At 74.2% G+C, this 54,999-nt stretch carries 52 protein-coding genes, 1 pseudogene and 1 riboswitch; of the genes and pseudogenes, 23 read left to right on the top strand and 30 right to left on the bottom strand.

Annotated elements, in window-relative coordinates:
• Positions 1–91: 91 nt before the first annotated feature.
• Positions 92–979, bottom strand: a complete 888-nt coding sequence (locus AC07AL_RS31650; RefSeq protein ID WP_363581706.1) for a CHAD domain-containing protein — start codon at positions 977–979, stop codon at positions 92–94.
• A gap of 284 nt (positions 980–1,263) precedes the next feature.
• Between AC07AL_RS31650 and AC07AL_RS31645 the strand changes: the two genes are divergently transcribed.
• The 3 genes from AC07AL_RS31645 (at position 1,264) to AC07AL_RS31635 (ending at position 3,628) form a co-directional block, all read left to right on the top strand.
• Positions 1,264–1,938, top strand: a complete 675-nt coding sequence (locus AC07AL_RS31645) for a hypothetical protein (RefSeq protein ID WP_350883589.1) — start codon at positions 1,264–1,266, stop codon at positions 1,936–1,938.
• A 149-nt stretch (positions 1,939–2,087) separates the two neighbouring features.
• On the top strand, positions 2,088–2,909 hold the full coding sequence (locus AC07AL_RS31640; RefSeq protein WP_363581704.1) for a DsbA family protein: 822 nt from the start codon (positions 2,088–2,090) through the stop codon (positions 2,907–2,909).
• 68 nt (positions 2,910–2,977) lie between these two features.
• Positions 2,978–3,628 (top strand): vitamin K epoxide reductase family protein, encoded by a 651-nt coding sequence (locus AC07AL_RS31635; protein WP_363628236.1) that lies wholly within the window; start codon positions 2,978–2,980, stop codon positions 3,626–3,628.
• Between the two features lie 33 nt (positions 3,629–3,661).
• On the opposite strand, the gene AC07AL_RS31630 is transcribed toward AC07AL_RS31635, so the two are convergent.
• The 4 genes from AC07AL_RS31630 to AC07AL_RS31615 form a co-directional block, all read right to left on the bottom strand.
• Entirely contained in the window at positions 3,662–4,159 is a 498-nt protein-coding gene (locus AC07AL_RS31630; protein WP_363581700.1) for an NUDIX hydrolase, read from the bottom strand.
• Positions 4,160–4,329: 170 nt separating this feature from the next.
• On the bottom strand, positions 4,330–5,403 hold the full coding sequence (locus AC07AL_RS31625) for a serine hydrolase domain-containing protein (protein WP_478319071.1): 1,074 nt from the start codon (positions 5,401–5,403) through the stop codon (positions 4,330–4,332).
• 46 nt (positions 5,404–5,449) lie between these two features.
• The gene (locus AC07AL_RS31620; protein ID WP_363581696.1) at positions 5,450–5,962 is read right to left on the bottom strand and encodes a GNAT family N-acetyltransferase; all 513 of its coding nucleotides are present in this window, start codon (positions 5,960–5,962) and stop codon (positions 5,450–5,452) included.
• A 23-nt stretch (positions 5,963–5,985) separates the two neighbouring features.
• On the bottom strand, positions 5,986–6,411 hold the full coding sequence (locus tag AC07AL_RS31615) for an ankyrin repeat domain-containing protein (RefSeq protein WP_363581694.1): 426 nt from the start codon (positions 6,409–6,411) through the stop codon (positions 5,986–5,988).
• A gap of 440 nt (positions 6,412–6,851) precedes the next feature.
• Between AC07AL_RS31615 and AC07AL_RS31610 the strand changes: the two genes are divergently transcribed.
• The 3 genes from AC07AL_RS31610 to AC07AL_RS31600 all read left to right on the top strand — a co-directional run bounded on the left by AC07AL_RS31610 (position 6,852) and on the right by AC07AL_RS31600 (position 9,440).
• Positions 6,852–7,046: a hypothetical protein gene (locus tag AC07AL_RS31610; protein WP_063346460.1), complete on the top strand. Its 195-nt coding sequence runs from the start codon at positions 6,852–6,854 to the stop codon at positions 7,044–7,046.
• A 127-nt stretch (positions 7,047–7,173) separates the two neighbouring features.
• Positions 7,174–8,790, top strand: coding sequence for a hypothetical protein (locus tag AC07AL_RS31605; RefSeq protein WP_478319070.1), 1,617 nt, complete (start codon positions 7,174–7,176; stop codon positions 8,788–8,790).
• Positions 8,791–9,065: 275 nt separating this feature from the next.
• Positions 9,066–9,440 carry an RNA polymerase-binding protein RbpA gene (locus tag AC07AL_RS31600; protein ID WP_030306127.1) on the top strand — a complete coding sequence of 125 codons (375 nt, stop codon included), beginning with the start codon at positions 9,066–9,068 and terminating at the stop codon, positions 9,438–9,440.
• A gap of 136 nt (positions 9,441–9,576) precedes the next feature.
• On the opposite strand, the gene fxsA is transcribed toward AC07AL_RS31600, so the two are convergent.
• The 4 genes from fxsA to AC07AL_RS31580 all read right to left on the bottom strand — a co-directional run bounded on the left by fxsA (position 9,577) and on the right by AC07AL_RS31580 (position 14,261).
• Positions 9,577–10,155, bottom strand: coding sequence for an FxsA family membrane protein (gene fxsA / locus AC07AL_RS31595; protein WP_400328819.1), 579 nt, complete (start codon positions 10,153–10,155; stop codon positions 9,577–9,579).
• A 55-nt stretch (positions 10,156–10,210) separates the two neighbouring features.
• On the bottom strand, positions 10,211–11,851 hold the full coding sequence (lnt, locus tag AC07AL_RS31590) for an apolipoprotein N-acyltransferase (RefSeq protein ID WP_363628230.1): 1,641 nt from the start codon (positions 11,849–11,851) through the stop codon (positions 10,211–10,213).
• A 324-nt stretch (positions 11,852–12,175) separates the two neighbouring features.
• Positions 12,176–13,789 carry an amidohydrolase gene (locus AC07AL_RS31585; RefSeq protein WP_363628228.1) on the bottom strand — a complete coding sequence of 538 codons (1,614 nt, stop codon included), beginning with the start codon at positions 13,787–13,789 and terminating at the stop codon, positions 12,176–12,178.
• 31 nt (positions 13,790–13,820) lie between these two features.
• Complete coding sequence (locus AC07AL_RS31580) at positions 13,821–14,261, bottom strand: Lrp/AsnC family transcriptional regulator (RefSeq protein ID WP_350883567.1); 441 nt, start codon at positions 14,259–14,261, stop codon at positions 13,821–13,823.
• Positions 14,262–14,490: 229 nt separating this feature from the next.
• Here AC07AL_RS31580 and AC07AL_RS31575 point away from each other — a divergent pair, with 229 nt between their 5' ends.
• Positions 14,491–14,961 (top strand): hypothetical protein, encoded by a 471-nt coding sequence (locus AC07AL_RS31575; RefSeq protein ID WP_363581684.1) that lies wholly within the window; start codon positions 14,491–14,493, stop codon positions 14,959–14,961.
• Positions 14,962–15,088: 127 nt separating this feature from the next.
• On the opposite strand, the gene AC07AL_RS31570 is transcribed toward AC07AL_RS31575, so the two are convergent.
• Complete coding sequence (locus AC07AL_RS31570; RefSeq protein ID WP_363628226.1) at positions 15,089–16,252, bottom strand: acyl-CoA dehydrogenase family protein; 1,164 nt, start codon at positions 16,250–16,252, stop codon at positions 15,089–15,091.
• Between the two features lie 209 nt (positions 16,253–16,461).
• On the opposite strand from AC07AL_RS31570, the gene AC07AL_RS31565 reads away from it, so the two are divergent.
• Both AC07AL_RS31565 and AC07AL_RS31560 read left to right on the top strand, forming a co-directional pair.
• Positions 16,462–17,094: a uridine kinase family protein gene (locus tag AC07AL_RS31565; protein WP_400803215.1), complete on the top strand. Its 633-nt coding sequence runs from the start codon at positions 16,462–16,464 to the stop codon at positions 17,092–17,094.
• Positions 17,095–17,501: 407 nt separating this feature from the next.
• Positions 17,502–19,469: an AAA family ATPase gene (locus AC07AL_RS31560; protein ID WP_363628422.1), complete on the top strand. Its 1,968-nt coding sequence runs from the start codon at positions 17,502–17,504 to the stop codon at positions 19,467–19,469.
• Between the two features lie 27 nt (positions 19,470–19,496).
• Here the strand turns inward: AC07AL_RS31560 and AC07AL_RS31555 are convergent, their stop codons facing one another.
• The 11 genes from AC07AL_RS31555 to AC07AL_RS31505 all read right to left on the bottom strand — a co-directional run bounded on the left by AC07AL_RS31555 (position 19,497) and on the right by AC07AL_RS31505 (position 29,081).
• Complete coding sequence (locus tag AC07AL_RS31555) at positions 19,497–20,483, bottom strand: NAD-dependent epimerase/dehydratase family protein (RefSeq protein WP_363628224.1); 987 nt, start codon at positions 20,481–20,483, stop codon at positions 19,497–19,499.
• Between the two features lie 98 nt (positions 20,484–20,581).
• Positions 20,582–21,628, bottom strand: coding sequence for a hemolysin family protein (locus AC07AL_RS31550; RefSeq protein ID WP_363623619.1), 1,047 nt, complete (start codon positions 21,626–21,628; stop codon positions 20,582–20,584).
• Positions 21,625–22,968, bottom strand: coding sequence for a hemolysin family protein (locus AC07AL_RS31545; protein WP_363581676.1), 1,344 nt, complete (start codon positions 22,966–22,968; stop codon positions 21,625–21,627). The genes AC07AL_RS31550 and AC07AL_RS31545 overlap by 4 nt, the downstream gene beginning before the upstream one ends.
• A 281-nt stretch (positions 22,969–23,249) precedes the next feature.
• The gene (locus tag AC07AL_RS31540; protein WP_350883553.1) at positions 23,250–23,690 is read right to left on the bottom strand and encodes a PH domain-containing protein; all 441 of its coding nucleotides are present in this window, start codon (positions 23,688–23,690) and stop codon (positions 23,250–23,252) included.
• Positions 23,691–23,855: 165 nt separating this feature from the next.
• Positions 23,856–24,704 carry an ATP phosphoribosyltransferase gene (hisG, locus tag AC07AL_RS31535; RefSeq protein WP_350883551.1) on the bottom strand — a complete coding sequence of 283 codons (849 nt, stop codon included), beginning with the start codon at positions 24,702–24,704 and terminating at the stop codon, positions 23,856–23,858.
• 45 nt (positions 24,705–24,749) lie between these two features.
• Positions 24,750–25,022 carry a phosphoribosyl-ATP diphosphatase gene (locus AC07AL_RS31530; protein WP_363581674.1) on the bottom strand — a complete coding sequence of 91 codons (273 nt, stop codon included), beginning with the start codon at positions 25,020–25,022 and terminating at the stop codon, positions 24,750–24,752.
• 100 nt (positions 25,023–25,122) lie between these two features.
• Complete coding sequence (ribH, locus tag AC07AL_RS31525; protein WP_478319067.1) at positions 25,123–25,596, bottom strand: 6,7-dimethyl-8-ribityllumazine synthase; 474 nt, start codon at positions 25,594–25,596, stop codon at positions 25,123–25,125.
• A gap of 76 nt (positions 25,597–25,672) precedes the next feature.
• Entirely contained in the window at positions 25,673–26,950 is a 1,278-nt protein-coding gene (locus AC07AL_RS31520; protein ID WP_363623617.1) for a bifunctional 3,4-dihydroxy-2-butanone-4-phosphate synthase/GTP cyclohydrolase II, read from the bottom strand.
• Positions 26,947–27,534 (bottom strand): nicotinamide mononucleotide transporter family protein, encoded by a 588-nt coding sequence (locus AC07AL_RS31515; protein ID WP_363581899.1) that lies wholly within the window; start codon positions 27,532–27,534, stop codon positions 26,947–26,949. Before AC07AL_RS31515 ends, AC07AL_RS31520 begins: the two co-directional genes overlap by 4 nt.
• 56 nt (positions 27,535–27,590) lie before the next feature.
• Positions 27,591–28,253, bottom strand: coding sequence for a riboflavin synthase (locus AC07AL_RS31510; protein ID WP_063346476.1), 663 nt, complete (start codon positions 28,251–28,253; stop codon positions 27,591–27,593).
• A gap of 208 nt (positions 28,254–28,461) precedes the next feature.
• A riboswitch (FMN riboswitch) is annotated at positions 28,462–28,589 on the bottom strand.
• Positions 28,590–28,766: 177 nt separating this feature from the next.
• The gene (locus AC07AL_RS31505) at positions 28,767–29,081 is read right to left on the bottom strand and encodes an antibiotic biosynthesis monooxygenase family protein (RefSeq protein WP_159398348.1); all 315 of its coding nucleotides are present in this window, start codon (positions 29,079–29,081) and stop codon (positions 28,767–28,769) included.
• A 165-nt stretch (positions 29,082–29,246) separates the two neighbouring features.
• On the opposite strand from AC07AL_RS31505, the gene AC07AL_RS31500 reads away from it, so the two are divergent.
• Positions 29,247–29,918 (top strand): MSMEG_1061 family FMN-dependent PPOX-type flavoprotein, encoded by a 672-nt coding sequence (locus AC07AL_RS31500; RefSeq protein ID WP_363628220.1) that lies wholly within the window; start codon positions 29,247–29,249, stop codon positions 29,916–29,918.
• 138 nt (positions 29,919–30,056) lie between these two features.
• Here AC07AL_RS31500 and AC07AL_RS31495 read toward each other — a convergent pair whose 3' ends face one another.
• Positions 30,057–30,245: a YegP family protein gene (locus tag AC07AL_RS31495; RefSeq protein ID WP_063346479.1), complete on the bottom strand. Its 189-nt coding sequence runs from the start codon at positions 30,243–30,245 to the stop codon at positions 30,057–30,059.
• Positions 30,246–30,411: 166 nt separating this feature from the next.
• Between AC07AL_RS31495 and AC07AL_RS31490 the strand changes: the two genes are divergently transcribed.
• The 5 genes from AC07AL_RS31490 to AC07AL_RS31470 all read left to right on the top strand — a co-directional run bounded on the left by AC07AL_RS31490 (position 30,412) and on the right by AC07AL_RS31470 (position 35,801).
• Complete coding sequence (locus AC07AL_RS31490) at positions 30,412–30,825, top strand: HIT family protein (RefSeq protein WP_363581666.1); 414 nt, start codon at positions 30,412–30,414, stop codon at positions 30,823–30,825.
• Between the two features lie 277 nt (positions 30,826–31,102).
• Positions 31,103–32,170, top strand: coding sequence for a glycoside hydrolase family 19 protein (locus AC07AL_RS31485; RefSeq protein WP_363628419.1), 1,068 nt, complete (start codon positions 31,103–31,105; stop codon positions 32,168–32,170).
• A 189-nt stretch (positions 32,171–32,359) separates the two neighbouring features.
• Positions 32,360–33,448: a serine hydrolase domain-containing protein gene (locus AC07AL_RS31480; RefSeq protein WP_478319066.1), complete on the top strand. Its 1,089-nt coding sequence runs from the start codon at positions 32,360–32,362 to the stop codon at positions 33,446–33,448.
• A 177-nt stretch (positions 33,449–33,625) separates the two neighbouring features.
• On the top strand, positions 33,626–34,420 hold the full coding sequence (locus AC07AL_RS31475) for a hypothetical protein (protein WP_478319065.1): 795 nt from the start codon (positions 33,626–33,628) through the stop codon (positions 34,418–34,420).
• A gap of 205 nt (positions 34,421–34,625) precedes the next feature.
• Positions 34,626–35,801, top strand: a complete 1,176-nt coding sequence (locus tag AC07AL_RS31470; protein WP_478319063.1) for an alpha/beta hydrolase family protein — start codon at positions 34,626–34,628, stop codon at positions 35,799–35,801.
• A gap of 70 nt (positions 35,802–35,871) precedes the next feature.
• Here the strand turns inward: AC07AL_RS31470 and AC07AL_RS31465 are convergent, their stop codons facing one another.
• Positions 35,872–36,414, bottom strand: coding sequence for a winged helix-turn-helix transcriptional regulator (locus AC07AL_RS31465; RefSeq protein WP_363623605.1), 543 nt, complete (start codon positions 36,412–36,414; stop codon positions 35,872–35,874).
• A 120-nt stretch (positions 36,415–36,534) separates the two neighbouring features.
• Here AC07AL_RS31465 and AC07AL_RS31460 point away from each other — a divergent pair, with 120 nt between their 5' ends.
• Entirely contained in the window at positions 36,535–38,001 is a 1,467-nt protein-coding gene (locus AC07AL_RS31460) for an MFS transporter (RefSeq protein ID WP_478319062.1), read from the top strand.
• Between the two features lie 340 nt (positions 38,002–38,341).
• Entirely contained in the window at positions 38,342–42,022 is a 3,681-nt protein-coding gene (locus tag AC07AL_RS31455; RefSeq protein ID WP_400803240.1) for a SpoIIE family protein phosphatase, read from the top strand.
• Positions 42,023–42,076: 54 nt separating this feature from the next.
• Here AC07AL_RS31455 and AC07AL_RS31450 read toward each other — a convergent pair whose 3' ends face one another.
• The 3 genes from AC07AL_RS31450 to AC07AL_RS31440 form a co-directional block, all read right to left on the bottom strand.
• Positions 42,077–43,144 carry an S-adenosylmethionine:tRNA ribosyltransferase-isomerase gene (locus AC07AL_RS31450; RefSeq protein ID WP_478319060.1) on the bottom strand — a complete coding sequence of 356 codons (1,068 nt, stop codon included), beginning with the start codon at positions 43,142–43,144 and terminating at the stop codon, positions 42,077–42,079.
• A complete protein-coding gene (locus tag AC07AL_RS31445; protein ID WP_363581650.1) occupies positions 43,141–43,890 on the bottom strand; it encodes an SDR family NAD(P)-dependent oxidoreductase in 750 nt (249 codons plus the stop codon). Before AC07AL_RS31445 ends, AC07AL_RS31450 begins: the two co-directional genes overlap by 4 nt.
• A gap of 72 nt (positions 43,891–43,962) precedes the next feature.
• Positions 43,963–44,931: a pseudouridine synthase gene (locus AC07AL_RS31440; RefSeq protein WP_363581648.1), complete on the bottom strand. Its 969-nt coding sequence runs from the start codon at positions 44,929–44,931 to the stop codon at positions 43,963–43,965.
• A 145-nt stretch (positions 44,932–45,076) separates the two neighbouring features.
• Between AC07AL_RS31440 and AC07AL_RS31435 the strand changes: the two genes are divergently transcribed.
• The 3 genes from AC07AL_RS31435 to AC07AL_RS31425 all read left to right on the top strand — a co-directional run bounded on the left by AC07AL_RS31435 (position 45,077) and on the right by AC07AL_RS31425 (position 47,851).
• Positions 45,077–46,165 (top strand): PP2C family protein-serine/threonine phosphatase, encoded by a 1,089-nt coding sequence (locus AC07AL_RS31435; protein ID WP_363628211.1) that lies wholly within the window; start codon positions 45,077–45,079, stop codon positions 46,163–46,165.
• 164 nt (positions 46,166–46,329) lie between these two features.
• Entirely contained in the window at positions 46,330–46,719 is a 390-nt protein-coding gene (locus AC07AL_RS31430) for a DUF3224 domain-containing protein (RefSeq protein WP_363581644.1), read from the top strand.
• A 103-nt stretch (positions 46,720–46,822) separates the two neighbouring features.
• Positions 46,823–47,851, top strand: a complete 1,029-nt coding sequence (locus tag AC07AL_RS31425; RefSeq protein WP_363628209.1) for a DUF5995 family protein — start codon at positions 46,823–46,825, stop codon at positions 47,849–47,851.
• Here the strand turns inward: AC07AL_RS31425 and AC07AL_RS31420 are convergent.
• Positions 47,812–49,251, bottom strand: a complete 1,440-nt coding sequence (locus AC07AL_RS31420) for a GuaB1 family IMP dehydrogenase-related protein (protein ID WP_363628208.1) — start codon at positions 49,249–49,251, stop codon at positions 47,812–47,814. The genes AC07AL_RS31425 and AC07AL_RS31420 overlap by 40 nt on opposite strands.
• 279 nt (positions 49,252–49,530) lie before the next feature.
• Between AC07AL_RS31420 and AC07AL_RS31415 the strand changes: the two genes are divergently transcribed.
• Together AC07AL_RS31415 and AC07AL_RS31410 are read left to right on the top strand one after the other, a co-directional pair.
• Positions 49,531–51,039: an SDR family NAD(P)-dependent oxidoreductase gene (locus AC07AL_RS31415; RefSeq protein ID WP_371516031.1), complete on the top strand. Its 1,509-nt coding sequence runs from the start codon at positions 49,531–49,533 to the stop codon at positions 51,037–51,039.
• 41 nt (positions 51,040–51,080) lie between these two features.
• Positions 51,081–51,533, top strand: a complete 453-nt coding sequence (locus tag AC07AL_RS31410) for a nucleotide triphosphate diphosphatase NUDT15 (RefSeq protein ID WP_363623588.1) — start codon at positions 51,081–51,083, stop codon at positions 51,531–51,533.
• Between the two features lie 96 nt (positions 51,534–51,629).
• Here AC07AL_RS31410 and AC07AL_RS31405 read toward each other — a convergent pair.
• Positions 51,630–51,782, bottom strand: a pseudogene (locus AC07AL_RS31405) (ATP-binding cassette domain-containing protein); the annotation flags it as partial.
• Positions 51,783–52,552: 770 nt separating this feature from the next.
• Between AC07AL_RS31405 and AC07AL_RS31400 the strand changes: the two are divergent.
• Positions 52,553–53,227, top strand: a complete 675-nt coding sequence (locus AC07AL_RS31400) for an Rv1733c family protein (protein ID WP_363628206.1) — start codon at positions 52,553–52,555, stop codon at positions 53,225–53,227.
• Positions 53,228–53,275: 48 nt separating this feature from the next.
• Here AC07AL_RS31400 and AC07AL_RS31395 read toward each other — a convergent pair whose 3' ends face one another.
• Entirely contained in the window at positions 53,276–53,953 is a 678-nt protein-coding gene (locus AC07AL_RS31395; RefSeq protein ID WP_363628205.1) for a YoaK family protein, read from the bottom strand.
• A 59-nt stretch (positions 53,954–54,012) separates the two neighbouring features.
• Complete coding sequence (locus AC07AL_RS31390) at positions 54,013–54,747, bottom strand: MgtC/SapB family protein (protein ID WP_063346501.1); 735 nt, start codon at positions 54,745–54,747, stop codon at positions 54,013–54,015.
• Positions 54,748–54,999 lie beyond the last annotated feature (252 nt).

Below are 54,999 nucleotides of genomic sequence, written 5' to 3'. Positions count from 1 at the left end.
GCTCCACCAAGCCCCACTCGGCATCGGAGAGTTCATGGCGACGTATCACCACACCATGATCCACTAGCCAAGATCACTTTGACGACACTGCCTAGCCGAACCGCGGCAGCTTGCGCCCCGCCGCCCGGTCCCACACCTGGGGCAGCCTGGCCCGGGCCGTCTCGGCGGCGGTGAGCTGGCGGGCGTAGAGCGCCCCGAGGCCGAAGGGCTCGCCGCTGTCGGCGGCCTGCCCGGCGAGGGTGTCGGCGGCGATCACCGCGTCCTGGTGCTCGCCCAGCAGTTCCTGGACGGCCTTCATCCGGTCCGTGTACCGCTCGGCGGCCGCGCCGACCGCCGGGGCGGCGGTCTCGCCGGCGTAGCGGGCGCGTTTGGCGGCCTTGCGGGCCTCGTGCAGGGCGCGGTCGCGCTGCTCGGCGGGCCCGGCCCCGGCGTCGAGGGCCGCCCGGACGCGCTCGCCGGTGCGGTGCTGCTCGCGCTCGGCGATCCGGGCCAGCTCGGGGACGGCGTCACGGCCGGCCCGGCGGCGCAGCGGGGGGTCGGCGAGGAGGGTGGCGAGGGCGTCGGCGAGGGCGCGGCGGCGCGGGCTGTCGAGGGCCGCGAGCACCTCGGGCCAGGCCTGCCGGTACTCGGCCCGCCCCCACCGCTCCAGCTCCGCCGCGACCCGCTCCGGCCGGCAGACGGCGGGCAGTGCCCGGGCCTGGGCGGCCAGCCGCTCGGCGAGCACCTCGCCGTCCCGGGCGCGGCCGAGGGCGGCTGCGAGCCAGCGCAGTTCGGCGACCAGGTGGTCGGTGGCCCCGGGGGCGAACAGCCGCCGGAAGGTCCGCAGGGCGCTGCGCAGCCGCCGGCAGGCGACCCGCATCCGGTGCACCGCGTCCGGTTCGTCCGCCCGGACGGCGTCGTCGAGGCCGGCCAGCACCGCCGCCTGGGCGCCGAGGCGGTCCAGCAGCACCTGCCCCACCGTGGTGGCGGGTCGCGCCATGAGCGCTCACCCCCTCATCGGGGTCACCGGGAACGCATTCCAGGCTACGGGCCCCGGTGCCCGACGACGACCAGGACCGCGACGGGGACGAGCAGGCCCGGGCGGGGACGAGCAGGCCCGGGACGACCGCGCGGCGCACAGGACGCCGACCCGCACGAACAGCGAAGCGATCCCGGCTGAGCGCGCGTCAGGCGGGTGAACGAACGGCCTCCGGCGGACAACGCTTCCACTCCCCGGGTACGCGCCCTCGTGCCGGATGTAAGCGTCGTGGCATACTCCGGGACGTGACGACCTCCACCCATGCGATCAGGGCCCTGCGGGCCGCGGTGTTCACCGCGCTCGCCGTGCCGCTGTCCGCGCTGGGCCAGGTGGTCATCACGGGTCGCCCGCTGCCGCTCTCGCTGGTGGCGGCCGCGACCGCCGTCGTCTTCCTGGTCGCGGCCGCGCTGGCCGGCGGGGAGCGGCGGCTGCTGCACATCTCCGGTGTGCTGGTGCCGGTCGAGCTGCTGCTCAACACGACGTTCAACCTGGGGCAGGCCGGCTGTGGGCCGATCCTGTCCGAGCACGTGCCCGCGCGCGGCGTGAACCTCCTGGTGTGTGGCGGCGGTTCGGTGGACGGGTCGCTGCTGGCCGGTCCGCTGGGCCACGTGGGGCCGCTGGCCCCGGCGGCGACCCAGGTGCTGCTCCTGCTGGTGCACCTGGTGATCGCACTGGCCGCCGCTGCCTGGCTGCGGCTGGGCGACGCGGCCCTGTCGGGCCTGGCCCGGTCGCTGCGCGCGCTGCGCCAGTCGCTGGCCCGCCCGTTGCGCGCCCTGGTCCTGCTGCTGCTCCCGGCTCCGGTTCGGCCGGTGCTGCGGGTGCCGCTGCCGGTGTCGGACCGCGTGCGGCCGCGCCGCGAGGACGTGGTGCTGAGCCCGGCTCCCCGGCGTGGTCCGCCGGTTCTCGCGCCTGCCTGCTGACCCGCCCGAGGCCTTCCCGAGGCCTTTTGGGGCCGCCGCGCACGTTCGTCCGCAGGCAGCGCGCACAACTCCCGCGTTCACTCGATCCCGCCGCACCCGGTGCGGTTTCCCGCGCGCATCCGCGCGCCGCGTACAGGAGTTGACCTTCCATGGCTCAGACCCCCAGCAAGCAGCAGGCCAAGCGCATCAGTGCCCGTGAGCGGATCCAGGAGGCGCAGCGCATCGAGCAGGCGGCCTCGAAGCGCCGTCAGCGGATCGTCGTGGTGGTGTCCGCCGTCGCGGTGCTCGCCCTCGCGGGCGGAGCGGCGGTCGCGATCAACTCGGCGTCCGGCAAGAAGGACTCGAAGGCGGCCGCCGATGCGGCCGCGCCGACGGAGCTGGTCGTCCCGGCGAACGCCTCCGGCCCGGACGGCACGGTGATCACCTACGGCAAGGCCGACGCCCCGCACACCATGGAGGTGTACGAGGACTTCCGCTGCCCGGTCTGCAAGCACTTCGAGGCGGCGAACGGCGAGGCGGTCAAGAAGCTGACCGAGGACGGCTCGGTCAAGGTGGAGTTCCACCTGGCGGCGTTCCTGGACAACGCCCTCGGCGGCAAGGGCTCGCGCACCGCGCTGGCCGCCGCGGGGGCCGCGCTGAACGAGGGCGTGGACAAGTTCAAGCAGTTCCACGACGTGCTGTACGCCAACCAGCCCGACGAGCGGAAGGACGACTTCGGCAACGTCAACCACATCCTCGACCTGGCCGGCCAGGTGCCCGGGCTGAAGACGGACGCCTTCGTGAAGGCCGTCACCGACAAGACGTACGCGCCGTGGGCGGCGAAGGTCGCGGACGCGTTCAACGGCAGCGGGGTGACGGGCACCCCGACGGTCAAGGTGGACGGCAAGCCGATCACGCTGTTCAGCGGCCAGTCCACGGTGACGCCGGAGCAGTTCACCGCCCAGGTGAAGCAGGCCGCCGGCCTGAAGTAAGCACGGCACCACCGGCCCGGCCGAACCCCGGCCGGGCCGGCTCCTCCCAGCCACCGGAGTGTGCTGCCATGTCCGCCGCTACCTCTGTGCACCCCTCCCCTCCCGCCCCCGGCGCCCCCGGCCGTGCGCCGGTCGGCGCGGGCCGGGCGTTCTCCCTGCTGCTGTTCCTCGGCGGGCTGATCGGGCTGGCCGCCTCGGCCGTCCTGACCTTCGACAAGCTCCGCATCCTGGAGAACCCGTCCTACGTCCCCAGTTGCAACCTCAATCCGGTGATCAGCTGCGGTTCGGTGATGCGCACCGAGCAGGCGGAGGTCTTCGGGTTCCCGAACCCGCTGCTCGGGCTGGCCGCCTTCGGCGCGCTGGCGGCGGTCGGGGCGGGGCTGCTGGCCGGTGCCGCGTACCGGCGCTGGTTCTGGCTGGGCCTGCACGCGGGCACCCTGCTGGGGGTGGTGTTCGTGCACTGGCTGATCGACGAGGCGCTGTACCGGATCGGCGCGCTGTGCCCGTACTGCATGGTGGTGTGGGCGACGGTGGTGGTGCTGTTCTGGTACACGACGCTGCACAACCTCCGGACGGGGGTGATCCCGGTGGGCCCGCGGCTGCGGCCGGTCGTGCGGGAGGCGGCGCGCTACCACTGGGCGGTGCCGGTGCTGTGGGCGGCGGTGATCGCGCTGCTGATCCTCAATCGGTTCTGGTACTACTGGAGCACGCTGGTCTGACGGGTCTGACGGACTGGCATATTTGATGGATCGTCAGCCTACGTATCCCGTGGAGTGCAGCAGCGCGGTGGCGCCGGTGCGCCGGGCCGCCAGGGCCCGGGCGAGTCGGCGCGCCGCGCAGGGGTGCAGCAGTGCGGCCGCCCGGGCGGGGGTGAAGTACCCGTACTCGGCGATCTCCTCGGCCTGTACCCGGATGGTCGCGCCGGCCGGGACCGTTCCGCCGTCGAACATGAACTGCACGGCGGGGTGGGCGTGTTCGCCCTGGCCGGGGATCGGATCGCGCCACTCGACGACGAGCAGCCGCAGCTCGCCGGCCACCAGCCCGGTCTCCTCGCGCAGTTCGCGGGCGGCGCATTCGGCGGGGCCCTCGCCCGGGTCCATCCCGCCGCCGGGGAACTGCCACTGGGCGCGGTAACTGGCCTTCAGCAGCAGGACGTCGCCGCCTTCGCCGGTGAGCAGCACGCTGCAGCCGACGTAGGCGCGCAGCAGTCCGGCCAGCCAGTCCTGTTCCGAGAGCCAGGTGTCCGTCATCGCGCCTCCTCCGCCGGTGCCCCGTCGCGGTGGCCACTCTGCCGCAACCCCCGTGCCGGATCCGGCGGTTCGTGCCCTAATCCACCCGATCGGGTACTCGACGCAGGAACGGACCCAGGGGCTCTCTTTCGGATCACGCCGCGCGTCCGGCGCGATCCGAAAGAGAGCCCCTAACCGAAGACCGCCCGCCGGTAGGCGTTGCGCAGGTCGGTGAGCGGCTGGATGTCGCGGTCGTAGTGGACCTTGTTGGTGAGCAGCAGCGCCCAGCGGCCGAGCCGCCGGGAGATCCAGATGCCGGTGCCGGTGAAGCCGTAGTGGACGAAGGCGCCCTCGGCGGGGTCGGTGCCGGGGGCGTACAGCCAGGACAGGCCGCGGGCGGGGGCGAGGCCGCCGGTCTGTTCGCGCAGCGACTCGGCGATCCAGGCCTCGCCCCAAGGCAGTTGGGGCGGCGGGGCGAGCAGCGCGGCGAGGAAGCGGGCGAGGTCGCGGGCGGTGGAGAAGGCCCCGGCGTTGCCGGAGACGCCGCCGAGCAGCCGGGCCGAGGGGTCGTGGACGACGCCGCACAGGTGGATCCCGGCCCGCGGGTCGTACTCGGTGGGCGCGGTGCGGGCGGTGTCGGCGGGGCCGAGCGGCCCGTACCGGGTGTCGGCCATGGCGAGCGGCCGCCAGATCCAGCGGGTGGCGAGCTCGTCCAGCGGCGCGCCGCCGAGGTCCTCGACGAGGTAGCCGAGCAGGACGGCGGCGCGGTCGGTGTACTCGACGGCCGCACCGGGGGCGCGGTGCAGCGGGGCGGCGATCACCCCGGCCCGGATCGCCGCGAGGTCGCGCCCGTAGAGCTGCTCGAATCCGGTGCGAGGGAGCATTCCGGCGGTGTGCGCGAGGAGTTGACGGACCGTCACCGCACCGGCAGGGTGCCCGGAGGCGGGCGGCCACCAGTGGCCGAGCGGTGCGTCGAGCGGGAGCCGCCCGGCCTGCCGGAGCACTCCGGCGCAGGGCCAGAGGGCGATGATCTTGGTGAGGCTGGCGAGGTCGTACCGGGTGTCCGGCCCGGGGGCGAGCCGGGCGTACGGGCCCTGCCCGAGCATGCCGTGCGCGCCGCCGCCGAGCGTCCCCCCGGCATCGCCGACGGCCCAGACGGCGCCGGCCCCGACGGTGCGCACGCCGCCCCGGACCAGCCGGTCCAGCTCCCCACCGGGCGCGGCCAGGGCGGGGAGCCGGTCGGCTCCTGGCGGTTGCTGGCTCATCGTCCCCCCTCAGAGGTGTCGTGAGCCTACCCGGCGGGCGGGCCGGTCAGGCCGCCGCGGGAAGTTCCTTGCCGAGGCAGATGCTCTGCGGGTGGTCGCGGTAGATGCCGAACTTCCGGATCGCCGCGTACCCCTCGGACCCGTACAGCGCCACGGCCTCGGGCTGCTCGGTGCCGGTCTCCAGGATGACGCGGGTGCGTCCGGCCTCGGCGGCGGTCTGCTCCAGGCGGCGCAGCACCGCCCGGGCCAGGCCACGGCCGCGGGCGGCGGGGACCACGAACATCCGCTTCAGCTCGACGTCGCCGTCACGCAGCCCGTCCGGCCCGGCCTGCTTGGCCCGCCAGCCCCCGCAGGCGACCGGTCGGCCGTCGAGGTAGGCGACCAGGAACAGACCGGCCGGCGAGTCGAAGTCATCGAGGTGCAGCACGGTCTCGTCGGGGTCGCCGTAGCGGCGGACGTACTCCTGCTGCACCTCCGCCGACAGGGCCTGGGCGTCGGGGTGGGCGTAGCCGGTGACGCGGAACTCGACGGTTCCGGCCTCCATGGTGGTGCTCTTCATGAGGGAAGAGCCTACGACCTGGATCAGCGGGCCTCGAAACGGGCGACCAGCTCGTTCTTGCCGAACATCCGTGCGGTGTCGACGGCGTTCGGGGTGCCGGCGGCGGGGTCGGCGCCGCCGTCCAGCAGGACGGTCAGCACGTCCTCGGCGCCCTTGAAGACGGCGCCGGCGAGCGGGGTCTGGCCGCGGTCGTTGGCGCGGTTCGGGTCGGCGCCTCGCGCCAGCAGGGCTTCGACGGTGGCGGCGTGGCCGTGGTAGGCGGCGAGCATGAGCAGGGTGTCGCCGCGGTCGTTGGTGAGGTCGGCGGGCGCGCCGGCGTCCACGTAGGCGGCCAGGGTGTCGGTCTCGCCGGCCCGGGCGGCGTCGAAGAGCTTTCCGGCCAGGGCGATCACCTCGGCGTCGGGGGCGCCGGGGGCGTCGGCGGGCTGCTGGCTGGCGGCGTCGGTCATGGCGGGCGGCCTTTCCGGTCTGCGGGCTCTGCGGGTCCTACGGGTTCTGCGGGTTCCGCAGGCGGCAGAGCCACGGTGGAGGAGTGTCGCTGGCGGAGTGCGGCTGGAGGAGCCGCGCGTACCGCACCGTAGCGGCCGGGCGCCGGGCCGGGCCAGCGCGCGTCCGGATGGCGGATGGCAGCCCTCGAACGGCGGCCATCCGGGCGAACTTCCCCGACCCCCCGGAAACCTCCCGCCCACCCGGCGGGAATGCCTCGCCGCACTGGAACTGCGCGGGACACGGCCCCACCCCGGCCGGTCCGCCCGCCTTCGCCCGAACTCCAGGGCGACGTTGAACGGGAAACCACCCATTTGCACCGTTCCATCATCTATTACTTTTTGTCACGATTAGCGCACTTTCCGTAACACGGTCCCCGTCCCCCCTCCCCGAGGAGCAGAACGTGATCCTCTCGATTTCCGGCATCGTCCTGTTCGGCACCATCGCCTTTCTGTTCTTCCGCAGGGACGGGCTGAAGGTCTCCCACGCCGTCGTCTGCGCCCTCTTCGGCTTCTACGTCGCCGGTTCCTCGATCGCCCCGAGCATCACCGCCGGCGGCGCCAGCCTGGCGAGCCTGCTCGGCGGCCTCAAGTTCTAGCGGTCCACGTTCCAGGCGCTGCCACTCCCCCGCACGGGCCCGGGCGCGGATCCCACCGCCCCGGGTCCCGTCGTACCGGCTCCGCCCCCGCCACCCGACCCGTCCCACTCGCCCGGGGAGTCAAGGAATGCCGCTCCAACGCCATCTCAGCAAGGGCCGCGAGATCGCCCGAACCGCCGGGGACCACGCCTCCGACATGTTCGCCCCGCTCTCCGTGATCGGCCGCGGACTGCGCCACCACGCGGGCTGGGCCAAGGACCGCTGGAACGCCACCCCGAAGGAGCGCCGCGGCCCGACGCTGTTCCTCTCCGCCGCGATGCTGGTCGGCGTCTACCTGCTGCCGCACGGCCTGCTGTTCGCCCTGATCGCCCTGATGGCCAGCTCCGCCTGGGCCGGCCGGGCCCCCAAGCCCGCACCCGCCCCGCCCGCCCCGGACGTCGCCGACATCAAGCTCGGCGCGCTCTACGCGGCACTCACGCCGTACCTGTGCGGCCCCGAGGACGCCAACCCGCTGTACCACTACGAGGGCCACTACAAGAACGCCTTCGGCTCCTGGGAGTTCGACGACGAGGGCCGGCTCTCCCGGCTGGAACTCGGCTACCCGGCGTACTTCACCGACACCGAGCCGATCGCGCGGGCCCGGATCGAGCAGGTCGTCCAGGGCAAGGCCGGCCGGGCCCGGGAGTACCGCTTCGACTGGGACGAGGAGTCCAACCGGCTGCGGATCGCCGCACTCACCCCGCTGCCCGCCGACATCGTCGCCCAGCGCTTCGTGGCCGCCCCCGGCGAGATCGTGCTCGGCTTCACCGACGAGGACGGCACCGCCCGGACCATCCCGGTCACCCAGGGCGGCGCGATCGCCCAGCAGCCGCCGGTCGTCTGGCGCACCGGCCCCCGCTCGGCCGAGCCGCACCTGCTGGCGCTCGGCGTCACCGGCTACGGCACCTCCAGCCTGATCCGCTCGATCGCGCTCCAGGCGCTCCCGTACGGGGACCTGGTGGTGGTCGACGGCGCGGGCACCGGGGAGCACGCCTGCCTGGTCAACCGACCCGGCGTGCACACCGTGGAGACCAGCCTGCACGGCGCGCTGGCCGCGCTGGAGTGGGCCGCGCAGGAGACCGAGCGCCGGCTCGCCGCGCTGAACGCCGCCCGGCACGCCGGCACCGCGCCCCCCGAGGACGCCACCCGCCCGCTCTGGCTGCTCCTGGACCACCCGACCGAGCTGAGCGAGCTCGCCCACGCCGAGGGCCGCCCGGACCCGCAGGACCTGCTGGAACTGCCGCTGCGGCACGGCCGCGCCGCCCGCGTCACCGTGGTGATCGCCGACGACGTCGAGGCCAGGGGCCGGATCACCTCGACCGTGCGCTCCACCACCCGGGCCCGGGTGGTACTCGGCCCCACCGGGCCCGAGGAGGGCCACGCCGTGCTCGGCGCGCCGCTGGACATCGTGCCCGCCGCGCACGCCCCCGCCGGCCGCGGCTACGCCCGGATCGGCAACAGCACCCCCGTCCGGCTCCAGGTGCCCGCCACCGTCGACCCGCTGGACGAGGAGGCCCCGGCCCAGCTGCGGGACGCGGTGATCGCCCTGCTGCCGCACCGCGACACCCGCACCGAGGCCGCCGCCGACCTGCCGCCCCGGCCGGAGCGCCCGCCAGTGGTCCTGCCCGCCGATCCGGCCCCCCTGGCCCACCCGGTCGACCTCGCCAAGGGCGAGCCGATGATCCGTTCCCGCCCGATCTCCTGACCGCGGCGGACGGGGGCGGCGACGGTCGTCGAATCCCGCCCCGGTAGGCTCGTCACGGAAAGGCCGACCGATCACCAGATGTGAAATAGGTGACACCTAGGGTGATATCCACGGCCAGATGTGACAAATCGGGCGCCGATGGGTACAAACAGGGGCGGCACGACAGACGACGCATGTCCCCGGACGGGAATCTTCGTCGGAAGCCGAGCGTTGACCGAACGACGAAGAACAGCGACCACTAGTCCTGTGGGCCATAAGCCCGGGAGGCACGATTCATGAGCGAGCGAGCTCTCCGCGGCACGCGACTCGGGGCCACTAGCTACGAGACCGACCGCGGTATCGATCTGGCTCCCCGCCAGACCGTCGAGTATGCATGTCAGAACGGACACCGATTCGAGGTTCCTTTCTCGGTCGAGGCGGAGATCCCCCAGGCCTGGGAATGCCGCTTCTGTGGCCAGGAGGCGGTACTTCTCGACGGCGACGAGCCGGAAGAGAAGAAGGTCAAGCCGACGCGTACCCATTGGGACATGCTGATGGAGCGCCGGACCCGTGAGGAACTGGAGGAGGTACTGGCCGAGCGACTGGCCGTGCTCCGCTCCGGCGGAATGAACCTCGCGGTACACCCGCGGGACACCCGCAAGAGCGCCTGACCTCGCTCCCGCCACGGCGGGAGGACGCGAAAAGGGACCCTGGTCACCAGGGTCCCTTTCGCGTTCCCGCCTCGCGTTCCCACGCGCTCCCGGGAAGGCGAGGCGAGGCCGGCTCTCGCGTTCCCGGGAGGGGCGGTCAGCCCGAGATCGGCGGGCGGTAGGTGGTGTCCGGGCCCTGCGGACCGCGCGGGCCATCACCGGGCTCCACCACCTCGCCCTGGATCACCTTGCCGTCCGGGCGGTGGATGCGCAGCTGCTCCTGCAACCGCATCGCGTCCGCGAACGGATCAGCCCCGGCGGCGACGGTGCTGCGCAGCGCCTTGTCGGCCACCCGGCGGCCACCGGCCCGCCAGAGCGCCCGGGTGGGCGGGAACAGCAGGGTGAGCGCCACCAGGTCCGACAGGAAGCCCGGGACGATCAGCAGCAGGCCCGCCAGCACCGTCAGGCTGGTGCCGGTCTCGGGCTGCTCGGACTTCGGGTCCTTGCTCTGCTCGATCGCCGCGGACAGCGCCTTCAGCCCGGCCCGCTTGATCAGCGAACCGCCGATCAGCGCGCCCGCGACGAGCAGCAGCACGACGACGAATCCACCCAGCCACGAGCCCACTTGGACCAGCAGCCAGATCTCCAGCACCAGCCAGGCGGTGATCAGCAGCGGCAGCACCCGGCGGAGCTTGCCGCGCGGGGCCGGACGGGCGGGGGTAGCTTGCTGGGTCACGGTACGAATCCACTCCAAGCAGTGCTCTGCGCGCCGCACGGGAGGTCCGGGCCGGCTACGGCACCACCTGGTCCAACGATTCCCCCGCGGCCGGTGTTCCGGCGCCGGTCTTCCGTCGGCGGCCGACCAGCACGCCCGCGCCGCAGGCCAGCAGGCCCGCGAGGGCCAGCGTCCACTCCGGCGCGGCGCCGACCCGGTCGGCGACCGTGGTGCCGTCGCGCAGCGGGACGACCGCCGACAGCTCGGCCGCGGTCAGCTCCTCGGTACGCTGCTGGACCGTGCCGTCCGGGGCGATCACCGCGCTGATGCCGCTGGTGGCGGCGATCAGCACGGCCCGGCCGTGCTCGACCGCGCGCAGCCGGCTCATCGCGAGCTGCTGCTCGGGCTGGCCGGTCTTGGCATAGGTCGCGTTGTTGGTCTGGACCACCAGGACGCGGGCGCCGCTGTCCACGGTGTCGCGGACGATCTCGTCGTAGGCGACCTCGAAGCAGATCACGTCGCCGATCCGGGCCGGGCCGAGCTGCATGACGCCGTTGTGGTCGCCGGGGTAGAAGTCCCGGGCGACCCGCTGGAGCCGGGTGATCACCTTCATCAGCTGGGCGCGGAACGGCACGTACTCCCCGAACGGGACGGGGTGCTGCTTGGTGTAGGAGGCGCCGGGGCCGGTCTTCGGGTCCCAGACGATGCCCTCGTTCTGGACGTGCTGCGCGTCCGGGCCGTCCACCAGGGTGCCGACCAGGGTGGGCACGCCCACCGTCTTCACGGCCTGGTCGATGCGCTGGTAGGCGAGCGGGTCGCTGAACGGGTCCAGGTCGGAGGAGTTCTCCGGCCAGATCACGATGTCGGGGCGCTCGGCCTTGCCGGCGGCGATGTCCGCGGCCAGCCGCTCGGTCGCCACCGCGTGGTTGTTGAGGACCATCATCGGGCGGCCCAGGAAGTCCATGCCCGGGTTGGGCACGTTGCCCTGGACGATGGCGACCTTCACGGTGTCGGCCGGCGCGGTCGGCACCGGCACCAGGTACCCGGCCAGCAGCGCGGCCACCGCGCCCAGCCCCGCCAGCGCGGCGGCCCGGGGCGTCTTGCGCGGCCCGCGCAGGCGCAGCGCGGCGCCGGCGAGCAGGGCTCCCGAGAGGGCGACCGCGAAGGTCACCAGCGGTGCGCCGCCGAGCGCGGCCAGCGGCGTGAACGGGGTCGCGGTGTTGGCGAAGGCCAGCCGCCCCCACGGGAAGCCGCCGAACGGCAGCCGGTCGCGCGCCCACTCCTGGGTGATCCACAGGCAGGCCGCCCAGAGCGGCCAGGCCGGCAGCCGGGAGGTGAGGGCCAGACCGCCGCCGAGGACGGCCAGGAACAGCGCCTCCACGACCGACAGGCCGACCGTCGCGTCCCAGCCGACCACCCGCAGCCAGCTGAGCAGCAGCAGGAAGAACGGCAGGCCGAAGGCGAAGCCCGTCCAGACCGCCTGGCGGACGGTGCGGCCCCGGGTGAGCAGGGACAGCGCGGCGACGCCGGCCAGCGACAGCGGCCACAGGTCGAAGGGCGGGAAGGCGAGTGCGAGCAGCAGACCCGCCAGGGCCGCGAGGCCGGTGCGGGGAAGGCCCGCCCGGACCTTGGCGACGGCGCGGGCGGCCCGGCCGGGCCTGGGCGCCGACTCCGCCGGCTCGGGTGCGGCCCCCGGCCGCTCCTGGGTGACGGGCATGGCCACCGGCGCACCATCTTCCTGGATCTTGCTGTTCGGACGCTGTCCGAAGAAGGTACCCCGGAAGGTCAGGGAAGCGTGAGGTCAGGGTGGTAGCAGGGTCAGCGCCTCACGGCCCGGCGGGCCTTGCCGCACACGCCCCCGACCGGGCGGCGGGGTCGGCGGCGCGGTGCTGCCCGCCCAGGGGCTCCGGGCGGAAGTCCGGGGCGGGCAGCTCGCGGGGGACGGTGAAGCCGGCGGGGACCAGCGGGGCGGTCGTCCTGGGGGTCGCCCCACGGCCGCCAGGCCGCCGCTTCGGCCGGGTTCACGCGGGTCTGCTCGGCTCTACTCGGCGGCCCGGTGGACGGTGCGGCCGCGGACGACGGTGCGCAGGCAGGCCGGCAGCGGGTGGCCGGGGGTGAGGTCGGGCAGGCCCGGGGTGCCGGAGCGCGGGTCGGTGGACCAGCCCGCCACCCGGGAGTCCGGGGCCTGGACGACCAGTTCGTCGGCGGCCCAGATCGCGTAGCTGGCGACGGCGCCGGGCACGAGCACGCCGTCCTGGTCGCGGCCGATCGCGCGCCAGCCGCCGCGGGTGTGCGCGGTGAAGGCCGCGCGGACGGAGATCCGGTGGTCCAGGGTCTGGTGGAAGGCGGCCGCGCGGACGGTGCCCCAGGGGTCGAGCGGGGTGACCGGGGCGTCCGAGCCGAAGGCCAGCGGCACACCGGCCCGCAGCAGGGCGGCGAAGGGGTTGAGCGCGGCGGCCCGCTCGGCGCCGAGGCGCTGGACGTACATGCCGTCCGGGCCGCCCCAGGCGGCGTCGAAGGCGGGCTGGACGGAGGCGGTGAGGCCGAGTTCGGCGAAGGCGGCGACGGACTCGTCGTCCAGCGCCTCGGCGTGCTCGACGCGGTGGCGCAGCGCCTTGACCCGCCCGGCGCCGACCCGCTCCCCGGCCGCCCGGACGCCGTCCAGGACGGCGGCCACGGCCGCGTCGCCGATGGCGTGGAAGCCGGCCTGGAGCCCGGCCTCGGTGCAGGCGGCGACGTGGTCGGCGACCTGCTCGGCGGTCAGGTAGGCGGTGCCGGTGTGCTCGGCGTCGGCGTAGGGGGTGTGCAGGCAGGCGGTGTGCGAGCCCAGCGCGCCATCCGCGAAGAGGTCGCCGCCGGCGCCCACCGCGCCGAGCCGGCGGGCCGTCTCGACGCCGCCCAACTCACCCCAGTAGCCGAAGACTTCGGGGCCTTCACCCTCGGCGGCGAGGGCCAGCAGGGCGGCCAGGTCGGCCTCGGAGGAGATCTCCGGGCCGGCGCACTCGTGCAGCGCGCCGATGCCGAGTTCGGCAGCGCGGGCGAGGGTGGCGCGCTGGGCGCGGCCGCGCTGCTCGGGGGTGAGGTGGGCGAGCGCGGTCCGCCGGACGGCGTGGTGGGCGTCCTTGGTGAGCGGGCCGTCGGCGGTGTGGCCGGGGCGCTCGGCCAGGCCGGGGGCGAGGGTGCGCAGCGCCGTGGTGGCGAGCGCGGAGTGCACGTCGGTGCGGGAGAGGTAGAGCGCGGCGCCGCGGGCGGCGGCGTCGAGTTCGGCGAGCGTGGGCGGGCGGCCCTCGGGCCAGCCGGTCTCGTCCCAGCCGTGGCCGATGAGCACCCCGCCGGGCTCGGGCCGGGCGTCGACGAAGGCGGTGACGGCGGCGAGGGCGTCGGCCAGCGAGGGGCTGCCGGTGAGGTCGAGGCCGGTGAGCGCCAGGCCGGTGGCGGTGGCGTGCACGTGGGCGTCGACGAAGGCGGGGGTGACCAGGGCGCCGTCCAGGTCGACGATCTCGTCGGCGGTGGCGGCGTACGCCTCGGCGGCGCCGTCGCTGCCGACCCAGGCGATGTGCTCGCCCTCGACGAGCATCGCGGTGGCGAAGGGGTCGGCGGGGCTGTAGACGGCGCCGCCGCGCAGCAGGACGGTCCGGGAAGTGCGTTCGGTCATGCCGCTAAGTCTGCACCTGCGGGGTTCGTCCTCAGAGCCTCGGGGGTCGCGCCTCGTAGGGGGTGGAGAGGACGACGGTGGTGCGGGTGGAGACGCCGGCGGCGCTGCGGATGCGGGCGAGCAGGTCCTCCAGGTCGCCGGGGGCGCCGACGCGCACCTTGAGGATGTAGTTCTCGTCGCCGGCGACGCTGTGGCAGGCCTCGATCTCGGGCAGGCCGGCCAGCCGTTCGGGGGTGTCGTCCGGGGCGCTGGGGTCGAAGGGCTTGACCGAGATGAACGCGGTCAGTGCCAGGTCGACGGCGTCGGGGTCGATGATCGCGGTGTAGCCGCGGATCACCCCGCGCTGTTCGAGGCGGCGCACCCGCTGGTGCACCGCCGAGGTGGACAGGCCGGTGGCCTTGCCCAGGTCCGTGTAGCTCATCCGGCCGTCCTCTAGGAGCAGCTGGACGATGCGTTGGTCGAGATCCTCCACAGTGCGCAAACCTACCCGGTCGGGGGCACGGGGGGCGCACGCGGTGTCACATCGGGTGCCCGCAGGTGTCACGCGGGCAAATGCCAGGCGAATGTGGCAGTGGATGTGGCCAAGGACACACCCGGTGCATCACGGTGCACCGGACCGCAGGGTTATGAGCCCGAATCGAAGGGAAGTGCTGGTTGTGGCCCCGGGCGACCACGCCGGGCCCGATCCGAGGGGGATCCTCATGCCGACTGACCAGCGTGCCCTGGGCGCCGACGAGACCGACGATACGACCGGCCGCGACGACCTCGCGGTCGATCACGGCCACGTCCCGGGCATCGACCCGGGCGAGGCCGAGACCTGGGACATCTTCCGGGTGCACTGCCCCGAGTGCCGCCGCCCGATCGCCCTGGTGGCCGACGAGGAGCGGCTGCCGCAGCACGCGCTGCTGCCGACCGCCTGGAACCCCTTCACCCCCGCGCTGTGCCCGGGTTCGGGCACGCCGACCGACGACCTCGCCGAGGTGGAGACCCCGGAGGACGCCCAACCCGCCGGACTCGACGCGCTGTTCAGGCTCCCCACCGAACTCGACTGGCGCACCCAGCCGTTCTCGCACGCGGTGGCGCACCGGCCGACGCGGACCGCCGTCGTCGCCCCGGCCGTCCCGGTCATCTCGGCCATCCCCGAGCAGCGCCGCCGCCTGGTCCGGCGCTGATCCGCCGGCCCGCGCGGGCGGGTTGCTGATCCGCCCGCCCGCGCAGGCGGGTTGACGCAGGATCGAAGACGCCTCCGGCCGTCACTCCGCACCCTGGAGTGACGGCCGGAGGCCGTTTGTGGGGGGCTCAGCCCTTGGTGAGGTGACGGCCGATCACCAGGCGCTGGATCTGGTTGGTGCCCTCGACGATCTGCAGCACCTTCGCCTCGCGCATGTAGCGCTCGGCCGGGAAGTCCTGCGTGTAGCCGTAGCCGCCGAGCACCTGGACCGCGTCGGTGGTCACCCGCATCACGGCGTCGGTGCAGAACAGCTTGGCCATCGCCGCCTCCTTGGAGAACGGCAGGCCCGCGTCCCGCAGCCGGGCGGCGGACAGGTAGAGCGCCCGCCCGGCCTCGATCTGGGTGGCCATGTCGGCGAGCATGAAGGACAGGCCCTGGAACTCGGCGATCGGGCGGCCGAACTGACGGCGGGTGCGCGCGTAGTCGACCGCGAGGTCGAGCGCGGCCTGGGCGACGCCGACCGCGCAGGCGGCGATGCCGAGGCGGCCGGAGTCCAGTGCGGCGAGCGCGATCTGGAAGCCCTGGCCCTCCTCGCCGATCAGCCGGTCGCGGGAGACCCGGGCGCCGTCGAAGTGCAGTTGCGCGGTCGGCGAGGAGCGCATGCCCATCTTGTGCTCCGGCGGGGCGGCCGACAGGCCCTGTGCGTCGCCCGGGACGAGCAGGCAGCTGATGCCCTTGGAGCCCTCGCCGCCGGTGCGCACCAGGGCGCTGTAGAAGTCCGCCCGGCCGCCGTGGGTGATCCACGCCTTGGTGCCGTTCACCACGTACGCGTCGCCGTCGAGGTCGGCGCGGGTGCGCAGCGCGGCCGCGTCCGAACCGGACTGCGGTTCGGAGAGGCAGTAGGCGCCGAGCTGCTCGCCGGAGAGCATTCCGGGCAGCCACCGGCCGCGCTGCTCCTCGGTGCCGAAGCCGGCCAGCGCGTGGCAGGAGAGGGTGTGCACGCTCACCCCGAGGCCGACGGCCAGCCAGCCGGACGCCAGCTCCTCCAGCACCTGCAGGTACACCTCGTAGGGCTGCCCGCCGCCGCCGTACTTCTCGTCGTAGGGGAGGGAGAGCAGGCCGGCCTCGCCGAGGGTGCGGAAGACCTCCCGCGGGAAGCGGCCGGCGGCCTCGTCCTCGGCCGCGCGGGGCTGCAGCTCGCGCTGGACCAGGTCCCGGGTGAGGCTCAGCAGCTCGTGGGCCTCCTCGCTGGGCAGCTGGCGCTCCACGGCTTTCACTGGGGACGGGGTCATGGCGGCGGTCGCCTCCTCGATCGGGCACCGGAGCGTGGTGTGGCTGGTCCGGCGCGGGTGTGGCAGGTCGGCCCGACCGGCACCGGATTACGGTGAACGGCCGTTCACAGGCATGGCGATGCGAGTATGCCGGAAACCCGCGCCGCCGTCACGATCACCCAGGAGTAACTGGACGGACTGGTGGGCTACGGCACCGTAGGGTTGCCGTTGTGGCTGCTTCCCGACCCCTCTTCCCCGCCCTTCCACCCGTTCCCGGCGACGCGGTGGCCTCGCTCGCGGCGGAGCTGCGCGCACTGCCGCCCTCCTGCGGGCCGGTGCGGCTGGTCGCGGTGGACGGGCACGCGGGCTCGGGCAAGACGACCTTCGCCGGGCGGCTGGCGGCGGCGCTCGGCGGGGCGCCGGTGGTCCACCTCGACGACCTGGCCACCCACGCCGAGCCCTTCGGCTGGACCGGGCGGCTGCGCGAACAGGTGCTGGAGCCGCTGGCGGCCGGCCGGGACGGCGCGTACCGGGTGTACGACTGGACGCTGCGCCGCTTCGCGGGCACGGCCGCGGTGCCGGTCGCCCCGGTGGTGCTGGTGGAGGGCGTCGGCGCCGGACGGCGGGCGGTGCGGCCGTGGCTGGCCCGGGTGATCTGGCTGGAGTTGGACGCCGCCTCGGCCCGGCGGCGCGGCGAGCAGCGGGACGGGCCGGATCTGGCCGAGTTCTGGGCCGGCTGGGCCCGGGCCGAATCGGCGCATTTCGCCGCGGATCCGAGCCGTCCGTTCGCCGGGACGCGGGTCGACGGGGTGACCGGACGAATCACGCCGGGCACCGTGGGTGAACCTTCAACAAGCCCTTGACCTGCGCTGTCGCCAGGATTTAGGTTCTCCTCAGCCGCCGGAACGGGATGTTCCGGCCGCCTCGGACCCGGCGTCCCCGGCTTGTTCCCCCGTGAGCCGGGGGCGCCGTCCGGTCCTTTCCGAATCGCGCTCCCCCACCCCCGGTCCAGGCCCCCACCCGCTCAACGACCGCTCACACGATCGCATTTGACTCCGTGGGCGCCCTTCCGGATCAGCGCCACGCCGGTACGATTCCTCGCAGGCGCAGATGCGCCCGGGGGCTTTCGACCACCGGCCCGGCTGCACGCAGGCGACCTGCCACCGAGCCCCGGGCCAAGCCGCGGGGGGCGTGAGTGACGACGGTGGACAGTTCGGACAGCAACGCGGGCGGCCCGGACCGGCTCGCCGAACGCGCGTGGCTGCGTGCCATGGACGCGTACACGGCGGGCGCGTACGCCCGTGCCGAGGAGGAGTTCCGCGCGGCCGTCCGGCTGGACCCGGGCATGGCCGACGCCTGGCTCGGCCTGCACGCGCTGCGCAGCGACACCTCGGCGGCGCTGCTGGCCATGTACCGCAACCAGAAGCGGTTCGGCGAGCAGCGGCGGCGCCACCGCCGCCCGCTCAGTTCCTGGTACTGGCTGGGCTGGTGGGTGCAGCCCGTCCTGGAGGACGCCCGCGACCTGGCTCTGGCGCACGCCTCGCACTGGCTGGACGGCCGCCACCTGGCCGAGCTGGACCGGGCGCTGGAACAGTGCCCGGCGCCCAGCGAGGACCCGTCCGCCCAGTTCCTGTACGCCTGCCGGTCCTATCTGCTCAAGGACTGGGAGCAGTTGATCCGGGACACCGACCGGCTGCTGGACGACCCACTGCTCGGCATCGAGGCCGGGCTGTTCGCCGGCATGGCACGGGTCCGGCTGGACATGTGCGCCCAGGCGCAGGCGCCGCTGGCCGCCTCGCTGGCCCGCTGCCGCTCCGAGCAGCCCCAGCGCAAGGAGCTGCGGTACTGGCTGGCCCGGGCGTACGAGGGGGCCGGGCGCAGTGCGGCCGCGCTGCCGCTCTACCGGGCGGTGCACCGGGCCGATCCGGTGTTCATGGACACCGCCGCGCGGCTGGCCGCGATCGCGGCGGAGGACGGGTTGGCGGACGACCTGCCGGACGCCTTGCTGGACGGCGGCCTACCGGCGGGCGGTCGGTCGGCCGGGTACGAGGACACCGCGCCGGACGAGGCGGACGAGGCGGACTTCCAGGACGGGGCCGGGTACGCCACGGCGGGGGGCTTCGGCGACGCGGCCCCCGGGTTCACCGAGGGCGCCGGGTACACCGAGGGCGCCGGGTACACCGGCGGGGTCGGATTCGTCGAGGGCGTCGGGTTTCTCACGGGGCCCGGCCCGGGCGACGCCTCCACGGCGGACCCCGCGCCGCAGGCGGCCGGCGAGCGGTCGGGTTCGCCGGGCGGCTCCGCCACCCCGCTGCCGGCTCCGGTCCGCGCCGAGGCCCAGCCCCGCACCGCTCCACTGCCCGCCACCCAACCGGTCGACGACGAGCGCGAGTTGGACGCGGCGCTGGCGGAACTCTCGCTGATGGTGGGCCTGGAGCCGGTCAAGCGCCAGGTGCGGGCGCTGTCGGCGCAGCTGCGGATGTCCAGACTCCGGGCCGCGCAGGGCCTGCCGGTCCAGCCGCCCAAGCGCCACTTCGTCTTCTCCGGCCCCTCCGGCACCGGCAAGACCACCGTGGCCCGGATCCTCGGCCGGGTCTTCCACGCCCTCGGGCTGCTCTCCGGCGACCACCTGGTGGAGGCCCAACGGGCCGACCTGGTCGGCGAGTTCCTCGGCCAGACCGCGGTCAAGGCGAACGAGCTGATCGATTCGGCGCTGGACGGCGTGCTGTTCATCGACGAGGCGTACAGCCTCTCCAACTCCGGCTACACCAAGGGCGACGCCTACGGCGACGAGGCCCTACAGGTGCTGCTGAAACGCGCCGAGGACAACCGCGACCGTCTGGTGGTGATCCTGGCCGGCTACCCCGAGGGCATGAACCGGCTGCTCGCCACCAACCCCGGCCTCAACTCCCGCTTCACCACCCGGGTCGACTTCCCCAGCTACCGCCCGAACGAGCTGACCGCGATCGGCGCCGCGCTGGCCGGCCGGGACGGCGACGGCTGGGACGAGGACGCGGCCGAGGAACTGGCCAGCATCTGCGCCCACGTGGTCCGCGAGGGCTGGATCGACGAACTCGGGAACGGCCGGTTCATCCGCACCCTCTACGAGAAGTCCTGCGCCTACCGGGACCTGCGGCTCTCACTGCTGCGCGAGCCGCCGGGCCGGGAGGACCTGGCGACCCTGCGCCTGCCCGACCTCGTCCAGGCCTACGGGGAGCTGATCGACGGCCGCGGCTGAGACCAGCTCCCCGGGATCGCGCCGGGATCAGCCCCGGAGCAGCTCGGCCTCGCGCTCGGGGTCGAGTCCGACCTTCGGCCGGTCGGCGCGCTGCGGGGCGACGCCGCCGATCGACCGCAGCCAGGCCCAGGTGTCCTCGACCGTCTCGCCCACCGGCCGGCAGCGCAGCCCGGCGGCGACCGCCCGGTCCACGGACGCGCCGTGCAGGAAGTCGTTCAGCTCGCCGGGCGCCAGCCAGATCGGCAGCTCCGTCCAGGGCTCGACGCCGGCCGCCAGGATGCGCTCGGGGTCGGTCCAGCGCAGGTCCGCGTCCGAGCCGGTGACCCGCACGCAGGCCTCCAGCAGCTCGCCCGTCGTGGTGTGGCCCGCCGGGCTGACCACGTTGCACGCGCCGCCGAGCCGGGCCACCGATGCCTCCAGGAGCCAGCCCGCGAGGTCGCGGACGTCGATGTACTGCAGCGGCAGGTCGTACGGGCCGGGGGCGAGCACCGGGCCGCCCCGGGCGATCCGGTTCAGCCACCAGGGCAGCCGGCCGATGTTCTCGTGCGGGCCGAGGATCAGCCCGGCCCGGGCGAGCAGGGCGCGCCCGCCGAACTCCGCCTCCAGGGCCAGTTCGGCCCCGCGCTTGGCCTCGGCGTAGGGCACCTCGCCCTCCGCGTCCGGGGACGACTCGACCACCTTCGCCGACTCGTCCGCCCCGCGCGCCAGCGGGTAGTCGTACACCGACCGGCTGGAGACGTACGCGTAGTGGCCGACCCGGCCGGCCAGCAGCCGGGCGCTGTCGCGCACCGCCGTCGGGGCTCCGGACCAGGTGTCCACCACCACGTCCCACTCCCCCGTGGCCAGCGCCGCGAGCCCGCCCTCGGCGGTGCGGTCGCCCAGCAGTGCGGTCACGCCCGCGGGCGCGGGCTGCGTACCCCGGTTGAGGGCCGTCACCTCCCATCCCCTGACCAGCGCATCCTCGGCGACGACCCGTCCGACGAAATTCGTTCCACCCAGCAGGAGAAGCCTCATGCCGACCACCCTGCGCCCAGGGTGGTCGGCATGGGAACGGCTGAACGCTGAGAGCAGAATCGCCCGCGGCGGACACGCCGTCAGCGAAAGGGGGAACCTCAGGCGGCGGAGCGGTGGTCCGGGTCGTGCATCTCGCCGACCAGCTCCTCCAGCACGTCCTCCAGCATGACCACACCGAGCGTGCGGCCGTCCTGGTCCAGCACGGCGGCCAGGTGGCAGGTCGCCCGGCGCATCGCGCCGAGCGCGTCGTCCAGCGGGAGGCTGCCGCGCAGCACCGTGATCGGACGCCACAGCCGGGCCGGGACGGGCGCGGACGGGTCCTCCACGTCGAGGATGTCCTTGAGGTGCAGGTAGCCCAGGTAGCCGTGGCCGGCCGGGTCGCCGTCGGTGACCGGGAAGCGCGAGAAGCCGGTGCGCAGGGCGAGTTCCTCGACCTCCGCGGCGGTCACCTTGGTGTCCACGGTGACGAGTTGCTCGGGCTTGAGCAGCACCTCGGTGACCGGGCGGTGGCCCAGCTCCAGGGCGTCCTCCAGACGCTCCTGACGGCCCTCGTCGAGCAGGCCGGCGTCCCGGGAGTCGACCAGCAGGTACATCAGCTGCTCGGTGGTGAACACCGACTCGACCTCGTCCTTGGGCTCGACCCGGAACAGCCGCAGCACACCGTTGGCGATGGCGTTCAGCAGGCTGATCACCGGGGCCAGCCAGCGGGCCAGCCGGTCCAGCGGCGGGCCGAGCCAGAGCGCGGCCTTCTCCGGGCCCGCCATGGCCATGTTCTTGGGGACCATCTCGCCCATCACCATGTGCAGGAAGACCACGACGGCCAACGAGATGCCGTACGAGAGCGGGTGCATCAGACCGGACGGGACGCCGATCGCGTGGAACGGGCCCTCCAGCAGACTGGCGATGGTCGGCTCGGCCAGGGCGCCGAGGCCCAGCGAGCAGACGGTGATGCCGAGCTGGGCGGCGGCCAGCATCGCGGACACGTTGGACAGCGCGTGCAGCACGGTGCGGGCTCGCTTGTGGCCGGCCTCGGCGAGCGGTTCGATCTGGCTGCGGCGCACCGAGACGACGGCGAACTCGGCGCCGACGAAGAAGGCGTTCCCGAGCAGGAGCAGGACGGCGACGGCCAGTTGGAGCGCGGTCATCGGGCGTTCTCCTGGTCGTCTCCGAACGAGGCCGGCGCGCTGGTGCGCTCGACCCGGACCTGGCTGGTGCGGTGCCGGTCGACACCCGTCACGGTGAAGCGCCAGCCCGGCAGCTCCGCCTGCTCGCCGACCTCGGGCAGCTTGCCGAGCAGGTCGGCGACCAGGCCGGCCAGCGTCTCGTACGGGCCGTCCGGGGCGATCAGGCCGATCGCCTCCAGCTGGTCGATCCGGGCGCGGCCCTCGGCCTCCCAGGCCGGCAGGCCGTCCACCGGGGGCAGCGGGAGCAGCTCGGGGCGGTCGGCGGGGTCGTGCTCGTCCTGCACCTCGCCGACGATCTCCTCGACGATGTCCTCGACGGTGACGACACCGGCGGTGCCGCCGTACTCGTCGACCACGATGGCCATCGGCTGGAGGCGGCGCAGCTGGTCGAGCAGCCGCTCGGCGGGCAGGGTCTCGGGCACCAGCAGCGGCGGCGAGGTGAGCTCGCTCACCCGGACCAGGCCGCGCCGGGCGGCCGGGACGGCGAGGGCGTCCTTGAGGGTCACGATGCCGGTGACCTCGTCCAGGCTGTGGGTGTACACCGGGAAGCGGGACAGGCCGGTGGCCCGGGTCAGGTTGATCACGTCGGAGGCGGTGGCGTCGCCCTGGAGGGAGGCGACGTCGATCCGCGGGGTCATCACGGACTCGGCGGTCAGCTCGCCCAGGCCCAGGGTGCGGACGAACAGGGTCGCCGACTCCTCGTCTATCGCGCCGGCCTTGGCCGAGTGGCGGGCCAGCGAGACCAGTTCGGCCGGGGTCCGGGCGTGGTCCAGCTCCTCCTGCGGCTCGACGCCGAAGGCGCGGACCGTCCGGTCGGCCGCCCCGTTGAGGAAGCTGATCAGCGGGCGGCAGGCGAAGGAGAAGGCCATGTGCGGGGCGGCGACCGCGCGGGCCACCTGGAGCGGGCGGGAGATCGCCCAGTTCTTCGGGACCAGCTCGCCGATCACCATCTGCACCACGGTGGCGAGCACCATGCCGACGACCACGGCGACGCCGCGGGCGGCCGACTCGGGCACGCCGATCCCGGTCATGACGGGGCTGAGCAGGGTGGACAACGCCGGCTCGGCGAGCATGCCGACCACCAGCGAGGTGACGGTGATGCCGAGCTGGGCGCCGGAGAGTTCGAACGAGAGGTGCCGCAGGGCCCGGGAGACGCGGACGGACTTGGCGTCTCCGGCCTCGGCGGAGCGTTCGACAGCCCCGCGCTCGACGGTCACGAAGGCGAACTCGGCGGCCACGAACAGGCCGTTGGCGAGGATCAGCAGGAGGGCTGCGAGCAACAGCAGCCAGGCGGTGATCACAGTGCCGCCTGCCTTCCGCTGACAGGAAGGTGGGCGGCGCAGGTACTACCGGACGGATCGTCCATCGAGGGGGGAAGTCACTCCTCAAGTCGTCTTTCGGGCAGGACGGAAGTTTTGCCCTGCTTTTACCAGCGTAGACCATACCCGGACGATGGTAGGAAGAGTGTTCGGACCCGCCGGGCCGAGGATTCGCAGGCCCGGCGGGGACCGGAGGGGTGTCGGCGGGCCGGCGGTGCCGGTGTGGAACGGGCGGGCGCCGACCGGCGGCGGCGCTGCGGGGCTCAGGCCCCGGCGTGGTGCTCGACCAGGTCGCGCAGGGCGCGGGCGTGCGCGATCGCCTGGTCCTTGCCGACGCCGGACTGGATGCCGACCGCGGCGAGCGAGGTGCCGTCGGCCAGGTCGAGGGTGGCCCACGGGTCGCCCTGGCGGAAGTTGACCCGGACGATCTCGGCCCAGGTGAGCCGGCGGCTGCGGACGAAGTTGACCACCGTCACGCCCTGCGCGTCGGCGCTCACCCGGGGGCGGGCCAGCATCAGGCCCACGCACGCGAACAGCACGCCGCTGCCCGCCATCATGATCCGGTCGTTGAGCTGCCAGTTCTCCGGGAGCGCCACGGCCATCACGGCGAACAGCACCACCAGCAGCGCGCAGACCGGCAGCAGCACGGCGCGGGTGCGGCGCGGCGCCCAGGTGACGGGGAACTCGACGGGCGGCGTGGACACGTGGGGTCTCCGGTGGGGTGGTTCGGGGGGAACGGTCGTTCCCGGGAACGACGGTTCCGGGCAGCGGGCGGATCCGGACGAAGGGCGGGGACGCCGGTCAGCGTCCCCGCCCCATTCAACCGTTCCTTACCCGCACCACGGCGGGCGAGGTCGCCGCCGCACCGGTCAGAGGCGGCAGGCGTGGATGTTGGTGACCAGGATGGCCCGGGCGCCGATGCCCCACAGGTCGTCCATGATCTGCTGGGCCTCCTTGCGGAGCACCATCGAGCGCACCGCCACCCAGCCCTCGGTGTGCAGCGGGGAGACGGTCGGCGACTCCAGGCCGGGGGTGAGCGCCACGGCGGCACCGACCTTCTCGGCGCGGATGTCGTAGTCCATCAGCACGTAGCGGCGGGCCACCAGCACGCCCTGGAGGCGGCGCAGGAACTGGTCCACCCGGGTGTCCTCGCCCGCGCCCTTGGGGCGGATCACCACGGCGTCCGAGATCAGGATCGGCTCGCCGAACACCTCCAGGCCGGCGTTGCGCAGGCTGGTGCCGGTCTCCACCACGTCGGCGATCACGTCGGCGACGCCCAGCTGCACCGCGGTCTCCACCGCGCCGTCCAGCTTGGTGACGGTCGCCTTCACGCCGTGGTCGGCGAGGTGCTGCTCGACCAGGCCGGTGTAGGAGGTCGCGATCCGAAGGCCCTCCAGGCCCTTGACGTCCTCGACGGCCACGCCTTCGGGGCGGGCGAAGCGGAAGGTCGACGCGGCGAAGCCGAGCGCGAGCACCTCTTCGGCGTTGGAGTGCGAGTCCAGCAGCAGGTCGCGGCCGGTGATGCCGATGTCCAGGCGGCCGGAGCCGACGTAGACGGCGATGTCGCGCGGGCGCAGGAAGAAGAACTCGACCTCGTTGTTCGGGTCGACGAGGACGAGCTCCTTGGGGTCCTTCCGCTGGCGGTAGCCGGCCTCATGGAGCATCTCCGCCGCGGGACCCGAGAGAGAACCCTTGTTGGGGACGGCGATGCGCAGCATGGGAGGTTGGTTCCTTACCTGTGGGGAGGGGCGTGCGGTTCGGGTTTAGAGGTACTTGTAGACGTCGTCGAGCGTCAGCCCGCGGGCGATCATCATCACCTGAACGTGGTACAGGAGCTGCGAGATCTCCTCGGCGGTCTGCTCGTCCGACTGGAACTCGGCGGCCATCCAGACTTCGGCGGCCTCCTCGACGACCTTCTTGCCGATCGCATGGACGCCCTGCTGGGCGAGCTGCGCGGTACGGGAGGACGAGGGGTCGCCGGTGGCGGCCTTCTGCTGGAGCTCGGCGAAGAGCTCCTCGAATGTCTTCGAAGCCATGATGGGACTCACCTTACGGCGTGCGGGCTGACCGGCGGTAAACGGTCCCGGACCGTGGACAGTCCGTTGGACGTCCACGGTCCGGGTCTGGGCGGTGCGCTCAGAGCGCGGCGCGCAGCACCGCGGCGGTCGCGACGGCCGCGGTGACGGCCTCGTGGCCCTTGTCCTCCGCGGAGCCGGGCAGGCCGGCGCGGTCGAGTGCCTGCTGCTCGTTGTCGCAGGTCAGCACGCCGAAGCCGACCGGGACGCCGGTGTCGACGGTCACCTGGGTGAGGCCGGCGGTGGCCGCCTGGCAGACGTAGTCGAAGTGCGGGGTGCCGCCGCGGATCACCACGCCGAGGGCGACGACCGCGTCGTAGCCGTGGTCGGCGAGGCGCTTCGCGGCGACCGGCAGCTCGAAGGTGCCGGGGACGCGCAGCACGGTCGGCTCGGTGACGCCCAGTTCCTTGAGCGCCCGGTGGGCGCCGTCCAGCAGGCCGTTCATCACGACGTCGTGCCACTGGGCGGCGACGACGGCGACCTTGAGGTCGGCGGCGCCGTCGATGGTCAGCTCGGGGGCTCCGTGGCCGCTCATGTTCGTTCTTCCTGTCCGTCGTGGTGGTGCGTGGGGCGTGGGGCGTGAAGCGTGAGGCGTGAGGCGTGGGGAGGGTTCAGGAGTCGAGGCCGGGCAGGTCATGGCCCATCCGGTCGCGCTTGGTGCGCAGGTAGCGCAGGTTGTGCTCACCCGGCGCGATCTCGACCGCTTCGCGCCCCTTGACCTTGAGACCGTGCTCGGTGAGCGCGGTGAGCTTCTCCGGGTTGTTGGTGAGCAGGGTGAGCGAGCGGACGCCGAGGTCCACCAGCATCTGCGCCGCGATGCTGTAGTCGCGGGCGTCGGCCGGCAGGCCGAGGTCGAGGTTGGCGTCGACGGTGTCGCGCCCCTGCTCCTGGAGTTCGTAGGCGCGCAGCTTGTGGGCCAGGCCGATCCCCCGGCCCTCGTGGCCGCGCAGGTAGAGCACCACGCCGCGGCCGGACTCGGCGACCTTGTGCAGCGAGGCCTCCAGCTGGGGGCCGCAGTCGCAGCGCAGCGAGCCGAACACGTCGCCGGTCAGGCACTCGGAGTGGACCCGGACCACGACGTCCTCGCCCTCGGGCAGCCGGCCGTCCGCGCCGAGGCCGCCGGCCACCAGCGCGAGGTGCTCGACGCCGTCGATGGTGCCCTGGTAGCCGACGGCCGTGAACTCGCCGTGGACGGTGGGCAGGGCGGTCACGGCGGCCCGGTCGACGTGCAGTTCGGTGCGGCGACGGTAGGCGATCAGGTCCTCGATGGAGATGATCGCGAGGCCGTGCTCGCGGGCGAAGGCGACCAGCTCGGGCAGCCGGGCCATGGTGCCGTCGTCGTTGACCACCTCGGCGATCGCACCGGCCGGCGGCAGTCCGGCGAGCCGGGCCAGGTCGACGGCGGCCTCGGTGTGGCCGGGGCGCACCAGCACGCCGCCCTCGACCGCGCGCAGCGGGAACACGTGCCCGGGGCGGGTGAGGTCGCCGGGCTCGGTGCCGGGCGAGGACAGCAGCCGGACGGTGCGGGCGCGGTCGGCGGCGGAGATGCCGGTGTCGACCCCCTCCCGGGCGTCCACCGAGACGGTGTACGCGGTGCCCTTGCGGTCCTCGTTGACCTGGGTCATCGGCGGCAGCTTGAGCCGGTCCAGTTCCTCGCCGGTCAGCGGGGCGCAGATCACGCCGGAGCTGTAGCGGATGGTGAAGGCCATCAGCTCGGGGGTGGCGGCGGAGGCGGCGAAGACGATGTCGCCCTCGTTCTCGCGGTCCTCGTCGTCGACCACGATCACGGCGCGGCCGAGGGCGATGTCGGCGATCGCGCGCTCGACCGGGTCGAGGACGAGTTCGGGTGCCGCCTCGCGGTCGCGGTCGGCGGTGTGGTTCTCGGTCATACCGTGACTCCCTGCGGGACGGTGGCGGAGTTGACGCGCGGCTCACGACTGCTCAGCCACCAGGAGCGCAGGCCGAGCAGCACCAGGACGAAGTAGATCGAGTAGGTGAGGCCGGAGAAGGGGTAGCCGTTGTTGAAGGCGAGCGGGACGCCGACCACGTCGACGGCGATCCAGGCGAACCAGAACTCCAGCCAGCCACGGGCCTGGGCGACCATCGCGGCCAGCGTGCCGACGAAGATGTAGGCGTCCGACCAGGGGCTCCAGGACAGGCTGGGGTGGGCCGTGAACAGCCAGGCCAGCGCGACGGTGCCGGCCGCGGTGCCGACCACGAGGGCGGCCCGCTCGGGCCAGGTGGCGAAGCGGACGGCGATCGTGCCGGTGTCCCGGCGGCCCCGCCGCCACTGGGCCCAGCCCCAGCCGGCGGTGACGAGCACGATCAGCTGCTTGCCGATCAGGCCGGGGACGTGGCCCCCGAGGTAGGCGGCGATCAGCACGGCGCCGGACAGGAGTTGGAGCGGCCAGCTCCAGACCGAGCGGCGCCAGCCGAAGGCCAGCCCGGCCAGGCCGAGCAGGTTGCCGAACATGTCGGCCCACTTCACGTGCTCGCCGAAGACGGTGAACGCTTCTCCGCTGAGCCAGTTCACTTGGACTCTCCGGCGATCGTCGGGGGAAGGGTGCGGGAGTCGAGCAGTCGCTCGACGTACTTGGCGAGCACGTCCACTTCGAGGTTGACGCTCTCGCCGACGGCCTTGGCGCCGAGCGAGGTCAGCGCGAGGGTCGTGGGGATGAGGCTGACGGTGAAGCTGTCCCGGGCGGCCTCCACCACGGTGAGGCTGACGCCGTCGACCGTGATCGAGCCCTTCTCCACCAGGTAGCGGGAGATGGTGCCGGGCAGCGAGAAGCGCAGCACCTCCCAGCGCAGGTCGCCGGCCGCGTCGCGCTCGCCGGGCTCGCGGCCCAACAGCGTGCCGGTGGCGTCGACATGGCCCTGGACGAGGTGGCCGCCGAGCCGGTCGCCGAGCGCCATGGCGCGCTCCAGGTTGACCCGGGAGCCGGGCTTCAACTCGCCGAGGCTGGAGCGGTGCAGCGTCTCGGCCATCACGTCGGCGCTGAACTCGCCCGTATCGGCCGCCAGTTGGTCCGGGCTGTCGACGACGGTCAGGCAGACGCCGTTGACCGCGATGGAGTCGCCGTGCCGCGCACCCGTACAGACCACCGGGCCGCGCAGGCGGATTCGCGAGGAGTCGCCGATCTCCTCGATCGACACGACCTCGCCGAGCTCTTCGATGATGCCGGTGAACACCCGGGTTCTCCTCGCGCTTGGGGGCGCGGACTCCGGGGCGGCATGGGAGATGACACGGACGGGCAACGGCGCGCGAGCCGACGGCACGACCCGTCGCCGGGATGCCGAGGCTGCCGGGAGATCGCTCGCCCGGCACGGGAGACACCTCTCCCGCCGTTCACCTGGCCGTGGTCCACCGGGGGACCACGGATACTGCTCTTCGTCCGCCCGCGCACGCCTCCCATCCGGACTTTAACCGTCGGTCCAGGAATTTCACCTGGTCAACCGGCCGCTGGCTGCGGACGGGTCGCGGACTGTAACCGCCGGTTCGGATTTTCACCGACCCCGGAGTGCGCTGAACGTCACTGCTGTTGGGGTCATTCTGCCATGGCGTGCGCAAGCCCAGGGAGAGCCTTCCGCTGTGGCCTGTTTCACGCGGATGCGGGGAATGTGCGGCCGGGTGGTAGGTGACGCCCACAACGTGGCGGGCGCGTACGGAAAGTGGCGGGCGCGTACGGAAAGTGGCGGGCGCGGTCAGAGCGTGGCGGGTGCGGCGATCGACGTGAAGTGGGTGACCACCGGCGGGTGCGCGAGGTAGCACAGCTCGCCCTCCGACCAGACCGGCCGGATCCGCCACATCGGCCCCGCGTACCCGCGCAGGGCCGCCTCGTCGCGCCAGCGGCTCACCACGAGCACCCGGTGTCCGTCCTCGGTCACCGAGCGCAGCAGTTCACCGCCCAGGCAACCGTCGGTCCGCCCGAGCTGCGGGATCACCTGGGTTGTCAGCAGCACACAGAATTCCTCGATGCGACCGGCCAGGACCTGCCCGGCCCAGATCCTCACGATCACGACCACCACCTCCGAGCGGAGCGCCTGGCCCCATTATCACGGTAAAACCGCTGGTGGGGAGGGGTGGCGGGGAAGCTTTACCGAGGACTGCACCGGCTGGCGGCCGGGGGCTCCGGGAAGGGGCTCGGCTAGATTTCCGGTATGACCAGCACACCGGAATCTGTCATGTCGTCAACCGCAGCTCCGAATGCGCCGGGCAGCCTGTTCGCCGCTCTCGGCGCAGGGGCGCTGACCGACCCGGCGCAGCTGCGCGAGATCTACGAGCAGCCCGGCGACCACGCGCGCCGCAAGCAGGTCGACCACCTGCACGAGGTCGCGCGGCGGCTGATCGCCTGCTCCTCGCTGGTGTTCGTGGCGAGCTCGGACGCCGCCGGGCGCTGCGACGTCTCCCCGCGCGGCGGGCCGGCCGGGGTGGTCTCCGTCCTCGACGAGCACACCCTGGCCATCCCGGACGCCACCGGCAACAAGCGGTTGGACACCCTGCACAACATCCTGGAGAACGGCCGGGTCGGGCTGCTCTTCGTCGTTCCGGGCCGGGACACCACGCTCCGGGTCAACGGGCGGGCCTGCGTCTCCACCGACCCGGAGCTGCTGCGGCAGCTGACCGCCGTCGGGAAGCCCCCGCGCAGCGCGATCGTGGTGGCCGTCGAGGAGGTGTACGCGCACTGCCCGAAGTCCTTCCTGCGCGGCTCGGCGTGGAAGCCGGAGAACTGGCTGGCCAAGGACGCGCAGCCGACCTCGGCCGAGATCACCCTCTCGCACCTGCGGGACGACTCGCTGACCATCGAGATGATCGAGCAGACCGAGCGGGAGGCGCTGCTCCACCGCTACGAGTGACGACCGCGGCGCGGGCGGCGCCATCCGCCACACGGCGTGCTGCCGCGTGGCGGGCGGCGCTCGATGCTCGGTGCTCGACGCTCGGTGCTCGGCACTCGGTGTCGGCACTCGGCGCTCGGTGCTCGGTGCTCGGCGTGCTCAGGCGGCCTTGGGCACGTCCACCACCGGCGCGTCGCTGGCCGCCCGCTGGACGGCCTCGACGCCCTTGTGGGCGGCCTCCTTGCTGGAGTAGCCCTGGCCGGTGGCGACGATCTCGCCGTTGCCCGCCTTGAGCCGGAACCGGTACTTGCCGCCGGCGTCCTCGTAGACCTCGAACTTGCCCGCCATCGGGCCACCTCCTCGTGCGGCGCACGGCGCGCCTCTGGTCGACCCCCTCCAGCACCGTGCGCCACCCGCCCCGGCGGCCGCACCCGCTCGAGGCCGGACGGGTGACGCCCCGCAACCGCGCGATCGCGGAGGTGCCGGGGCGGGCGCCGGTGGTTTGAATGGGCGGATGGACTGCGTCTTCTGTGCGGTGGTGGCGGGCGAGGAGCCCGCGCACCGGGTGCTGGACGACGAGGCGGCGGTGGCCTTCCTGGACCGGCGGCCGCTGTTCCCCGGCCACGTACTGGTCGTCCCGCGCACCCACCACCGCACCCTGGCGGACCTGCCGGCCGCCGACGTGGGGCCGTTCTTCCTCCAGGTGCAGCGGGTGGCCGCCGCGGTGGAGCGCGGATTGGGCGCGGCGGGCAGCTTCGTGGCGGCGAACAACCGGATCAGCCAGTCGGTGCCGCATCTGCACGTCCACGTGGTGCCGCGCAATCCGAAGGACGGGCTGCGCGGCTTCTTCTGGCCGCGGGGGAAGTACCCGGACGAGGCGGGGGCGGCGGAGGTCGCGGCCCGACTGCGCGCGGCGCTCGGCGACTGAGGGGGCTCGCGGGGGCTGAGGGCGACGCTCGGAGGCCGGGAGGGCCCGCGGGGGCGCCGGGGGGCGTGCGCACCGCATTTGCGAGCCGGTTTCACCCACTCTCTTGACAGGTATAGAACACTCCGCTTGAGTCGCCTTCACGGCCCCGCACCGGCCCACACCCCGGTCGGCCGCCTTCCCCTGGCGCACCCCCGCACGGGACCCGGATCCCCTGCCCGCTCAAGTCCCTGTCACGACGACGTGCGGCCCCCACCGCACAAGGGGTGATGACGTGTCAATGAAACGCCTGCTCGCGCTGCTCTCCGCCGTGGTCACGGCACTGGCGGTCGCGGTCCTCCTCCCCGCCTCCGCCAGCGCCGCCGCCTGCGGCACGCCGTGGAGCGCGGCCACCGCCTACACCGGCGGCGCGGCCGTCTCGTACAACGGGCACAACTGGGCCGCCAAGTGGTGGACCCAGAACGAGCCCCCGAGCACCAGCGGCACCGGGGTCTGGGCCGACCAGGGCTCCTGCGGCGGGTCCACCGACCCGACGCCGACCCCGACGTCCGGCACCTGCGACTACCCCGCCTGGGTCGCCGGCCGCGCCTACGTCGCCGGCGACATCGTCCGGTACACCAACGGCGGCTACTACCGCGCCACCCACGACAACCCGGGCTACGACCCGGTCATCAGCACCTGGTACTGGGAGCCGTACGGCTGCGGCTCGACCCAGCCGCCCAACCCGGGCGGATTCCCGGTCAGCCAGGCCCAGTTCGACCAGATGTTCCCGGGCCGGAACTCCTTCTACACCTACCAGGGCCTGCTCGACGCGCTCGGCGCCTACCCCGGCTTCGCGGCCACCGGCAGCGACACCGTGCGCCGGCAGGAGGCCGCCGCGTTCCTCGCCAACGTCAGCCACGAGACCGGCGGACTGGTGTACGTGGTCGAGCAGAACACCGCCAACTACCCGCACTACTGCGACGCCTCGCAACCGTACGGGTGCCCGGCCGGGCAGGCCGCGTACTACGGGCGCGGGCCGATCCAGCTGAGCTGGAACTTCAACTACAAGGCCGCCGGCGACGCGCTCGGCATCGACCTGCTGCACAATCCGAACCTGGTGCAGACCGACCCGGCGGTGGCCTGGAAGACCGGCCTCTGGTACTGGAACACCCAGAACGGGCCGGGCACCATGACCGCGCACAACGCCATGGTCAACGGGTACGGCTTCGGTGAGACGATCCGCAGCATCAACGGCTCGCTGGAGTGCAACGGCAACAACACCGCCCAGATGCAGCACCGGATCAGCCTGTACCAGAGCTTCGTCCAGATCCTCGGCACCGTCCCCGGGGGCAACCTGAGCTGCTGACGGCTCGCCCCCGCCCCACCACGCGCCCCGCTACGCCCGGACCGGTCATCACACCGTGGTGTCCGTACGCTGCCGAGCGTAGCGGGGCGTACTCATGTGGGGGCGTACTCCCGCGGGAGCAGCGGAGGGCGGTTGAAATCGTCGTTCCGGCGGACGACTTCGCAGGTCGCGGCCCCCTACGCTCAAGGCATGAACGAACTCGCCCGCCTCGTGCAACAGACCGCCGACCGGCTCGCGGGCCAGCACGTCGGCGCGGTGGTCGCCGGGCTGGCCGGCGGCGCCGTGGAGATCCGCGGCGCCGGGCGGACCGGTCCGGGCGGCGCCGCGCCCGGGCCGCACACCCTGTTCGAAGTCGGTTCCGTCACCAAGGTGTTCACCTCGCTCGCCCTCGCGCGGCTGGCGCTCGCCGACTCCGGCGGGACCGCCACCGGGCTCGACGACCCGCTCGCCGAACCGCTCGCCGACGTGCTCGCCGACATACGGCCCGACGGTGCCGCCGTCCCGGCCAGGGGCGGGCAGCCGATCACCCTGCGGCACCTCGCCACCCACACCTCCGGGCTCCCCCGGCTGCCCCGGGGCATGCTGGCGACGGCGCTGCTCAATCCCAACAAGCCCGATCCGTACGCGCATTGCAGCACCGAGTACGTCCTCGCCGGGCTGGCCCGGACGAGACTGCGGGCCACCCCCGGGCGCGGCTTCCGCTACTCCAACCTCGGCGCCGGGCTGCTCGGCCTGGCCCTCGCCCACCGGGCCGGCACCGGCTACGAGGAGCTGGTGGCGCGCGAGATATGCGAGCCGCTGGGGCTGGTGGACACCCACGTGCGCTCGGGCCGGGAGCAGTCCGAGCGGCTGGCGCACGGGCACACCTCCGGCGGGCGACCCGTGCCGTACTGGGACTTCGCGGACATTTCCGGCATGGGCGGGCTCCGGTCGACCGCCTCCGACCTGGCGATACTCCTGCGGGCCCAGCTGGCCGCCGACCGCGAACCGGACGCACCGCTGGCGCCCGCGATCACGCTCACCCGGGAGACCCGGCACCGGGTCAACCCGTTCGCCTGGACGCACCTGGGGTGGCTCGGCCACCGCCTGCACAGCCAGCAGGGCGGCCACCTGCAGATCTGGCACAACGGCGGCACGGGCGGGTTCCGCTCCTTCGTGGCCTTCGATCCGGAGAAGCAGGTGGGGGTGGTGGTCCTGGTGAACACCCGCCGCTCCACCGATCCGACCGGGACGGCCCTGCTGCGCACGCTGCAGAACGAGTACGCGACGACGAGCTGACGAGCCGAGGCCGGGGCGTGGCGGTGAGCGGGCCCGGCGGAGGACCGGGTGCGGCCGTCGGCGGAGTGAGGTGGAGGATGGGGTGAGGTCGTTTCAGGGCCAAGAGGTACGAATTGGCCCTGTTCGAGGGCGCGGCGGTCGGTCGATGCTGAGGATCTGACAGTCGCGGTTCCGGTTGTGGTGTTCGCTCAGCGGGAGGTGGCCGAGGTGGCGGTGGTGTGGCCCTTGTCGCGGGCTCGGTCGGTCGCGGACGGCGACGGGCGGCTCGGCCGCGCGGTGCGGGTGTACCGGCGGTTCCGGCCGCTGCCATGGCCGACGCGGGCCTGGCTGGACGCGGCGGCGGCCGTTGTCGCCGGGGCGGCCTGGCTGGCGAGCGGGGAGTGGTGGCCAGCACCCGTGGTGGCCGCGGCGGCGATCACGGCCGCGAGCGGGTACGGGCGGCTGCGGCCGGCGCCGGGCCTGCGGGCCGTCCGGGTGCACGAGCGCGGGCTGGTGCTGGTCGGGGCGGACGGCGCGGAGCAGCCCCTGCCGTGGAGTGCGGTGGAGGCCACCGAGTACTCCCCCGGCGGGCGGCACGGAGTGGGCGAGCAGGGCCGGATCTGGCTGGTCGGCGCGGACGAGCCGCTGGCACTGGCGCAGCTGCGACGGCTGGACGAGCTGTTCCGGGAGCTCGACGAGCGACTCCGCCCGACCCTCCGGGCCGCACTGCACGAGGCGCTGCGCACGGAGGGCGGCGTCCGGTTCGCCCGGGGGCAGCTGACGCTGACGGCCGGCGGGCTGGTGCACCGGCCGCCGCACCCGCTCGGCGCGACGGAGTCGTTCCGGTGGACGGAGGTGCAGTCCGCGCGGGCCTCGGAGCTCGGGGAGCTGGAGATCCGGACGCACTCGGCCGGCCTGCCGCTCACCCTCCCGGTGCCGAACGCCGGTGCGGCGGCGGCCTTCGTCGAGGAGGTCCGGGCCCGGAGCCTCTGACCGGCGGACGATCCGAGGGGTGGACTCCCGAACTCACTGCTCCGCGGTGAGTTCGAGTTCGATTCCTCAACGACTCCGGTTCGGTCCGGTCCGGCCGGCGTCCATTCGGCCGACCCCTAAGGGTCCCCTCCCGCACGTCCCGGAAGGGATCTCTACGCCGCTGAGTGGACGTCAACTTCCGCTCCCCCGGCCTACCGTCCCTCACATGAACCGACTTCGCACCACCACGGCCGCGGCAGCCCTGCTGCTCACCCTGCCGCTGTCCGTCGCCGCCGCCGCGCCGGCCCTGGCCGCTCCCGCCGCCCTGACGAACGCCTCCGCCCCCGCCGCCGTCCACGTCGACCTGCCGCGCCCGACCGGCCCGTACGAGGTCGGGCAGGAGATCCTGCACCTGGTGGACCGGGACCGCCCGGATCCGTGGGTCCCCTCCGCCGGTCCGCGCCAGCTGATGGTGTCGATGTACTACCCCGCGAAGGCCGGGACGGGCAGCGCGGCCCCGTACATGACCCCTGCGGCCGCCCGGATGCTGCTGGACGGGAAGCTCCCGGGCAACACCATCCCGACCGAGACGGTCACCGGCACCCGGACCTGGGCGAAGTCCGACGCGCGCCCGCAGGGCGGCCACTTCCCGCTGGTGGTGCTGTCGCCGGGCTTCACCATGCCGCGGGCCTCGCTGAGCGGCCTCGCCGAGGACCTGACCAGCCGCGGGTACGTCGTCGCGCTGGTCGACCACACCTACGAGAACACCGGGACGACGTTCCCCGACGGGCAGACCCTCCCGTGCCTGCTGTGCGACAAGCTGACGACCCCGGAGTCCTGGGCGGCCGTGGACAACAGCCGGGCGAAGGACGTCTCCTTCGTCCTCGACCAGCTGACCGCCCGCCCCCACCCGGCGTGGCACTACGCCCGCATGATCGACCGCGACCGGATCGGGATGGCCGGGCACTCGGCCGGCGGCGCCTCGACCGTCCCGTCCCTGCTCGCCGACGACCGGATCCGGGCCGGGGTGGACCTGGACGGCACCATGGACGTCACGGTCCCCGCCTCCGGGATCGGCGGCAAGCCCTTCCTGATGATCGGCCACCCGCTGCCCGACGGCGCCGAGGACAGCAGCTGGACGGAGAGCTGGCCACACCTCGACGGCTGGAAGCGCTGGTTGACCTTCGCCGGCTCCAACCACGGCACCTTCACCGACTTCCCGCTGTTCTTCGAGAAGCTCAACCTGCCCCAGCCTCCCGGCACCACGATGTCGGGCGAGCGGGGCGCGGAGCTCACCCGCTCGTACGTGGCGGCCTTCTTCGACCTCCAGCTGAAGGGCGTGCGGCAGCCGCTCCTCGACGGGCCGACCGCCGCCAATCCGGAGGTGACGTTCCACCCGTGACCCGGGTGTGGTGGGCGCGGCCGTCGGCAGCCTGCCGGCGGCCGCGCCGCCGTCCGTCGCCCGCCGTTCGCTACGCGGCCGGCGCCGCCGAGGCGATCGGTTCGAGCAGCCGGTGCGGGCGGACCAGGGAGCGGGAGACCGGGTCGTCCCGGTGCGCGTCGCCGCGGGCGGGGTTGGGGCGCATCGCGATCTCGGCCGGCGGGACGGGTGCGCCGCCGCACCGCGGGCAGGCGCCGACGACGTCCAGGTCGGTGCCGCAGACGGCGTGCGCGAACAGGTGGTGCGGACCGCCCGCGGTCGCGTGGCGACCGCCCCAGCGACTCAACTGGTAGAGCGGCCCCCACAGTTCGAGGCCGGTCTCGGTGAGCAGGTAGCCGTGGCGCAGCGGCGCCTGCTGGTACGGCTCCTTGCGCAGCACCCCCGCCGCGACCAGGGCGTTGAGGCGGGCGGTGAGGACGGCGCGGGGGATGCCGAGGTGGGCGAGGAAGTCGTTGAAACGCTGCACTCCGTAGAAGGCGTCGCGGAGGATCAGCAGGCTCCAGCGTTCGCCGACCACCTCCAGGGCGCGGGCCAGTGCGCAGTCCTGCTGCTCGTAGTCGGTTCCCAGCGCCATGCGGGTCAGCGTAGTCCACCCGAACAGCGGGTTCAATGAACAGACCAATGGTGGTAGCGTGCCGATCGAGACGAAGGTTCATTCACCAGACCTAAGGTCCGCGCTCCGGAGGAACACCCCATGTCCCCCGCACCACCCGGCTCCTCCCCCGTCACCGCGCCCGTCCGGCCCCGCGCCACCCTGGCCGCCACCGCAGCCGCGACCGCGCTGGTCACCGTCGCCTACACCGCCCCCACCGCCTCGCTCGCCGCCACCGCCCAGGCCGCGCACCTCGGGGCCACCGGCCGGACCTGGATCCTCACCGGCACCCTGGTCGGCATCTCCGCCCTGCTGCTCACCGCCGGAAGCGCCGCCGACGACCACGGCCGCAAGCGGGTCTTCACCTTCGGCGTGCTGCTGTTCGCGGCCGCCGAGACGCTGGCCGCGCTGGCCCCCGGCGGCGCCGTCTACCTGGCCGCCCGGGTGCTGCTCGGCGTCGCCTCGGCCGCCGTCCTGGCACCCGCGCTCGGCCTGATCAGCCACGCCCACCCGCCCGGCCCGGGCCGGATCCGGGCACTCGGGGTCTGGGGCGCCGCCGTCGGCCTCGGCATCGCCGTCGGCCCGGTGTACGGCGCGCTGGTCGGGCAGTGGGCCGGCTGGCGCGCGGTCAGCGGCGGGATCGCGGTCGTCTCCGCCGCCGTGGCGGCGTACGCGGCCGCCGTCCTCACCGAGTCGCGGGCCGAACGGCCACGCGCCCTCGATCCGTACGGGGTGCTGACGCTGGCCGCCGGGACGTCCTGCCTGATCGCCGGGCTGGCCGAGGGGCGCGGCGGCTGGGGGCGGCCGGTGGTCGTCGTGCTGCTGGCGCTCGGGGTGCTGCTGCTGGCGCTGTTCGGGCTGGTCGAGGCGAAGGTCCGGGAGCCGATGCTGGACCTCGCGCTGTTCCGCAGCCCCGGCTTCGTCGCCGCCACCGGCGGGGCCCTGTTCACCGGGCTCTCGCTGGTCGGCTTCATGAGCTACCTGCCGACCCTGCTCCAGGGCGTCCTGGGCCTGCCCGGCCTGGCCGCGGGCGGGGTGCTGGCGCTCTGGTCGGGCCTGTCGGTGCTGTCCGCGCTCCAGGCGCGGCGGCTGGCGGCGCACCTGTCGGCCACCGCGCAGGTCGCCGTCGGGCTCGCGGTCTGCGGCCTCGGCGAGGCGGGCCTGTACGGGCTGGCGCCCGGCTCCGGCTGGCTGCGGCTGGCGCCGGGTCTGGCGGTGGCGGGCGTCGGCAGCGGGGTGCTCAATGCGGCGCTGGCCCGGCTGGCCGTCAGCAGCGTCCCGACGCACCGGGCGGCCATGGGCTCGGGTGCCAACAACACCTCCCGGTACCTGGGCTCGGCACTCGGCGTCGCGGTCACCGTGGCCGTCGCGGGCTCGGCCCGACCGGGCGGCCCCGGCCGGGAGGCCGCCGCCCGCGCCCTGGCGGCGGGCACCGACCGGGCCGTTCTGGTCGCCGCCGCCCTGTGCCTCGTCGGCGCGCTGCTCGCCCTGGCCGCCCGCACCGCCGAAGCCCGGGGCGGCGGAGCCCCGGAGGCCGCCCCGGCCCGCGAGCGGGCCGCGACCCGGTGAGGAGCGGGGGGGGGGGGGCGCGGCGGACCCCCCCCCTCCCCCCCCCCCCCCCCCCCCTTCCTCACCTCGGCCCCTCCCCCCCCTTCCCCCACACCCCCCCCCCCCCCCCCCCCCCCCCCCCCCCCCCCCCCCCCCCCCCCCCCCAACCACCCCCCCCCCCCCCCCCCCCCCCCCCCCCCCCCTCGACCGCCGCCAGCGCCGCGGTGCCGCCGGGAGCTCGACGACTTCTTCCCGGAGCGCCCGCCGCCGCTCCGGTGAGCCGCTACGGTGAGCGGCCCGCCGGGGCCGCGTGCGAAGATGGCAGGGCTGGTGGGGACGATCTCCGGACGGTTCTCTGGCCATGGTGAACGACAACGAACACCACCTGGGCGAGCCGCAACAGGACGCCCTGCTGATGGTGCCGATCGCGACGGCGCTGATCGAGGCCGACGGCCGGATCCTGCACTGGAGCGGCGACGCGGAGGCACTGCTCGGCTACTCCCCGGGGCAGGCGATCGGGGCCAAGGCCGCCAAGTTGCTGACCTCCGAGGAGCAGCGGCCCGAGGTGCTGGAACTGTTCCAGCAGATCCTGCACGGCCGGGCCTGGTCCGGTGTGTTCCCGGTCCGGCACCGGGACGGGCATCTGGTGAACCTGGAGTTCCGCACCCATCCGATCACCGGGCCGGACGGCCGCACGCTGGTGCTGGCCGTCGCCTCCGACGTGACCACGCTGCGCCGGATCCAGGCGGACCTGGCGGTGCTCGACGGCTTCTTCACCCAGTCCCCCGTCGGCATGGGCGTCTTCGACCCCGAGCTGCGCTTCGTCCGGCTGAACGAGGCGCTGGCCCGGGCCAACGGCCTGCCCGTCGAGGAGCAGCTCGGCCACCGGCTCACCGAGGTGCTGCCCGGGATCAACGGCGCCGAGGCGGAGGCGGTGATGCGACGGGTCCTGGAGAGCGGCGAGCCGGTGGTGGACACCCGCTCGCACGGCCGCACCCCGGGCGACCCGCAGCACGACCACGCGTGGTCCGCCTCGTACTTCCGGCTGGAGGAACCCGGCGGCCGGGTGCTCGGCGTCAGTTCCACCGTCATCGACGTCACCGAGCGGTTCCGCGCCGAGGCCCGGGCTGCGCGGGCCCAGGAGCGGCTGGCCCTGCTGGTCGACGCGACCGCCTCCATCGGCACCACGCTCGACCTCCGGCAGACCGCCCGGGAGCTGGCCGACACGATGGTGCCCAGGGTCGCCGACATCAGCGGGGTGTTCGCGCTGGAGGTGCTGGTGACCGGGCGGAACGTCGAACCGCCCGACCCGGACGCGCCGCAGCTGGTCCGCCGGCTGGCCCTGGCCACCACCGACCCGCTGTACCCGGCCGAGTCACTGCCGGTGGAATCGCTGTACGAGCTGACGCCGGACTCGCCGTACGCCCGGGCGCTGGCCACCGGGCGGACGGTGGTGGTGCCGTCCTGGGAGCTGCCGCTGCTGAGCGAGGCCATCACCGAGAGCCACCGCCGGGCCTACCTCGGCGACCGGCCGCGCTCGGTGCGGATCACCCCGCTGGTGGCGCGCGGCACCACGCTCGGCATGGTGGTGTACTCGCGGCGCGGCGACCGGGAGTCGTTCGCCGAGGCCGACATCACCCTCGGCGACGAGCTGGCCTCGCGGGCCGCCGTCGCGATCGACAACGCCCGGCTGTACCTGCGCCAGCACCAGACCGTCCTGGCCCGGCAGCAGGCGCTGCGCGAGGCGAAGGCCGCCCAGGAGCGGCTGGCGCTGGTCAACGTGGCCTCCACCCGGATCGGCACCACGCTCGATCTCGCCCAGACCGCACAGGAGTTGGCCGAGGTGGCGACGCCCAGGCTGGCCGACTCCGTGGTGGTGGAGGTGCTGGAGGACCTGGTCCGCGGCGAGCGCGAGGCCCGCGCCCCGGCGGACGGTTCGGCGCTGCTGCGGCGGATGGCCTTCCACTCGGTACCCGGCTCGACGCTGCGGCCGGTCGCCCGACTCGGCGGGGTGCACCGCTTCGCGCCCGGCACGCCGTACGCGTGGAGCCTGGCACACCGCAAGCCGGTCCTGGTGCCGCGGATGGACGCGGAGGGGATGGCCTGGTTCGCCGACGACCCGGTGCGCGCCGCGGCGGTGCGGGAGCAGAACGTCCACTCCTTCATGGTCGTCCCGCTGATCGCGCGCGGCACCGCGGTCGGCGTCGCGGGCTTCTACCGCACCCTGGTGGAGCGCCCCTACGAGGAGGACGACCTGGCGCTGGCCGGCGAGTTGGCGGTGCGGGCCGCCGTGTCCATCGACAACGCGCTGCTGTTCACCCGCGAACGCGACGCGGCCGCCGCCCGGCAGCGGGCTTTGGACGAGGCCCGGGCCGCGCAGCAGCGGCTGTCGCTGCTCAACGAGGCCAGCACCCGGATCGGCACCACCCTCGATCTGCACCGCACCGCCCAGGAGTTGGTGGAGGTGGTGATCCCGCGCTTCGCCGACTTCGTCACCGTGGACCTGCGCGACGCGGTGCTCGGCGGCGAGGAGCCCGGCCCCGTCCCGGAGAACGATTCGATACTGATGCGGGCGGTGGCGGTCGGCGAAGCGACCCGGGGCGGCGGCATGACGGCGGCCTCCGACCAGGTCGGCGAGACCTCGCAGTCCGCCCAGCTGTACGCCCAGAGCCTGCGCACCCGGCGCTCGATCCTGGTCTCCGAGGTGACCGAGGAGGAGATGCGCCGGATCGCCGCCTCGCCCGACCGGGTCCAGCCGGGGCTGGCCGCCGGGGTGCACTCGTACCTGATGGTGCCGCTGGTGGCGCGCGGACTCGTGCTGGGCGGCGCGGAGTTCGTCCGCACCCGCAACCCGGAGCCGTTCGGCCCGGAGGACCGCTCGCTGGCCGAGGAACTCGCCGCGCGCACCGCCCTCGCGATCGACAACGCCCGGCTCTACCGGCGCGAGCGGGACACCGCGCTCACCCTCCAGCGCAGCCTGCTGCCGCAGGAGATCCACCGCACGCTCGGCCTGGACCTCGCCTACCGCTACCTGCCCAGCAGCGTGGTCAGCGAGGTCGGCGGCGACTGGTTCGACGTCGTGCCGCTCTCCTCGGGGCGGGTCGCGCTGATCGTCGGCGACGTGATGGGCCACGGCATCCGGGCCGCCGCCACCATGGGCCAACTGCGCACTGTCGCCCGGACGTTGATCACCCTGGACTTGGCCCCTGAGCGCGTCCTGCACCGGCTGGACGAGGCCTCCAGCGCACTCGGCGAGGGCCAGTTCGCCACCTGCGTCTGCGTGGTGTACGACCCGGTGGACCGCCACTGCACCGCCGCCTGCGCCGGCCACCTGCCGCCCGTCGTCGCCGATCCGCAGGGGAGGGCGCACCTGGTCGAACTGCCGCCCGGCGCACCGCTCGGCGTTGGCGGGGTCCCGTTCGAGAGCGTGGAGTTCACCCTCCCCGAGGAGGCCATCCTGACGCTCTACACCGACGGGCTGGTCGAGCGCCGGGGCCACGACATCGACGAGGGACTGCAGTTGCTCTGCCGGACGGTCGCCGACCGGCGCCGCTCGCTGGAGCAGACCTGCGACGCCGTCCTGGCCGAACTCACCGGCCCCACCAGCGAGGACGACATCGCCGTCATCATGGCGCAGGTCCGGCCGGTCGGCGCGGACCGGATCGCCAGCCTGCCGCTCACCGGCGACCGCGCGATGGTCGCCCACTCGCGCCGCTTCACCCGCGAGACGCTGGCCGCCTGGGGCCTCGAACCGCTCGCCGACTGGGCCGAACTGCTCACCAGCGAACTGATCACCAACGCCCTGGTGCACGCCGGATCCCCCACCCAGCTGCGGCTGTTCTGCAACCGGGCGCTCACCGTCGAGGTCGCCGACCAGGAGAGCGAGACGCCCCGGATCCGGCGCGCCCGCGCCGAGGACGAGGGCGGGCGCGGCATCCACCTGGTCAACGAGCTCGCGCACCGCTGGGGCAGCCGCCGCACCGGGGACGGCAAGGTGGTCTGGTTCGAGCTGGAACTGCCCCCGGGCAGCCCGTCCGAGTAATTCGGCCCGCGACCGAGTGATCCGGCCCACGACCGGGCGGCGCGGCGCGCGGGCTCAGTCCGGCAGGAGCAGGTTCACGTCGCCGAACTCGTGCCAGAGGTAGCGGTGCTGGACGGCGGCCCGGTAGCACTCGGCGAGCAGGGGCCGCCCGGCGACGGCGGCCAGCATCAGCAGGTGCGAGGCGCGGGGCTCGTGCCAGCCGGTGAGCAGGCCGTCGACCGCGCGCACCCCGCGCTCCGGAGTGATCACCAACTCCGTCCAGCCGTCCGCCTCCTGGACGGTGCCGTCCGACGCGGCGGCCGACTCCAGGGCGCGCACCACCGTGGTGCCGACGGCGATCACCCGCCCACCGCCGGCCCGCACATGGCCGACCAGACGGGCGGTGGCCGCCGGGACGTGGAACCGCTCGGCGTACGGCGCCTCGTGCGCCTCCGGCGAGGCCACCCCGGTGTGCAGCGTGACCGGCGCGACCAGCACCCCGCGACCCGCCAGGCGGGCCACCACCTCCGCGCTGAACGGCCTTGCGGCGCTCGGCATCTCACTGCTGCCGGGGACGGCCGCGAAGACCGTCTGGTAGGCCTCGATCGGCCAGTCGCGGTCCACGTAGCCGTAACGGATCGCCTTGCCGTGCACCTCCAGGTACGGCAACATCCTTGCCGGCAGCGCCAGTTCGGCGTACCAGAGCCGGGCGGTGAACGGTGCGACCAGCTCGGCCGCGCCGCCGGCGGGCAGCGCCACCCGCAGACCGGGGCGGGCCGGGGAGTCGGCCGGCGGGTAGTAGGCGGCCGCCGACCCCGGCACCACCCGCCGCAACTCCACCAGGTAGGAGCCGCGTTGGTCGGGCTGGGCGGAGGACAGGTGCAGCGCGACCGCCGTACCGTCGGGCAGCCGGCCGGGCAGCGCGGCCGGCAGGGTGGCCGAGTTGTTGACCACCAGCAGGTCACCCGCGCGCAGCACCTCGGGCAGCTCGGTGAAGCGGTGGTGCTCGACGCTCCCCCGGTCGCGCCGGCCGACCAGCATCCGCACGCCATCCCGCGCCCCGCCGCGCGCCTCCGCCGGTGCCCGGGCGGAGAGTTCGGGCGGCACGGCGACGTCGAGGCCGAGGTCCACGAGTTCGGTCATCGCCCACCCCGGGCCGCGGCCCTCAGGTCCTCGGCGCGGTAGCGGCCGGAGGCGGCCCGGTCGTGCAGCAGTCCGAGCAGGACCGGCACCACCTCCTCGGGCAGCGGCTCGCCGGAGATGTCCTCACCGGGGCTGGCCTCCTGCAACATCCCGGTGCGCATGCTTCCCGGGTCCACCGCCCACACCCGCAACTCCGGCTCCTCGCGGGCGAGTACGGCGGTGGCATGGTCGAGCGCCGCCTTGCTGGCGCCGTAGCCGCCCCAGCCGAGGTAGGGCACGACGGCGGCGTCCGAACTGATGTTGAGCACGCTCCCGGCGCGGGCACGCAGCTGAGGCAGGAGGAGCTGGGTGAGGGCGATCGGGGCGAGCGCGTTGACCTCGAAGGTCTCCAGCAGGTCCGGCAGCGGGAAGTCGGCCAGCCGGGGCAGCGGCTCGGCGCCGGGCGCGGTGGCGCCGTTGAGCGTACCGGCGTTGTTGACCAGCAGGCTCGCGCCGCCGAGCCCGTCGGCGGCCGCGGTCAGGTGGGCACGGTGGTCGTCGTCGACGATGGAACCGGAGAGGGCGACGACCTTGGTGACGGCGGCCAGGGCCGCCTCGGCGGCGGCGAGTCCGGCCGCGCCACGGGCGCTGATCACCAGCTGCCAGCCGTCGGCGGCGAGGGCCCGGGCGAGCGCCAGGCCGAGCCCCCGGGAGGCGCCGGTGACCACGGCGACGGGGGCGGGGGCGGTGTGCTGTGCTGCGTTCATGTCCCCACCCTCGCCCCGCAGGGGGCGGCGGCGGATCGGGCGCCGGAACCGGGACCCGGTCGTCCGTTGGGCCTAGGGTGTCCGGGTCGCCGGACCTGGGCCGCCGGCCCAGGCTTGCGGGTCCGTCCAGGCGGCGAGGGTGCGGCGGGTGTCGAAGCGGCGCTCCCGGCCGGTCAGCGGGTCGGTGAACTCGACCACCGAGGCGAGGAGTTGGAGCGGGCGACGGAAGTCGTCCGGGGCCGGTTCTGGCAGCACCACCGGATACACCGGGTCACCGAGGATCGGCACGCCGAGGCCGCACATGTGCAGCCGCAGCTGGTGGGTGCGCCCGCTCAGCGGCCGCAGCCGGTAGCGGGCCAGGCCGTCGCGGCGTTCCAGGAGGTCGATCCGGCTCTCGCTGTTCGGCGGCGCGTCGAGCTCCCGGGCCGCGATCACCCCGCGCTCCTTGAGGATGTGGCTGCGCACGGTGCGCGGCAGGTCCAGCGCCGGGTCGTACCGGGCGATCGCCTGGTACTCCTTGCGCACCAGCCGGTCGCTGAACAGCGTCTGGTAGGCACCGCGCTCCTCGGGCCGCACCACGAACATGGCCAGGCCCGCGGTGAGCCGGTCGAGCCGGTGCGCGGGGCTGAGGGCGGGCAGGTCGAGACTGTGCCGCAACCGGGACAGCGCCGTCTCGACGACGTGCCGGCCGCGCGGGGTGGTCGCCAGGAAGTGCGGCTTGTCGACGACGACCAGGTGCTCGTCGCGGTGCAGCACCTCCAGTTCGAACGGGACGCGGACCTCCTCGGGGAGGTCCCGGTAGAACCACAGGTGCGCGCCGGGCCGGAACGGCTCGTCCGGGGCGACCGGGCCGTGCTCGCCGACGATCTCGCGGCCGCTCAGCGCCGCATCGATCCGCGCGGCGGCCACGGCCGGCAGCCGCTCGACCAGGTAGGCACGGACGGACGGCCAGGGGCCCTCGGGCGGCAGCCGCAGGTGCACCGGGTCCACACCGTGGCGCTGCGGGAGGGGGGAGGCCGGGCGGCGGCTCTTGCGTCTCATCTCCCGGCCAGCGTAGTCCGCCCGCTCGGGGCGGCCTCGGCCGAGGTCCCCGAGCCGCCCCGGTCCCCCGAGGTGCCGCTCACGGGGAGTGCGGAGCACAGTGGACGGTAGGTCGCCAATCCGCCGGGAGCAGCCGGGAGGACGTGTGAGCGCAGACGGCCCGGACGGTGTGCCACCGCTGCACCTGCCGCGGCGCACCCGGATGCTGCTGGTCGGCGCCTTCGGGCTGCTGGTCGCCGCCGTGGTGGCCGACCTGGTGACGGGGCCGGGGACGACCCTCTCCCCCGTACTGGCCGTCGCGCCGGTCCTGGCCGGGGCGACCACCCGCAGCGCCCGGGTGCCGCTGGCCGCCGGGGGCATCGCCGTCGTGGCGGTCGGGCTGCTGGAGACCACCAACACCGAACTGCCGGCCGAGGTGCACATCACCGCGCTGATCACGGTGCTCGCGGCGACCCTGGCCAGCGCCGCCAACGTCGTCCTGGTGTCGGCCCGGGAGCGGGAGCTGTTCCACGTCCGGACGGTCGCCGAGGCGGCACAGCGGGCCCTGCTGCGCCCGCCGCCGGAGCGGATCGGGCGGCTGCGCACCGCGGTGCGCTACGTCGCGGCGGCGGCCGAGGCACGCATCGGCGGGGACCTGTACGCGGTGGTCGACACCCGCTACGGCACCCGGATCCTGCTCGGGGACGTGCAGGGGCACGGGCTGCCGGCGGTGGAGACGGCGGCGGACGTGCTGGGGGTGTTCCGCGAGGCGGCCCGGACGGAGCCAGATCTCGCGCGGCTGGCCGAGCGGCTGGACGCGGCGCTCGCCGCCCGACCGGACGAGGGGCGCTTCGCCACCGCGCTGCTGCTGACCGTGCCCGCGGAGCGGGGGCCGGCCGGCGTGGTCAACTGCGGGCACCCGCCCCCGCTGCTGCGCCGCGCGGGCCGGGTGCGCGCGCTGACGCCGCCGTACGCCGCGCCGCCGCTCGGGCTGCGGGGGCTGACCGGTGACGGGTATCCGACGGTCCACTTCGAGCCGCTGCCGGGGGACCTGCTGCTCCTGTACACCGACGGCATCACCGAGGCCCGCAACGCCGAGGGGCGGTTCTACCCGCTGGAGGAGCGCCTGCCGGAGCTGCCCGCGGGGAACCCGGCGGACCTGCTGGAGGACCTGCTCGCGGACGTCGACGGCTGGGTCGGCGACGCCGGGCTGACGGACGACGCGGCGCTGCTGGCGCTCCGCTGGGAGCACTGACGGGCGGAGGGCGGACGGCGGACGGGCAGGCAGCCAGGGGGCAGGCGGGATGGGCGGGCCGGCGGGAGCAGTGACGGCCCGGCCGATTGTCAGAGCCGTGTGCAAGGCTTCGCACACGGTCGGTGAGGAGCCGGCCGGGTAGCGATCGTCGAAGGGAGAGCGCCATGGGGGACAAGGCCAGCGGGTCGTTCGAGCTGACCGGCTTCGAACCGGTGGAGACGGAGGAGCGCGAGGGTGCGGCCTTCGGGCGGGTCCGGATCTCCAAAAACTTCACGGGTGGGCTGAGCGGCACCAGCGAGGTGCGGATGCTCTCCGTCGCGGGCCCCTCGGGCGGCCCGGCGTCCTACGTCGCGGTGGAGCACGTGACGGGCGAACTGGACGGGCGTAAGGGCTCGTTCGTGCTCCAGCACGCGGCGTGGGACACCGGCGGGACGACCATACGCGTGGTGCCGGGCACCGGGTCGGGCGAGCTGGCCGGGCTCACCGGCGAGTTCCGCCTGACCGTCGACGAGGCCGGCACCCACACTTACGTCCTGGAGTACGAGCTGGGCTGAATCACCTGGTCTCAGCCGCGCGCCGCGCGCCGCACGCACCGGGCTGCCGTCCGCGCTGCCACGATGATGCGATCAGTGCACGATCGACATCGGAGGGTGGCGCATGCCCGGTACGACGATGGCGGCGGACGGCACGCCGGTCGCGGTGCTGGCCGCGAACACGGTCACGGCGCCTGTCGCGACACCCGTCACGACTCGGGTCACGGCGCCAGTCACGGTCGAGGAGGTGGTCGGTCGGCTGCGGGAGATCGGGGCGGTCCTGCCCCCGGCGGACGGGGTGGCGGTCTTCAACCGGCTCTACCTCACCGTCACGGAGGCCGTCCGCGGCCGGCTCGGCGGCTCGTACTTCGCCGATCCGGCGGCGATGGCCGAGCTCGACACGGTGTTCGCCGGGCGCTACCTGCTGGCCGTGGCCGCCGACGCGGCCGGGCAGGAGCCGCCCGCCTGCTGGCGTCCGCTGTTCGCGCTGCGCGCCCACCCGGGGGTGCACCCGCTGCAGTTCGCGTTGGCCGGGATGAACGCCCACATCCAGCACGACCTGCCGCTCGCCGTCGTGGACACCTGCCTGCGTCGGGGCTGCGAGCCGGCCGGGCTCGCGGCGGACTACCACCGGATCAACGGCCTGCTGGCAGAGGTGGAGACGGCCGTCCGGGAGCAGCTGATGCCCGGCCCGGACGTGCTGGAGCGCGCCGAACCGCTCACCCACCTGCTCGGCGTCTGGTCGGTGGAGGCCGCCCGCGAGGGGGCGTGGTCCGCCGTCCAGGCGCTCTGGGAGCTGCGCGCGGTGCCGACCGCCGCGCGGGCCTTCGCCGCCGCCCTGGACTGCTCGGCCGGCCTGCTCGGCCACGCCCTGCTGCTCCCGCTCGGCCCGCACCCCGCACCGGACGCGGCCGACGGCTCACCACGCACGGCGGACGCCCCGGGCACGACGGCGGGCACGCCGGACGCACCGGGCAAGGCACCGCATGCACCGGGCACGGCGCCGGACGCACCCCACAAGGCACCGGACGCCCCCCGCACGGCGGCCGGCCGGCTCCCCGAGGCGAGGAACCGGCCGGCCGGTGAAGGAGCGGGCGCTCAGGCCCGACCCGATCAGGCCCAGCTGGAGTGCAGCGGCTTGCCCTCGGCGTAGCCGGCCGCGCTCTGGATGCCGACGATCGCCTTCTCCTGGAACTCCTCCAGGGTGTTGGCGCCCGCGTAGGTGCAGGAGCTGCGCACACCGGCCACGATCGAGTCGATCAGGTCCTCGACGCCCGGGCGGGCCGGGTCGACGAACATCCGGGAGTGCGAGATGCCCTCCTCGAACAGCGCCTTGCGGGCCCGGTCGTACGAGGAGTCCTGGGCGGTGCGGTTGCTGACCGCACGGGCCGAGGCCATGCCGAAGCTCTCCTTGTACTGGCGGCCGTCAGCGGCGGTCTGCAGGTCACCCGGGGACTCGTAGGTGCCGGCGAACCAGGAGCCGATCATCACGTTGGAGGCGCCGGCGGCCAGTGCCATCGCGACGTCGCGCGGGTGGCGGACGCCGCCGTCGGCCCACACGTGCTTGCCGAGCCGGCGCGCCTCGGCGGCGCACTCCAGCACGGCGGAGAACTGCGGGCGGCCGACGCCGGTCATCATCCGGGTGGTGCACATGGCGCCGGGGCCGACGCCGACCTTGAGGATGTCGGCGCCCGCCTCGACCAGGTCGCGGACACCGGCGGCGGAGACCACGTTGCCGGCCACGATCGGGATCCGCGGGTCGAGGCCGCGCACCGCGCGCAGCGCGCTGATCATCGATTCCTGGTGGCCGTGCGCGGTGTCCACGACCAGCACGTCGGCGCCGGCGTCGATCAGGGCCTTGGCCTTGCCGGCCACATCGCCGTTGATGCCGACGGTGGCGGCGATCCGCAGCTTGCCGGCGGCGTCCACGGCCGGGGTGTACAGGGTGGCGCGCAGCGCGCCCTTGCGGGTGAGGATGCCGACGAGCCGGCCCTCGGCGTCGACGACCGGGGCGAGCTTGCGGTGCGCCTCGGTGAGCTTGTCGAAGGCGGTGCGCGAGTCGATGTCCTCGTCCAGGAGCAGCAGGTCGCGGGACATCACGTCGGCGAGGCTGGTGAAGCGGTCCACGCCCTGGCAGTCGGAGTCGGTGACGACGCCGACCGGCTTGCCGTCCTCGACGACCACGAGGGCGCCGTGCGCGCGCTTGGGCAGCAGCGACAGCGCCTCGGCGACGGTGGCGCCCGGGGCGAGGGTGATCGGGGTGTCGTGCACCAGGTGGCGCTGCTTGACCCAGGAGACGACCTCGGCGATGACCTCGGTGGGGATGTCCTGCGGGATGGCGACCAGGCCGCCGCGGCGGGCGACGGTCTCGGCCATCCGGCGGCCCGCGATGGCGGTCATGTTGGCGACGACCAGCGGGATCGTGGTGCCGGTGCCGTCGTTCGAGGAGAGGTCGACCGCCTGCCGGGAGCCCACGGCGGAACGGCTGGGGACCATGAAGACGTCGTCGTACGTCAAGTCGTACGAGGGCTTGAGGTCGTTCAGGAAGCGCATGAAGGGGGCTCTCTGGCTGGGAGAAATTACACCTCGGGTGCGGTTGCGGCACTGCCGCCGGGCGCACTCGGGCGCCCGGCACCCAGCATTCAATTCTCCGGGACGGTGGGATCAAAAGCCAGTTCGAGCCCCATTGCTGGCACTGTGTACAAACCATGATCAATGCTCCGCGCGTAGACTTGGACGATCATCCAAGGCCGACGGTTTTCGCCCCGGCCAGGGCCGCTCCCGTAGCATTCACGCGGTAACGGCGAGGCGAGCGGGAAGCGGCGACAGGCAATGACGGCGGGCGTGGACATCAAGCAGGACCAGAGCGGCACGGACACCGGGGAGGAGATCGACTACGGTCCCGGCCTCGACCCCGAGCGGCTGCGGCTCTGCCTGGACGTGCTCGCCGAGCTCGACCAGCTGCACGTCGACCACCCGGACGCGATCACCGTCCGCCAGGCCGTCGGCGGCATATTCCGGACGCTCAAGCAGCGCCGCCGCCAGGAGACCCGGGCCCGCAAGACCGCCAACGACCGCGAGGTCACCGCGCGCACCGCCACCGGCGCACCCACCCGGATCGACGACGAGACCGCCGGCGCCTTCGGCCTGACCACCGTCACCAGCACCGAGATCGCCGGCATCCTGGAGCGGCCCCGCTCCTGCTACACGTGCAAGCAGCGGTACGTCGAGGTCGACGCGTTCTACCACAACCTCTGCCAGGACTGCGCCGTCAAGAACCGGGCCCACCGGGACGCCCGCGCCGACCTCACCGGCAAGCGCGCGCTGCTCACCGGCGGCCGGGCCAAGATCGGCATGTACATCGCACTGATGCTGCTGCGCGACGGCGCCCACACCACCATCACCACGCGCTTCCCCAACGACGCCATCCGCCGCTTCACCGCGATGCCGGACAGCGCCGAGTGGATCCACCGCCTCAAGGTCGTCGGCATCGACCTGCGCGACCCGGCCCAGGTCATGGCGCTCGCCGACGAGGTCGCCGCCGACGGCCCGCTGGACATCCTGATCAACAACGCCGCGCAGACCGTGCGCCGCCCGCCGGAGTCCTACCGCGAGCTGATCGCCGCCGAGTCCGCGCCGCTGCCGGCCGGCGAGCTGCCGCAGGCCACCACCATCGGCCGCTTCGGCAGCGGCAGCGTCGACCTTCCCGCCCTCCCCCACCAGGCGAGCGGCGACGCGCAGCGGATGGCCGCCGAGGACGTCACCTCGCTCGCGCTCGTCACCGGTTCCGCCACGCCCGCCCGGATCGAGGCCGGCACCGCGATCGACGCCGGCGGGCTGGTGCCCGACCTCGCCCCCACCAACAGCTGGGTGCAGACCGTCCAGGAGGTCGGCCCGGTCGAGCTGCTGGAGGTCCAACTCTGCAACTCCACCGCGCCGTTCATCCTGATCAGCCAGCTGCGCCCGGCGATGGCCGCCTCCGCCTCCCGCCGCAAGTACGTCGTCAACGTCTCGGCGATGGAGGGCGTGTTCCAGCGCGGCTACAAGGGCGCCGGCCACCCGCACACCAACATGGCCAAGGCCGCGCTCAACATGCTCACCCGCACCAGCGCGCACGAGATGTTCGAGACCGACGGCATCCTGATGACCGCCGTCGACACCGGCTGGATCACCGACGAGCGGCCGCACCCGGACAAGATGCGGCTGGCCGACGAGGGCTTCCACGCCCCGCTCGACCTGGTCGACGGCGCGGCCCGGGTGTACGACCCGATCGTCCGCGGTGAGCTCGGCGAGGACCTGTACGGCTGCTTCCTGAAGGACTACGAGCGCTCCAACTGGTAATCCCCGATCCTGGCGAGGACCCCCGCGAAGGAGATGGCGAATTGACCACCGCACCGCTGCTCGGCGCAGGAATCATCGTGCCCACCGGGGACGGCCGGGTGCTGATCGGCCGGCGCACCACCGCCGGCGAGCCGCCGACCTGGAGCCTGCCCGGCGGAAAGGTCGATCCCGGCGAGTCCTTCGAGCAGACCGCGGCCCGCGAACTCGCCGAGGAGACCGGCATCGTGCTGCCCGCCGAGCAGATGCGGGTGCTCGCGCTCCTGCTCGACCACGAGCTCGGCCGGCCCCGGCTGACCGCCGCCGTGCTGGCGCCGCCGAGCCTGGCCGAGGCGGTCGTCACCGAGCCGCACTCCTGCGGCGGCTGGGAGCGGGTCGCGCTGGACGCGCTGCCGGAGCCGATGTTCTACCCGTCCTCGCTGGTCCTCGGCAGCTGGCTGCCGCAACGGCCGTCGGTGGTCCGGGCCGGAACGACCGGGTACCCCGTCACCCGCTGAGGGCGCCGGGGTACCCGGCGGCACTCGGACGCCGAGAGCCCACCGCCCGGGCGGCCCATGCCGAACGGCGACGGGCCGTCAGCCGTTGCGGGCGTCCTCAGGACCGGTGATCCGCTTCAGCGAGTCGAGCGCGCCGGTCGGCTCGTCGGCGAACAGCACCTGCGGCCGGGCCGCCAGACCCCGGGCCGGCGCCACGCGCCGCGCCTGACCACCCGACAGTTCGCCGGAGCGGCGCCGCTCCATGCCGCTCCATGCCGCCCAGGCCGAGCCAGGCCGAGCCGGGCCGGCGCGTCCAGGCGGGCGGCGGTGAGGTCGATCCAGCGCAGGCCGGCGTCCAGGTGGAACAGGCCGTGGTCGGCGAGCAGGGCGTCCACCAGGGCGCCGGTGCGGCGCAGTTCGGTGCGTTCGCGCATCCGGCGCAGGTGGGCGGCGCGCTGGGTGTCCAGGTACTCCTCGGCGTCGCGGCCCAGCGTCAGGGCCAGCACCACCTTGGTGAACAGCACGCTCCGCAGGCTGGGTTCGGGCGCGTCCGGACCCCGGAGCCAGGTCTCGAACTCCGTCGCCCCGCGTCGGTGATCACGTAGCGCTCGCGTTCGGGTCCCTCGCCGGGAACCCGGTCAGAACGCGGCCAGAACCCGGGCGGAGACACCGTCACCCGGGTGCGGGCGGGCAGGAGGCAGCCCCACGCTCACCCCCTGCACCGCACCACGGCCCGGCACCCCCACGGTCAACCGGGCCAAGCCGTCCCCTGGCACGAAGGATGCGGCCGGACCCCAGCCTGCCCGCCCGCCCGGCCGCTGCCGAGGGTCGAACGTCCCGGGTGCGCGAAGGGGCGCCGGGCGGCCGCACGCCCGGGCGTGACCCGGAGCGCGACCGGCGCGCGGCGGCGCCGTCCGCAGGTCCCGGTGGTACGAGCCCGCACGACTCTTGTGCGCGGGCGGCCACCGGGTGGAAATTGGGTGACGAAGCCCCACGACCCCACCACCGCGCCGCCCCAACCCCCCTGAGGAGCCGTCGACGTGTCCAGCACACCCCGCCCCGCCCGGCCCTCGTCGCGCCCGCCGCGAACCGGCCGCCGGCTGCGGCGGGCCTTCGGTGCCCGGCACGAACCGCTGGTCCGGCCCGTCGACCGGGCCCGCGCCCGCGCCTGGCTGCTGAGCACCCTCGGGGCCCTGCTCGCCCTCGCCTTCGCCACCGGCAGCGCCCTGCTCGCCTACCACGCCACCGCACCCCAGGCCGACAGCGACCGCCTGCGCCTCCACAAGGTCGACGCCGTGGTGCTCACCCTCCCCGACCACGGCTCCGGCACCGGCACCGGCACCGGCACCGGCGGACGCTTCGGCGCCGGCTACAGCACCCGCGTCGACGCCGAGGCCGCCTGGACCTACCCCGACGGGCAGCCGCACACCGGCACCGTCCAGGCCCCCCGCACGGCCGTCACCGGCACCGTCGTCCCCGTCTGGGTCGACCCCGCCGGCGCCCTCTCCTCGCCCCCGACCAACCGAGCCTCCGTCGCCGTCTCCGCCGTCTGCACCGGCGCCGGCGCCCTTCTCGCCCTCCTGGCCCTGCTCACCCTCGCCCTGCGCCTTCGCCTGCACGTCCTCGACCGCCGCGCCGACGAAGCCTGGACCCAGGGCTGGGCCCACCTCGAACCCCTCTGGAGCGGCCGCGCCGGCCACCGCCAGGACGACTGACCCCTGAGGACGAGCGGGGGCCGGCGAGCGGAGGGGCGCGGCGCCGGGTCAGAGCGGGTGGGTCCAGGCCGGGGCGGGGTGGGATCCGGCGGCCCGGTGGGTGAGGGCCGCGACGGCGACGAGGAGGGTCAGGGCGAGGGTCAGGGCGACGGGGACGTCGGCCTGGCGGATGAGGAGGGCGCCGACGAGGGCGCCGACGAACATCCAGACGGCGGAGGCCAGACGGCGGGGGCCGGTGCGGTCGGCGGCGAGGGCCGTGATGGTCATGGTGAGCACCGTGGTGGTCAGGTCGGGGACCTTGAGGGAGCGGACCACCGCGTTCTGGCCGCCCATCGCGAAGGCCAGCAACCCGATGAGGCCGTAGCGGGCCGGGTCGGAGGTGTAGCCGGCCACGGCGGCCAGGGCGATGCTCGCGGCGACGAGCACCACCTGGCCGACCATCGCCGTGGTCAGCAGCCGCCCGCGGTGGTCGGGCAGCCGCCGGGCGAGGTGGCCCCCGACCAGGGCGCCGAGTACGAACGCGGCGAGGGCGCTCAGTGAGGCGGTGGCGGAGAGTCCGGCGGCACCGGCCAGGGCGAAGCCGAGGAAGACCACGTTGCCGGTCATGTTGGCGACGAAGACGTGGCCGAGCCGGAGGTAGCTGACCGCGTCCACCAGTCCGGTGACGACGGTGAGCACCAGCAGCATCGGCACCAGCGGCCCGTGCCTGGGGTCGGGGGTGAACATCGGGACCTCCTGGTCGGCCTCGTGACGGTGCCTCCGTTCTACCTCCCCCGGGCCGCCTACTAGGCGAGCGCGGGGCGGCTCGGGTCGTCGGGTTCGTCGTCGAGGTGCCAGTGCAGGTCGCGGACGCCGGGTTCGAGGGAGAGCCGGCTGACGACCTGTTCGAGGGCCGGGGCGACCTGCCCGGTGATGGCCACGGTGGCGCGCAGGCTGGTGGCGTCGCCGCTGTCGGTACGGCGGGCGCGCAGGCCGGTAGGGGCGAGGCCGGAGGCGGACAGGGCCTGGAGCAGCAGGGCCCGGATGTGGGTCTCGGCCTTGCGCTCGCATTCCAGGTGGACGGTGGCGCGGACGGTGGAGTCGGGGTCGCTGCCGGACTGCGGGGCGCGGTCGAGCATCCGGCCGGCCGGGCGCAGGATCAGGTGGACGGCGAGGACGCCGAGCGTGCCGAGGACGGCGAATTCGAGCTTCCCGGCGGCGGCGAGCACCCCGACGGCGGCCGAACACCACAGCGTGGCGGCGGTGTTGAGGCCGCGGACGCCGGCGCCGTCGCGCAGGATGACGCCACCGCCGAGGAAGCCGATGCCGGAGACGACGTAGGAGGCGACCCGGGTGGGGCTGGCGGCGTCGCCGACGGCCTCGCTGTACAACACGAACAGGGTGGCGCCGGCGGCGACCAGGGCATTGGTGCGCAGGCCGGCCATCCTGGCCCGCCACTGGCGTTCGACGCCGATGAGCGCGCCGCAGGCGACCCCGGTGGCGAGCCGGACGAGGAAGTCGGCGGTGGTCAGGGTGTGCACGACGGCACCTCCTTCACTGGGAGAGCTGGCAGAGCTGGGAGAGCGGGAAGGGCTGCGAGACCTGGGAGACGGACGGACGGGTGGCGGGCCGCTGCCCACCACCCGTCCGTCCGGGCTGCGGTCTGCGGCTCAGTGGTTGAGCGCGGTCTGGACGATCTTGATGATGACCATCACCATCGCGACCAGGAGGTAGGCGCGCAGGGCGCCCATGCCGACCTTGCGGGCGGTGGACATGACCGGCTTGCCGAGGGT

This window comes from Kitasatospora sp. NPDC043949 (genome assembly GCF_056435365.1).
The sequence above is the reverse complement of the archived record's forward strand: the minus strand, read 5'-3'. Positions and strand labels throughout refer to the sequence as shown.

Coding starts and splice junctions, on each gene's coding strand:
- AC07AL_RS31460 (WP_478319062.1), top strand. CDS start 36,535: ATGTCCCCCGCACCACCCGGCTCCTCCCCCGTCACCGCGCCCGTCCGG.
- AC07AL_RS31600 (WP_030306127.1), top strand. CDS start 9,066: ATGAGCGAGCGAGCTCTCCGCGGCACGCGACTCGGGGCCACTAGCTAC.
- AC07AL_RS31615 (WP_363581694.1), bottom strand. CDS start 6,411: ATGACCGACGCCGCCAGCCAGCAGCCCGCCGACGCCCCCGGCGCCCCC.
- AC07AL_RS31425 (WP_363628209.1), top strand. CDS start 46,823: ATGCCCGGTACGACGATGGCGGCGGACGGCACGCCGGTCGCGGTGCTG.
- AC07AL_RS31570 (WP_363628226.1), bottom strand. CDS start 16,252: ATGACCCCGTCCCCAGTGAAAGCCGTGGAGCGCCAGCTGCCCAGCGAG.
- AC07AL_RS31470 (WP_478319063.1), top strand. CDS start 34,626: ATGAACCGACTTCGCACCACCACGGCCGCGGCAGCCCTGCTGCTCACC.
- AC07AL_RS31605 (WP_478319070.1), top strand. CDS start 7,174: ATGCCGCTCCAACGCCATCTCAGCAAGGGCCGCGAGATCGCCCGAACC.
- AC07AL_RS31395 (WP_363628205.1), bottom strand. CDS start 53,953: ATGTTCACCCCCGACCCCAGGCACGGGCCGCTGGTGCCGATGCTGCTG.
- AC07AL_RS31555 (WP_363628224.1), bottom strand. CDS start 20,483: ATGAGGCTTCTCCTGCTGGGTGGAACGAATTTCGTCGGACGGGTCGTC.
- lnt (WP_363628230.1), bottom strand. CDS start 11,851: ATGCCCGTCACCCAGGAGCGGCCGGGGGCCGCACCCGAGCCGGCGGAG.
- AC07AL_RS31575 (WP_363581684.1), top strand. CDS start 14,491: ATGCCGACTGACCAGCGTGCCCTGGGCGCCGACGAGACCGACGATACG.
- AC07AL_RS31450 (WP_478319060.1), bottom strand. CDS start 43,144: ATGACCGAACTCGTGGACCTCGGCCTCGACGTCGCCGTGCCGCCCGAA.
- AC07AL_RS31480 (WP_478319066.1), top strand. CDS start 32,360: ATGAACGAACTCGCCCGCCTCGTGCAACAGACCGCCGACCGGCTCGCG.
- AC07AL_RS31415 (WP_371516031.1), top strand. CDS start 49,531: ATGACGGCGGGCGTGGACATCAAGCAGGACCAGAGCGGCACGGACACC.
- AC07AL_RS31530 (WP_363581674.1), bottom strand. CDS start 25,022: ATGGCTTCGAAGACATTCGAGGAGCTCTTCGCCGAGCTCCAGCAGAAG.
- AC07AL_RS31550 (WP_363623619.1), bottom strand. CDS start 21,628: ATGACCGCGCTCCAACTGGCCGTCGCCGTCCTGCTCCTGCTCGGGAAC.
- AC07AL_RS31485 (WP_363628419.1), top strand. CDS start 31,103: ATGAAACGCCTGCTCGCGCTGCTCTCCGCCGTGGTCACGGCACTGGCG.
- ribH (WP_478319067.1), bottom strand. CDS start 25,596: ATGAGCGGCCACGGAGCCCCCGAGCTGACCATCGACGGCGCCGCCGAC.
- AC07AL_RS31455 (WP_400803240.1), top strand. CDS start 38,342: ATGGTGAACGACAACGAACACCACCTGGGCGAGCCGCAACAGGACGCC.
- AC07AL_RS31445 (WP_363581650.1), bottom strand. CDS start 43,890: ATGAACGCAGCACAGCACACCGCCCCCGCCCCCGTCGCCGTGGTCACC.
- AC07AL_RS31625 (WP_478319071.1), bottom strand. CDS start 5,403: ATGAGCCAGCAACCGCCAGGAGCCGACCGGCTCCCCGCCCTGGCCGCG.
- AC07AL_RS31495 (WP_063346479.1), bottom strand. CDS start 30,245: ATGGCGGGCAAGTTCGAGGTCTACGAGGACGCCGGCGGCAAGTACCGG.
- AC07AL_RS31430 (WP_363581644.1), top strand. CDS start 46,330: ATGGGGGACAAGGCCAGCGGGTCGTTCGAGCTGACCGGCTTCGAACCG.
- AC07AL_RS31515 (WP_363581899.1), bottom strand. CDS start 27,534: ATGTTCGGCAACCTGCTCGGCCTGGCCGGGCTGGCCTTCGGCTGGCGC.
- AC07AL_RS31420 (WP_363628208.1), bottom strand. CDS start 49,251: ATGCGCTTCCTGAACGACCTCAAGCCCTCGTACGACTTGACGTACGAC.
- AC07AL_RS31585 (WP_363628228.1), bottom strand. CDS start 13,789: ATGACCGAACGCACTTCCCGGACCGTCCTGCTGCGCGGCGGCGCCGTC.
- AC07AL_RS31635 (WP_363628236.1), top strand. CDS start 2,978: ATGTCCGCCGCTACCTCTGTGCACCCCTCCCCTCCCGCCCCCGGCGCC.
- AC07AL_RS31620 (WP_363581696.1), bottom strand. CDS start 5,962: ATGAAGAGCACCACCATGGAGGCCGGAACCGTCGAGTTCCGCGTCACC.
- AC07AL_RS31490 (WP_363581666.1), top strand. CDS start 30,412: ATGGACTGCGTCTTCTGTGCGGTGGTGGCGGGCGAGGAGCCCGCGCAC.
- AC07AL_RS31640 (WP_363581704.1), top strand. CDS start 2,088: ATGGCTCAGACCCCCAGCAAGCAGCAGGCCAAGCGCATCAGTGCCCGT.
- hisG (WP_350883551.1), bottom strand. CDS start 24,704: ATGCTGCGCATCGCCGTCCCCAACAAGGGTTCTCTCTCGGGTCCCGCG.
- AC07AL_RS31650 (WP_363581706.1), bottom strand. CDS start 979: ATGGCGCGACCCGCCACCACGGTGGGGCAGGTGCTGCTGGACCGCCTC.
- AC07AL_RS31630 (WP_363581700.1), bottom strand. CDS start 4,159: ATGACGGACACCTGGCTCTCGGAACAGGACTGGCTGGCCGGACTGCTG.
- AC07AL_RS31560 (WP_363628422.1), top strand. CDS start 17,502: ATGGACGCGTACACGGCGGGCGCGTACGCCCGTGCCGAGGAGGAGTTC.
- AC07AL_RS31465 (WP_363623605.1), bottom strand. CDS start 36,414: ATGGCGCTGGGAACCGACTACGAGCAGCAGGACTGCGCACTGGCCCGC.
- AC07AL_RS31440 (WP_363581648.1), bottom strand. CDS start 44,931: ATGAGACGCAAGAGCCGCCGCCCGGCCTCCCCCCTCCCGCAGCGCCAC.
- AC07AL_RS31500 (WP_363628220.1), top strand. CDS start 29,247: ATGTCGTCAACCGCAGCTCCGAATGCGCCGGGCAGCCTGTTCGCCGCT.
- AC07AL_RS31520 (WP_363623617.1), bottom strand. CDS start 26,950: ATGACCGAGAACCACACCGCCGACCGCGACCGCGAGGCGGCACCCGAA.